A 57,671-nucleotide genomic window follows, 5' to 3' on the forward strand; every position below is an offset into this window, starting at 1 on the left:
TTTTGTAATAGCTTTTTTTGTTTATATTTTCTTGTTTTATATTTTTATTAAATTTTTGTAATTTAAAGGCTATCTTTTATTTTTGTAACAACCCCTTATTTCAATTATTTTTTTCTATAAAATCAAATACTTTATTCCAGTATTCTCTATTTGAAATATAAATAGATTTAGTATGACCTGCACCTTTTGATACGAATTTGTCTTTAACACCATTAGTTTTGGCTTCATAAAGTTTATTCATCATTTCAAATGGTACAAAATCATCTTTATCACCATGAATGAATAATATTGGTTTTGAGGATTTTTTTACAGCATCTATTGCAGAAGCATCACTAAACTTGTATCCAGCCATTATTCCTGAAAATAAATTTGATGTATACATTATAGGAAATTGTGGTAAATTAAATCTAAGTTTTAATTCTGATGAAAATATATCCCATGCACTTGTATAACCGGAATCTTCAATAAATAATTTTACTTGTTTTGGAGTGTTTTCTCCCGCAACCATCATTGTTGTAGCCGCCCCCATAGACATTCCATGAAGAATAATTTCAGCGTTAGGATTTTTGTCTATTATCCAATTAATCCATAGTAAAATATCATTTTTTTCTAAAAAACCCATTCCAACATAATTTCCTTCAGAGTTTCCGGATGCTCTTAAATCAGGGTTTAGTATATTATATTTATTTTCAAAATATTTTTGAGCATAATCATAATTATGGGTATGATTTGTTCTGTAACCATGAAGTAAAATAACCCATTTATCTGATTTGTTCTCAAAATAGTACCCTTTTAATTTTAAATTATCATTTGATGTTATCTCTGCTTCTTTTTCTTTATTTGTATTTAAGAATTCTTTAGTTAATTCTTTTTGTTTTTTGTAATTATCTTTATTATTTATTGAAACTATGTTTGTTTTTACATTTCTATTCTTACCATCGCCCTTTTTTGCAAGAGCATAATTCACTAAAAACGCTGATGCTACTCCTAGTAATATTAATAAAATTATTAATAATGATAATGCATATAATTTTAATTTGAATTTTAAGCTTTTCTTTTGCATTTAACTTTTTCCTCTAAATATTTTATAGTTTTATTTTCTATAATAACATCTTTATAAGTTTTTATAAATACTGCACCATAAATAATAATTTGGCAAATACCTAGCAACCACACTAATGTTACTAATATACTTCCCAAGGATCCATAATAGCTAGGAGATCTTTGTAAAGTATCATTTGTGAATTTATAGAAAAAGGTAATTAATCCTATACCTAAAGTTGCTATAATAGAACCGATAAGTGATAGCTTAAACGAAATTCTTTTTCCTTTTTCAAATGATGGAGCATATCTATAAAAAAATACAAATAATACTATGGAAATAATCATAGGCATTAAATATCCAATTCCATCTATTAGAAAATTAGAAATATTGTTAATTATAAGTATATTATCTGTAAAGCTTTTAAAAATAGATAGTATCTTTTCATTATATACGGAAAATAGTAATAAAGATCCAATGACTATCATGAAACCTATTGTATAAAATACTGAAAAAATTACTTCATAATATGGAATTTTACCTTCTGTATTAACATCAAATATCTTATTTAATGATTTAATTAAACCTAAAAAACCTCTTGAACCTAACCAAATGGATGATCCAATAGCAATTAAAGATAAAGAAGAAGATTGTCCATTAAAAATACTTTTTACTATAGGCATAAATATTTTATTGACATCATTTGGTAAACTTTTCATAAGATCATAAATAAATGATTCAAAATTTGGTGTAACATAAACCAAAACTTGAGAAAGAAAAGCAAGTAGAGGAATGAATGAAAGTAATAGATAATAAGCTAAAAATGTTGATGCTAAATCTGATTCACTTACACTCATAAGTTTTATAAAGTATCTAATAAAATTTTTTAATTTTTTCATAAATTTCCCTTTCATATTTTTATGTCAAATTCATATATTAATACTATACCATAAAGCTGTAAGTTATAAAAATCTAGAATTATATGTTATAATTTTGATGAGGTGTATATGGAAAGAGATGATAAAGAAAAGTTATTAATTGAAAAAAGAAATAAAAGATATAGAAAAAGAAATAGAAATGTAAAATACAATTATAAAAAAATTTCAATTTTTGTTTCTATTCTAGTATTATTTATAATTTTAGTATTATTTATTATCACTAAAATATTTAGTGTTAAAGGTAATTTGGCAAGTAAATCAGATAATAAAAAGAGTACAAATGAAATAATTACTACTGCCAAAAATTTGAAAAATGATGAAAAAAGTAATGAAACTGCTGAGGCTTTAATAAAAAAGATTGAAAATGTTATAAAAAATGCAGAAAATGTGCTGATTACTGAAATTAATTCATATATAGATACGCAAAAATTGAATAAAAAAAATGTAAATATAGCATATGAAAATTTAAATGATAAAGATAAAAAAATTATAAAAATTAGCGAAACTAATTTGATTCCTATGAGAAATAATAATGTTTTTATAATTTCAATGATTGCTGAAGATTTATATAAAGAAAAAAAATTAGATTATAGTATGAATATTGATATATCAAAATTTGTAGAAAAAGATGAAAAAAAATCTATAACATTACAGGATTTGATTAGTGATATGATTATAAAAGGTGGCGATTGGAGAATTAAATTAGTATTACAAACATTAAATAAAAATGTAAATGGAGACTGGAAGACATACGCCAATAATAAGTATAAAATATTAATAAGTAAAGAAAATGAAATGAAAATTGAAGATATTTTTAAGATGTTAAATTTAGCTTTAAGTAAAAAAGATAAAGAATCATTTTATCCAAACACTTATATTAATATTATTAATTCTGCACAGCATTATGATAGTGTGTATAAGTTAAACTTAGACAATTTCATGGGTTTTGTTGGAAGTTATGAATATGGATACAATCTAGAATTAGGATTTATTTTAGGGGAAAAACCATTTATGTTTTTAATACAAAGTGACTATTCAGATGCAGCTATTTCAGCTAATTTAAGAGAAATTTTACTAAATTGGAATGGAAAATATAACAAATAGTTGACATTTAAAATATAAATTGTTAATATATGTTTATTAAATGCAGAGAAAAGAAGAGTATTTATATCCTCTTTATTTACAGAGAGTCTAGTAAGGTGAAAGTAGACAATAAAAGATATAAAAAATAAAGACTTTGAGCAGCGTTTCGGATATAATAGTTGATGAGGCGACGTGGTTTGCACGTTATAGCAAAGGAGTATGATAGTACTTGCTAAGGTATATATTGTGAAATATATACAAATTTAGGTGGTAACACGGAGTTTATGCACTTCGTCCTAAGTCGAAAGACGGGACGAGGTGTTTTTTAGTTTAAATCGAAAGATTATCTATCTGAACTAAATAAATATATTTTTTGGAGGAAAAATGAGAAAGAGAGTTTTTACATTATTACTTTTATTTGTTACAGTTTTAGGGTTTATTCCTACTATTAATACAAATGCTAGTAATAGAAAAGTTTTAAGAGTTGGAATGGAAGCTGCGTATGCTCCATTTAATTGGACTCAAAAGGATAATTCAAATGGAGCAGTGCAGATAGAAGGATCAAGTGAATATGCAAATGGATATGATGTTCAAATTGCAAAAATAATTGCTAATAAATTAGGGATGGATGTTGTGGTAGTTAAAACAGAGTGGGATGGATTATTACCTTCTGTTCAATCAGGGAAAATTGATGCAATTATAGCAGGTATGAGTCCTACCGCTGAAAGAAAAAAAGAATTAGATTTTACACAAAATTATTATGAATCAAAGCTAATATTGGTAACTAAAAATGGTGGAAAATACTCAAATGCAAAAAGTATTAATGATTTAAATGGAGCAAATATAGTTGCTCAATTAAATACATTCCATGACACAGTAATTGACCAAATTCCAGGGGTAAATCATGGAAAGCCGATGACTGATTTTTCAGCGATGAGGGTAGCTGTTGAAAGTGGAAAAGTTGATGCATATGTAGCTGAAAAACCAGAAGGGGTTTCAGCTGAAAACTCTAATAAAGCTTTCAAATATATTGAATTAAATCCAGGATTTAAGACAAATCCAGAAGATACGTCCATAGCAATTGGCTTAAAAAAAGGTTCAGAACTTCTAGCTCCTATGAATAAAATTCTTGCAGAAATTAGTTCAGAAGAAAAAGAAAAAATAATGGACAATGTAATTAATATACAATTAGGGAAAGTACCAGAAGAAAGTATTTGGGATATAGCTGTAAATAACAAAGCTTCATTTATTTCAGGTACAATTAATACGATTTTAATATCTTTAATAGGTACAATTATTGGTCTTTTAATCGGTATGTTAGTTGGTATAATAAAAACAATTCCAAAAGTGAAAAATGTAATCTTAAACATTCTTGTAAATATAGCGAAACTAATAGCAAATATTTACGTTCAAGTTACAAGAGGTACTCCAATGATGGTACAAGCTGTGTTATTCTACTATGGTTTACAGCTATTTTATAATATAAATATGTCTCCAATGGCATCAGCATTCATAATTGTATCTGTAAATACAGGAGCATATATGGCTGAGGTTGTAAGAGGAGGAATCAATTCTATCGATAAAGGACAAGTTGAAGCAGCGAAAGCCTTGGGAATGAATCACTTACAAACAATGATTTATGTAATCTTACCACAAGTGTTTAGAAATATCATTCCTAATATAGGAAATGAATTTATAGTTAACATAAAGGATACATCAGTACTTAACGTAATATCGGTACAAGAATTATTTTTCTCAACAAAATCAATAGCTGGTGCAAATTTTAAATTCTTCCAAACATATTTCATAACATCAGTAATATATTTGGCATTAACATTGAGCATAACATCACTATTGCACTTACTTGAAAGATATTTGAGAGGAAATTCTTCATACAAGAAAATAGAACACGATGTGTTAAGTAGTAGTAATTAGGAGGAAATATGAGTATATTAGAAGTAAAAAATATTCACAAGTCATTTGGAGAAAATGAAGTATTAAAAGGTATTGATTTTTCTGTTAATGAAGGTGAAGTAATCACAATTATTGGATCTTCAGGGTCTGGGAAATCTACACTTTTGAGATGCTTAAATCTCCTTGAAGAACCAAATTCTGGCAAAATTATATTTGAAGGTCAAAATATTTTAGATAACAATATCGACCATAATAAACATAGAAAGAATTTAGGGATGGTATTTCAACAATTTAACCTGTTTGACAATATGAATGTTTTGAAAAATTGTATAATTGGACAAACTAAAGTCCTAAATAAAAGTCAAAAAGATGCTGAAGAAAAAGCAAAGTATTACTTAAATTTAGTAGGAATGAATGCTTTTCAAAATGCAAAACCATCACAACTTTCTGGTGGGCAAAAACAAAGAGTTGCAATTGCAAGAGCATTGGCAATGGAACCTAAAGTTTTACTTTTTGATGAGCCAACATCAGCACTTGATCCAGAAATGGTTGGAGAAGTATTAAATACAATGAAGCAATTGGCTGATTTAGGTTTTACAATGATAGTAGTTACACACGAAATGGAATTTGCAAGAAAAGTTTCTGATAGAGTAGTATTTATGGAAAAAGGTAAAATTTTAGAAGATTTACCAGCAGAAGAAATGTTTACAAATCCAAAATTTGAAAGAACAAGAGAATTCTTGAAATTAGTATAATTATATAATAAGAGATATAGACGGAAATTAAACGTTTGTATCTCTTTTTTATTTAGATTTGGTAAATATGTAGTGATTTATCGAAAAAGATTTGGTAAATATGAAAATAAAGAAGTATTAAAATGTTTTACAGGAAGATATATTGTTTGAAATTATCTGGAATGCTGTAAAAAAATAATTAAACAAGAGATTAGAATAAAATTATCTAATCTCTTTATTTTTTATGTTAAAATATAATAAAATAATATTGAGGAATAGGAGAAAATTATGAAAAGAGAAGATGTACAAATCGAACAAACATGGGATATTTCTTTGATTTATAAAACAGTTGAAGAATATGAACAACAAGTAGAAAAATATAAAAATTTAATCTTGAAATTTGTTGAAAATTATAAAGGAAAAATTAATTCATTAGAAATATTATCTCAATCAATAAGAGATATGATCGAATTTTCAGAGATAGCTTCAAAGATTAATCATTATGCAACTTTACCAGTTGAAGCCAATACACTTGATGAAGAAGCTGAAAATAGAGCAAATGATCTATATCAAGTATTTGCAGAATATGATGCAATGTTGAGTTTTTATGAAAGTGAAATTTTAGAATTAGATACAGAAATTTTGGAAGAAGCAAAAAAAGAAAATGATTTTAAGGTATTCATCGAAGATATTTTGGAACAAAAAGCACATACATTAAGTCCTGATGTTGAAAAAGCATTGAAGAGCTTATCACCAATACTAAGCGCTCCATATAGACTATATGGAGAAACAAAATTTAAGGATATTGCATTCCCGGATTTTGAAGCAAATGGTGAAAAACATTCCTTGACATATAACAAATTTGAAGGAAGCTTGGAATATGATAAGAATACAGAAGTTAGAAGAAATGCATTTGAAGCATTTTCAAAAACGTTAAGAAAATATGAAAATACAACAGCTTCAGTATACAACACACAAGTTCAAAAAGAAAAGATTATTTCAAAATTAAGAGGATATGATTCAGTATTTGATTATTTATTAAGTGGTCAAAAAGTTTCAAAAGAATTATACAATAGACAAATGGATGTAATCATGGAAGAGCTTGCACCACATATGAGAAAATATGCAAGTATCCTAAAAAGAATCCACCAATTAGATACTTTAAAATATTCTGACTTAAAAATGGAAGTAGATCCAGATTATTCAAAGAAAGTTTCATATCAAGAAGCTGAAAAATATGTTTTAGAAGGATTATCAATTCTTGGAGATGACTATTTATCAATAATGAAAGAAGCCTTTGAAAATAGATGGATTGACTATGTAGATAGTGAAGGAAAATCAACAGGGGCATTTTGTGCATCACCATATGGCACAAATTCATACATTTTGATGTCATTTAATGAAAATATGTCAGATGTGATGACTTTAGCTCACGAATTAGGACACGCTGGACACTTCCAATTGACACACGAACACCAAAGTATCTTAAATTCAGATCCTTCAATGTATTTTGTTGAAGCACCATCAACAACAAATGAATTAATCGTTGAAAATCACTTGTTAAATATGGCAGAGAAGGAAAATGATTTAAGAATGAAGAGATGGGTGTTATCTCAAATGGTTGCAAAGACATACTATCACAACTTTGTAACACACTTGTTAGAAGCATATTATCAAAGAGAAGTTTATAAATTAGTTGATGAAGGTAGACAAGTTAATGCTAAAATCTTAAATAACATTTTCAAGGAAACATTGGAAAAATTTTGGGGAGATGTAGTTGAACTTGTAGACGGATCAGAATTAACATGGATGAGACAACCACACTATTACATGGGACTATATCCATACACATATTCAGCAGGACTGACAATCGGTACACAAGTTTCTAAAAAGATAAGAGCAGAAGGTCAAGAAGTTGCAAATCAATGGAAAGAAGTTTTAAAACTTGGTGGATCAAAATCACCTCAAGAATTAGCTCAATTAGCTGGAGTTGATGTATCAACAGATACTCCATTAAAAGACACAGTAGCATACATTGGATCTTTAATTTCAGAAATAGAAGAAATTTCAGTGAAATTAGGAGAAATTTAATATTAAGAGTTTGCTTAAGATTTTATCCTTTATTTTAGGGAGTTTAAATCGTATTAGCAAACTCTTATTTTTATATAATTACATTTTTGTTAGAAAATTGTAAATATGAGAACATTATAATAACATATGAGTAAATAGGGAGGATATATTATGAAAAAAATTAAAAAATTAAGTTTATTATTGGTTGTGTTTACAGTTTTATTTACTTCGTGTGGTGTATTTGGTCAAAAGACGCCAAAACAAATCCAACAAAATGTGATGAATTATTATAAAGATTATAAGATGATAGAAGCGAATTTAAGTTTAAAACAAAAAAATAAGAAGATAAAAAATATTGAGGATGATTTAAAAGCGGATTTGAAAATTGATTCAAATAAGAAGGTATTTGCTAATTTACAAAATAAAAATTTTAGTCCTTCAGTTTATTTTGATTTTTCTAAATTAAATAGTGTTAAGTTTTATATAAATATGTTTGGTCAATGGAATAAAACTGAACAAGATTTAACTCAAATGTTAGACCAATCAAAAATATCAGGTAAAACAAATGAGGATAAAATCTTAACTTCAATAAATCAATTATTTGAACGTAAGGTATTTACAGTTTTAAAGGAAAGTTCTAATTATGTGCTATCTACAAATTTATTAAAAATTAAAGAAGAATTAGCAGGAGATTTTGAAAAAGATCCATTAAAAAAAGATGAGGTATTTAATGAAGATAACAAAGTTGAAATTAAAGTAGATGCATCAAATTATTCAATTAAGGAAATTAAAGTTTATAACAAAGATATAGAGTTAAATATATCAGAAGTTAAAAAGGTTAATGGTGAAGTTACGCTTCCGAATGAAGCATTGAATGGAGAAGAAATTAGGTAAAAATTTGTTAGCTTTTATTACAGTAGAAATTGGAAATTACGGACAAAATAAGTGAAAAAGCTGAATTTGTCTGCTTTTATTTTAGGTAAATACAGGAAATTACGGATAAAATGAGGCACAAAGCTAAATCTGTCTGCTTTTATAGCAATTGGGTACCAAAAATTACGGATAAAAATTGAAAAAATTAGTAATTTGTCTGCTCTGTACAAATAAATAACAAAATTTTACGGACAAGAATGTATAAATCAGGTAATCCGTTTGCTTTTTTACATAATTGATACAAAATTTTACGGACAGAAATAGTTAAAACAAGATATCTATCTGCTTTCGTAAATTTAAATAGATAAAAAGCAAATGCTAGTTATGAATATATTTAAAAATAAAACTTCCAATAGCCGAATTTGCTGCTTGATTAAAAGTAAGCATTATTGGCGATGGAAGTTTTTATTTTTATTATAATTCTTTATTTTTTACTGATTCAGCAATTTGATCTGCTAATTTTTCTAATTCTGGTCTCTTTGTTTCATCTAATGATGATGAGAAACTTAACATGTCAGGATTTAAAACATTCATATTTTTCATTGAATTAAATTCGTCCAACATAATCTTACCAGCTCTTGATGCCCATGAACCATTTTCAATGATTGCAACGTCTCTATTTTGTACATTTAACATTTTCATATCTTGAATTAATGCATGAACTGTTGGATATAGTGTCATGTTGTATGTTACTGATGTGAATACCATGTGAGATAATCTAAACGCGTCAGCTATAATGTATGAAAGATGTGTTTTTGATGCATCATAAACTTTAACATTTGTAATGCCTCTTTGTACTAATAGTGAAGCCATTAAGTAAGCTACTTCTTCTGTATGTCCGTACATTGAACCGTAAACGATCAATACACCTTTTTCTTCTGGAGTGTATGTTGCCCATTTTTTGTATTTTTCAATTAATGTGCCTAGATTTTTTCTCCAAACTGGACCGTGTAATGGAGCAATTGTTTCTATTTCTATTGTTGCAGCTTTTGCTAAAACATTCATAACTGGTTTACCGTATTTACCTACGATATTTGTGAAGTATCTTCTTGCGTGATCCATGAAGTCTTTTTCAAAATCTAGTTCATCATCAAATAATCTACCATCTAATAATCCAAATGTACCGAATGCGTCTGCTGAGAATAATACTTTTGTTGATATATCATATGTGAACATTACTTCTGGCCAGTGAACCATAGGAGCTTCAACGAATGTTAATGTGTGGCTGCCTAAACTTAATGTATCTCCTTCTTTTACAGCTGTATGAGGTACATCATCTACTGGGAATCCAAAGTTTCTACAAAATTCTACAGCTTTAGCTGTCATGTAGTAGTGAGCTTTTGGATATCTGTACATTATTTCACCTAATGCACCAGCATGATCTGGTTCCATGTGATTTACAATAACAACATCTAAATCTCTACCATTTAGTAAATGTTCAATATTTTCTAAGAATTGTTCTGCAAATCCCCATTCAACAGTATCAAATAAACATGTTTTTTCATCTAAAATCATGTATGAATTGTATGTAACACCTTCTGGTAGAGGATGTAAATTTTCAAATCTGTGTGTTTTGTTGTCGTTTACACCAATATACCAAGTATCTTTTGCTATTTGTCTTACGTTATGCATATTTTCCTCCCTATATTTTTATGCTATTTTTATTGTATCATAATATTATAATTTTTCTTGTATTTTTTTTAAGAAAATATTTATAAATTCTTTTAAGTCTGCAACTATTCCATAATCACAATTACTGAAAACTTTAGCATGTCTATCTGTATTAATTGCAATTATTGTATTTGCATTTTTAATTCCATTTAAGTGATGAATTGAACCGGATAGCCCAAGAGCAAAGTAAATATTTCCATTGAACTTTTTACCAGTAGAACCTATATATCTATCATTTGGCATCCATTCAAGCTCTTCAGAAATAGGTCTTGTACATCCAATTGTTGCATTTATAATTTTAGCAAGTTTTTCAATTTCGGTAATATTATCTCTATCTTCAATACCTAGCCCAAATGAAACAATATTTTCAGCAGATTCTATATCACCATATAAATCTTGAGATATTTTTGAACTTTTAATATCATCTAAAATATAATTTATAAGTTCATCTACGTTTTTTTCAAGATCATTATTTTCTAAAATAATTAATTTACGTTTTTTAATATTTATATCATTTGTGTTTTTATTTAGAATATCTACACATGCGATTTTTTCAATTATTTTATCAGTAATTAATAAGTTTATATTTTCTAAATCTGAGTTAAAAATATTATTAAAGTTAATGTCTTTTTTAGATCTAAGTTTACTTATTAATTCTTTATTGTCAGAATTTAACAGAAATTCAAGGTTTATAATTTCCACTGCTAACTTTTCATTAAATGATTTTGCTAATAAAGATTCTTTTGAAGTATCTAATCCATTAGATTTCATTTCTGCTGCTCTGTATGTTAGTAGTTTAGCTGCTTCAATATTTGCACTTATTTCAGAAAAATTTTGAAGTATTTCTGAATTATTACTTAAATCTTTTATTTTTGTTAGCGCTAAAATTATTTTATCATACGAATCAAGAGATATACCCAAATAATGTGCTGCTAACGAAAGGTGATTTTCAATAAGCAAACTAATACAAATTTCATATCCACTATTAAAGTCTCCTAATACGTTTGTTCTAGGGATTTCAACGTTATTAAACGATACATAAGTATGTTTATCATCTTTTTCTATCTCTATTCCACTTAAATCCTTCTCAACTACTAAAAGTGATAAGTTTCCTGATTCATTTTTAGCTAAAACAAGAAATAAATCAGTTTCTTTTGAACCATATGAAAAATATTTTTTACCATTAAGTATTAAATACTTTTCCTTTTTAACGATTTTTGTTTTTGATTTTTTTAAGTCTAAATTGTATTTTTCTTCTAACAATAAAATGGAAGCAATTAATTCACCTTTATCAACAGGACTTAAATACTTCATTTTTTGATTAAAATTTCCATACTTAAATAATCCATTTATGAAAAAATTATTAGAAATAATACTAAATGAAGCATTAGGATTAATTTTTGATATTTCCTGAATTGCTAAAACTTGATTTATATAATCCTTTCCAAATCCTCCATATGCTTTAGGACTGTGAAAACCAAATAATTTATCATCTTTTAATTTTTTTAAAATATTTTTTGAAAATGTATTTTCTATTAAAAAATTATTCGCCCAAATTTTTATTTTATTTTCGTATTCTACGTATTTATCTTTTAAATTGTAAAGCATTTCTTACCTCACTTTTAAGTTATATATTTATTATACTAATCAAATATAAATTAATAAAGGATTAATTTTAATATTATGATAAAATGTAGTAAAAGGAGGATTTATGTCAAGTTATTTTAAAACAATAGAAGAACAAATTAATATTTTAAAATCCAGAGGATTAGTAATAGAAAACGAGGAATATGCAAAAGATATTTTATTAAGATATAACTATTACAAAATAATAAATGGTACATATAAATTTTTAATTGATAAAGAAACAAATATGTATAAAAAAGGAACAAATTTTAATGATTTAGTAGACTTGCATGAATTTGATAAAGAGTTAAAAAAGATTTTGATATCTGCAATGTTGGAAATTGAAAGAATTTCAAGAAGTATTATTTCATATAAATTTGTCGAAAAATATCCTCAACCAGGGGCATATTTAAATCCGAAAAATTATGATTCTAAAGATATTGAATACGTAAATATAAATATTGAAAGAATGCAAGAATCAATTCAAAAATTTGAAGAAGAGAAAAATTACAACAGAAGCATTAAATATTATTTATCAAAATATAATTCTGTTCCATTTTGGTTTATTGTAAATTTTATGACGTTCGGAAATATTATAAATATATATGATACTTTTGATTATTCATTAAAAGAAAAAATTGCTGATGAATTCCAAAAGTTTGTTGAAGAGAATATTGAAAAAAATATAGATGGGCACTTAACTCCATCACAATTAGAATCATTTTTAAAAAATGCTAAAGATATAAGAAATATATGTGCGCATGATAATTTAATACTTGATTTTGAATTTAATACAATTGAATATTTTTCAGTTATACATGAAGTTTATAATATTAAGCCTTCAGATAAAAGAAATAGATTATTTGATACTGTAGTTGTATTGCAAGCATTGTTACCTAAAAACTATTATGTAGAAACTGAAATGAAGATTAAGTCAGAAATTCAAAGATTAAAGGAAAATGTTGATGAATCAGTATTTGAAAATGTTATGCAACATATAGGATATAAAAGGGGTTAAAATGAAGATAATGCATTTAGCAGATCTACATATAGGCAAAAATGTAGATGGTTATTCAATGATAGAAGATCAGATTTATGCTTTAAATGAGATAATAAAATTATTAAAATCTGAAATAGTAGATACTCTTTTAATTGCTGGAGACATATATCAAAATTTTGTTCCATCGGCAGATGCGATTAAAGTTTTTGATGATTTTATAACATCAGTAAAAAAATTAAATGTTAAAATTTTAATTATTAGTGGAAATCATGATTCATCAGAAAGATTATCATTTGCATCGGATATTTTATCAAGTTCTGAAATATATATATCTAGACCATTTAGTGGGGAAATCCAAAAGATTTCTTTTAATGATAAATATGGAAAAATTAATTTTTATTTATTTCCTTATGTCAAGCCAAGTCAAGTTAGACAGTTTTATCCGGAAGAAAAAGTTGATGACTATAGTGATGCAGTAAGAATTGTTTTGGATAATATTGATATTGATAAAGAAGAAAGAAATATAATTTTATCGCATCAATTTATATTAAATGCTACACTTTCGGAATCTGAAGAAATATATGCTGGACTTTTAGAAGCGGTACCGGATTATCTATATGATAAATTTGATTATATTGCTATGGGACATATTCATAAAAAACAATCATTCTTAAATGGGAAGTTGAGATATCCTGGATCGCTCTTAAAATATTCGGCAAGTGAAACAGGATATGATAAATCAATTACTTTAATTAATGTTAAGGAAAAGGGAAATTTAGAAATATATGAGAAAAAGATAAATTTTCTTAGGGATATGAGAACTATTAAAGGGGAATTTGAATATATTATAAAAAAATCAATTAATGACCAAAATAAAGATGATTATATACATTTAGTTTTAGAAGATGAAGATGATATATTAGATGGAATGCAGAAAATTAGAAAAATATATCCTAATACTTTAACAATGAAATATATAAATAAAACAAATGGAAATGACAGCTTTGATGATTTAGAAAAAACTATAAAAAATAAAAGCCCATTAGAAATTTTTGAAGAATTTTATCATCAAAAAACAGGAAAATATTTAACTGAAGATAAGAAAAAAATTATGAGTGATATAATTGAAAAAATATGGAGTGATAATGAAAATAATTAATCTTACAATGCAAGCATTTGGTCCATTTAAGGATAAAATAAGTATTGATTTTGATAAGTTTAATAATGGAGTGTATTTAATAAGCGGAAATACTGGATCGGGAAAAACAACTATTTTTGATGCGATAACATTTGCACTATTTGGAGATTCAAGTGGTGGAGAAAGAGATGAAAGCATGATTAGATTTGTTGCTTCAGATCCTAGCGTTGAAACTTATGTAAAACTTGAGTTTGAATATAAAGGAAAAATAGTTAAAATTAGACGTACTCCAAAATATGAAAGAGAAAAAAAGCGAGGGGAAGGACTAACTTCAAAAGGTAGTAAAAAAACGATTGTGGAAGTTTCTGATGGAAAAATAATTGATGATTTAAAAGAAGCTGATCAGTTTATTATAAATTTATTAGGAGTTGATTCTATTCAGTTTAGACAAATAGTGATGTTAGCTCAAGGTAATTTTATGAAATTATTAAAAGCATCAAATGAAGAAAAGTCTAAGCTTTTTAGAAAAATATTTTTCACGGAAAAATATAACAAATTAGAGTTTGAAATTTCAAATAAATTAAAGGAAATATCAAAAAAAAGAGATGAATTAAAAAGCGTTAGAGATGAGATTTTAAGCAATTTTAAATATGATATTGAAAATCAGGAAAAATTTGAGGAATCAAAAAATATATCTATAGAAGAAGTTATAAATAATATTAATACTGTAAATGAAAAATATGCACTACAATATGATTTATTAAGTGAGAAAATTTTAAAATTACAAAAAGTGATTGATTCAAAAAAATACTTATTTGAAAAAGTTGAATCATATAATTTAACAAAAGAAAAAATTACAAAATTAGAAGATCAATTTGAAAATATAAATTTAAATTTTATTAAGTATAAAGAAAAATATAATAATATATCAACTATTGAAAAAGATCTTGAAAATATAAATTCAAAAATAAATCAACTTAATATTGAAAAGGAAAAATTTATTAAATTAAATGATATTAATAAAAAAATAGAAGTTGAGCAAGAAAATCATGTGAAAATATCTAAAAATATTAGCTTAAAAAAAGAAATTTTATATAATATCAATAATCAGATTTCAGAGATTGATGATTTTTTGAAAAATAATAAAAATGTTGAAAAACAAATATCAGATAATAAATTAAAGATAAAAGATTTAGAATTATCTATTAATAGTTTAGAAAAATATACAGAAATAATAAATAATGTGCTAAAAGAGGAAAGAAATAAAGATAATTTAATAAAGGAATACGAAAAGCTAAAACCAGTTATTAAAAAAAAACATGCGAAATATGAAGATGCAGAAGAAGTATTTTTTGAATCTCAAGCAGGTATTTTAGCAAAAAATTTAGACGAAGGCATGCCTTGTCCTGTTTGTGGATCTTTAGAACATCCAAATTTAGCTAAGTTTAAGGATGACTTACCTGATAAAAAATTTGTAGATAAGTTAAAAAAAGAATTTGAAAAATATCGAAATGAACTTGAAAATATAAAAAATGAAATAAATTCTTCTGATAAAACAATAAATATATATAATAATCAAATTTTAGAATTTAATGAATATAAAGATTTAAATAACAATGAATCACTAATTTTAAGTGAAAAACTGAATAATGATTACAAATTATTAAAAATTGAAAAATCAAATTTAGAAAATATCGAAAAATTAATTGTAGAAAAAAATATTGAAAAAGAAGATATTTTAGACAGTAAGAAAAAAATTGAGTATGAGCTAAAAGAATTAAATGATAATATAATTAAATTTGATCAAAATATTAAAAACTTGAATGAACAAAAAAATGAAGAAATTAATAAATTAGGAAATAAGTCAGAAGTAGATGTTGATAAAAAAATGAGTGATTTAATGGAGAATAAGAAAACTTATACTGAAGAGATAAATGTTATTCGTGAAAAATATTTGGAATACTCAAAAAATCACACAGAAATTTCAAAAACATTAGAGCTGCTTAAGTTACAACTTGACGATAAATATAATGTTGATATTAATGATTTAGAAATTGAATTGAGGGAATTAGAGATTAAATTAAAATATGAAAATATGACAATGTCAGATATTCATTTTAATTTAGAAATTAATAAAACACAATTGAAAAAATTACAAAATAACTTAGATAATTCTAAGAGTGTTGAAAAGAAATATTTAAGCATACTTGAATTAAATGATGTTATTAAAGGTAAAGTAAGTGGGACATCAAGAATTAAATTTGAAACTTTTGTGCAAACTATATTTTTAGATGAGATTTTATATCATGCAAATTTGAGATTTAATAAAATGACAAATGAAAAATATAGTCTTAAGAGAAAAACTGAGGCAAGTAATCTTATGGAACAGTGGGGGCTGGATTTAGAGGTGGTAGATCATCATAATAGGAGTGAAAGAAATATTAATACTTTATCAGGTGGTGAATCATTTCAAGCTGCTCTTTCTCTTGCTTTAGGTTTATCAGATGTTGTTCAAATGCAAAGAGGAGGTATTGAATTAAATTCAATGTTTATTGATGAAGGATTTGGAACTCTGGATAGAGATACACTTTCAAAGGTTATGTCAACATTATTTGATATTAGTCAAAATAATAAATTGATAGGAATAATTTCTCATGTGGAAACATTAAAAGAGCAAATAGATAAGAAAATTTTAGTGGAAAAATCTGTTGATGGTGTATCAACTTTAATTTAAAACATAAATAAGGAGCTTTGGGCTCCTTAATTTACTCGATCGATGTCACCTATGAATTTATAAATATGGGTGAGAGTAATCCATAGAGATAAAATTATAAATTCACTATACTATTGACAGCTCTAAATAGTCTGGTATCTAAGAAGGCGGTGACTCCGCCTTAGACAAACACTTCTTTTAGAGAGGACTAAAGGAAGTGTTAGTGATATCAACTCCATGTATATATAATACAACAGAATTTATAATTTGTTAATGTCATTATTGTTACAAAAATTTAATACTTTTTCAAAAAAATGGTACTATTTTGAAAGATACTCATTCATCACGTCTTCAGGTACTAAATTTCCACCAGTTGCCCAACAAATATGGGTAATATTTTCTAATTTATTCATTAAATTATGATCTTCTAAATATTTTTTAGCATTTTCATAATTGAATAAATCAACAGATGCATCAATTGAAGCACATGATGAAGGTTCGATTCTAATATCTTCTAAATTATTTAGATTTTTTAAGTGTTCAAATAAAACATCATCATTACAAGTAAATACACCACTTAAAAGGGTTTCCATTGTGTAACCTGAGAATTTTGAAGGTCTTGCAACTGAAAGTCCGTCTGCTTCAGTGATTCCATCGATTCCTAAATCATGAACCGAAACGTTTGAATGAAGTTTTGTTGAAGCACCTATCAAGAAACTTGGAATATGTGTTGTTTCAACAAAAAATGCGTGTACATTATCGCCTAAAACATTTCTAAAACCAAAAGCAACTCCTCCTGATGAACCACCTACTCCACATGGCATATATAGGAATAGAGGGTGATCTTCATCAACTTTTATATTCATTTCTTCTAATTGTCTCTTAACTCTTAATGCTGCTACTGAGTATCCCTTAAATAATGTTGTTGAATTTTCATCATCAACAAAATAGCTATAAGGATCTTTTATTGAAATTTCCCTTGCTTGAGTTATTGCACTAGAAAATTCTCCGTCATATTCTATTACTGTAGCGCCACGGTTTCTTAGATGTGCTTTTTTCCATTCTTTTGCATCATTTGACATGTGAACAATAGTGTTAAATCCTAATGCTGCACCCATTACACCAACGGAAATACCTAAATTTCCTGTTGATGCAACTTGAACTGTATATTTTGAAAATAGTTCTCTAAAATTTTCATCTGCAAATTGACTATAATCTTTTGTATCATCTATTAAATTATTTTCTCTTGCTAAAATTTCTGCGAAAACTAAAACTTCATACAAGCCACCTCTAGCCTTGATTGAGCCACATACTGGTAAGTGAGAGTCAAGTTTTAGGTATAAATTTCCTTTTAGATTTTTTTCTATTTTATATTTTTTTTCTAAGTTTTCTAAGTGAACTAAAGGAGATTCTAATATTCCTTTTGATTCTTCAACTCCTTCAACATCTGAAAAAAGTTTTACTATTAATGGAGCAAATCTTTCCATTCTTTTTTCGGCATCGATTATATCATCTCTAGTAAATTCAACATTTTCCCATGCTGCATCACCTGTTTTTCTATCTGGATTTATCCAAACTGTTGGTTCTAGATTTGCAACCTTTTCTAGCAATGGATTAATGCCTATTAATTCTTCTTTTGTGTACATTTTGTTAACTCCTTATTTACAATCTACAAATATATATTTTATCAATAAATTAATAAAATATAAATAGTTTATTAAGATAATATTTCTTTTTTAGAATTTTCTACTATCTTTTTAGGAAAATTCATTATTTCTAATAATTTTATAGCATTTTTTGTTTTGGATGGACCCTCATGTACTTTATAATCGAAGATTAAATTATTATTATCTGTAAATGATTCTCTAAAATGTAAATTAACAAGTCTATTTTCAAATTTTTGAGTTAATTCAATATCATGTGTGGCTATAAATGAAAGAACTTTTTTCTCAATAAAATAGTCTATAATACTTGAAGATGCTGCAATTCTCTCTATTGTATTTGTACCTTTTAATATTTCGTCAATAAAGTAATATGAATTATTTGATTCTATATCATCAATAATTCTCTTTAGTGATTTAATTTCTGCAATGAAATAACTTTCTCCATTATCTATATCATCTTTTATCGCCATCGAAGTTAGTACATTTGCGGGTCTTAAAATAAATTCCGAAGCTAAAGCCATATAAATTGTTTGAGAAAATAATATATTAATTGCAACAGATTTTACATATGTAGATTTCCCAGAAGCATTTGATCCGGAAATTAAAATGTTTTCTTTCCAATCAATATTATTCTTTACCGGATTTTTAATAAGTGGATGATATATTTTTTTACCATATACACTATAATTTTCAGTAAAAGTAGGAATGCAATAATCTTTTACAATATTTTTGAAGTTTAATATAGCTATGCCGGATTCTACATCACCTAAATTTTTCCATAAATCAAAAATTTCAGTTTTATTTTCAGATATTTCTTTTAATGCAAGTTTATGAAAAATAAGTTGAGTCATAAATATTTTATTTAAGAAATATGCTAAAAAATCAACAGACGAAGAAGCATGTGATTCAGCTACTAAAATCATTTTTGTTAACTTATTTAAATTAAAAATATTATTTTTTATTCTATTTGAAATTTTTAAATTAAATTTAGAAATTTTTTTTGCGGTTTTAATTGTGCTTATTATGTAATTAATATTGTTAAAATCAGATTCAGTATTAAGTTTTTTATAGTATGAAAATCCAGCATTAATTGCTAAAGATGGTAATATAAATGCTATAAAAGTTTCAGATATAAAAAAATATCCTAATATTATAAAAATAGGAAGCAAACCTAAGATTATATATAAATAAGCTTCATAAAACTTTTTAGACTTAGCATTATCCACAAATTCCAATACTTTGTTATTTTCAAATTTTCCTAATTTGTAAAAATAATATTGGGTTTTAATCCTATCTTTATCATATTTAGAGTAATAGTTTTGAATGTTTTCAAAAAATTCTTTATCTTTTTCTGACGCATTCAAGTGTCTTAATCTATAATATAATATTTCAGATCCAATACTTGAATAAGTTGTATTTATTTTATTAAATATTTTAGTCATATCTAAATCATTCCAAGTTAAATCATCGATATAGGTATCTGAATTTGAGTGTTTTTTCAGTACTTTGTAAGAATTTCTTAAAAATTCTTCATTTTCAGGATTTAAAAATTCATAAGATTTATATTTTCCCCAAGTTGAAGAAATTTTATTAATTATGTATTTATAATTAGCTACAGTAGAAAATATGATAATGGCTGAAGAAATAGCCAAAAATATTATAAGTTCTGTTAAATTATCCATAATATTACCTTTCAAAAAAAGATGTAGCATATACCTCTATATGTATGTGTTACATCTTTTTTATATTTTTATTTATGTTCTTTTATTGAAGAACATTTAGATTTTAATTGTTGTTTTGATTGTTCTAATAATATATAATCTGCTTTACTATCAGTATTTAACAATTTTTTTCTGATAAAGCTTTAATATATTCTTTCTTTGAGAGATCAAATTCCATTAATAATGCTAAAGTATAAGTCATTAATTTTTTCGTTTTTACACCTCTATAATAAAATTATTTTTTTTCTATTTTCCAGCCGTTTTCTTTAAGTTTATTTAATATATTATCTAAATTAATATTTTTTTCTTCAGATGCTTCAGATGGTAACAATTGATTGTCTATTAAGCTTTTAATATTTTCTTTACTGCTTAAATCTAAATCTAATATCTCTTTTATTTCTTTATCATCTTTTGAAAATTTATATTTTAGTCCTTTTATATTTTTTTGATTTTCATCAATTTTTTTCGCTATTTTTTCTATGTTTTCCAAGTTTTTAGAATCTATTTTTTCTAATTTTAATGTATTAGTATGAATAATTCTGGAAACTTTATCTCCATTTTTAAAATATTCTATTTGGCTTTTACTTTCATTTTGTTCATAACTTGCAACTGCATCAGCATTATCATTTACATTTTTTATAGTTTTTTTTGAACAAGCAACAATAGTTAAAAACATTATCATTGATAATGAAATTACAAATAAGTTTTTTATTTTTATTTTCATATACATCTCCTAAAATTATCTTCTTTCAACGTTAAAACCAGCGCTTTCAAATTGATTTAGAATTTTATCTAATTTAATTTGAGTAGTTCCTTTTTCTATTGCTAGTAGTTTAGAGTCAATTAAATTTTTCAAAATTTCAGGATCATTTACATGCATTATTAAAACTTCATGTAATTTATCATTTTCTATATTTACTGAATATTCTATACCTTTAATTTTAGAATATTTTTGCTTTGTTGGTTCTATATTTGCTTTGAAAATTTCAACAGTATCAGAATCAAATTTTGATAAATCTGCATCAGTAATTTGTTCTATTTTAGTAACTATATTACCATTTGCATAGTAATTAGTTTTTGTTACTGAGGCATTTTGTTCAGATGTAACGATACCTTTTAACTCTTCTTTTCCTATAGTTTCATTTTTAGTTTCTTGCATTGTCTCTTTTTTAGTTTCTTGCATTGTCTCTTTTTTAGTTTCTTGCATTGTCTCTTTTTTAGTTTCTTGCATTGTCTCTTTTTTTGTTTCTTGTATTGTCTCTTTTTTAGTTTCAGTATTATTTTTGCTGCATCCTACAAATGAAATTAAAACAAATGCAAGTAAAATTAACTTAAATTTTAATTTCATTATTTTCCCTTTTTTTCTTCCCCATCTTTTTCTAAGTCTTCTTTTTCTATATTTCCTTCTTCTTTTTCTGTAATTTCTTGATCTAATTCAATTTCCTTTTCAATGATCAAATCATTTTCCATTTTTTGTCTATTTATATCCATAAAATACTCCTTTTTTTTATTTTATTATACCATATCAATTTTTTGATTTTATTAAAAATGTAAATTCAATAATACAATAATTCAATATTGCGTGCAACAAACCAAAAGGGATGTCCAAGAAAACGTGTTGTTTTACTAATACTGTAGTTGCACAAATTAAAAGCATATAAGAAATAAGCAAAGCTTTAGCAATATTGTTGAATTTTATTTTAAATAAATAAAAAATTCCTAAACTCATTACACATACATGCATTGATGGAGCACCAGAGTATGTCCCGTCAATTAAATAAGTATGTTTAATTATATTTGAGAAAATATCATTTCCTAAAAGATTTATATCATATCTTGGTACATATGTTTGAAATAGCATAAATACAATATATGCAGTTATTTGTGCTAAAAATAAAGCTAATATCATTTTTTTATATTCATTAAAATCAATTTTATAAATTATATAACCAACAACAATTAAAGTTGGTATATATGTATGATATGGAATTATTAATTCTTTTATAAGTGGAATCATATCATCAAATGGTATTTTTAGATTTCTTACCGTTCCAAATGGTCTATTAAATAATTCGTATGTTGCTGCACAAAATACGACATAAATAAATAGCCATGAGAAAGCATATTTTTTTTCTAACAATTTATTTTTTATATTTAAAATTGTAGATTTCTTTTGTTTCATATTCCTCCTAGATTAATTGTAATAATATTCACAGATATAATATCAATTTTAATAGTTAAAATTCAAGTAAATTTAAAAATTGTAATATTTTTATGTGTATTGAAAATTGAATAAACGTTATTATTGTGATATTATAGTGTAAAAATATAAAAAATTATTTGGAGGGAAAATGGAATTACCGCAGGCCGCTCAAGAAATTCATCTCTATAGCGGATCTTTAACAGGATATATTATATTATCCATAGTTTTAGTTATAATTAATGCGATTTTATCTGCAGCAGAATTAGCAATATCATCTGTAGATCAAAATTTATTGGAAGAACAGTCATCAGATGGGGATAATAGAGCAAAAAAAATATTATCAGTTTTAGAAAAACAGTCTAAGTTTTTATCTGTAATACATTTGGTTTCAACACTGGTTTCATTTTTAAATGTTACAATGACAGCAGTTTTAATTACACCTAGATTAGCTTTGTATTTTAATAAATTAAATATTTTTTATCCATTATTCATAGCACAAATATTAGTTACTTTAATTTTAACTTTAATAATTATAATATTTGGAGAGCTTATTCCTAGAAGAATTGCATTTGGTAATATTGAAAATGTTGCAAGATCAACTATAGGCTTTGTGTCATTACTTGTGTTTATATTCAAGCCAATAGTTTGGTTAATATCTGGAATTACAAAATTATTTATGAAAATATTAAGTATTGAAACAGATGAGCTTGATTCTAAAATTACAATTAACGATATAAAGTCTTTAGTTCAATTAGGACATTCTCAAGGAGTAATTGATAAAGTTGAAAGTGAAATGATAAACTCAGTTATAAGCTTTGATGAAACATACGCTGAAGAAATAATGACACCACGTACAGAAGTTTTTATGATAGATATTAATGATGAATTTGTTAATTATAAAAATGATATGATGTCATTGAAATATTCAAGAATACCTGTATATGATGATGATGTTGATAATATAAAAGGTATATTGTATCTTAAGGATTATCTTTTAGAAAGTTATAGTGTTGGTTTTGAAAATGTAGATATTAAGAAAATTTTAAAACCTGCATATTTTGTACCTGAAAGAAAAAATATTAATGAATTATTTTCTGAGCTACAAACCAATAATAAACATATGGCTTTACTTATTGATGAATATGGTGGATTTGCAGGGATTGTAACCATGGAGGATTTGATTGAAGAAATTGTGGGAAATATTGATGATGAATATGACTATGATGAACCTGAGATAGAAGAGGTTTCAGATGATGTTTATAAAGTTATAGCATCAATTTCGATAAAAGATTTTAACAGTCAAACAGGTAGCCAAATAAATGATGATTCTGAAGATTATGATACAATAGGTGGATTTATTATATATCACTTAGGATATATACCGGAAGATGGAGAAAAACCTTCATTTAATTTTGAAAACTTAAGAGTAGAAGTATTAGAAGTAAAAGATAAAAGAATAATGGAAGCTAAAATTACGGTATTTGATGAGTTTACTCATAAAAAAGAGGATGAAGAAAATGAAAACAAATAACTTAAATGTAAAAAAGGCGGTAGTACCAGTAGCAGGATTTGGAACAAGATTTTTACCATTTACAAAAGCTGTTCCAAAGGAAATGTTACCGATTGTTGATATACCTACTATTCAAATAATAGTTGAAGAATTAGTAGAGTCTGGTATAGAAGAAATTTTATTTATTACAAATAGAAATAAACATGAAATAGAAGATCATTTTGATTATACAATTGAATTAGAACATTCACTTCAAAAAAACGGAAAAATGAAGGAATATGAAGCAATTAGGAAAATTGCAGATCAAGCCAATTTTTATTATAAAAGACAGAAAGAAACAAAGGGATTAGGGCACGCAATTTTGCAGGCAAAAGAATTTGTTGGAAATGATGCTTTTGCAGTAGTTCTTGGAGATGATATTGTATATAATCCTGGGAATCCAGCGATTGGACAGTTAATTCATAAATTTGAAGAAACTGGAAAAGATGTTGTTGGTTGTAAAAAAGTTCCAATGGAAGAAATTAATAAATATGGTTCTATAGAAGCTAACCAACTAGATGATAGAACCTATGATATTAGATGGTGTGTAGAGAAGCCAAATCCGGAAGATGCTCCTTCTGATGTAGCTATATTAGGTAGATATGTATTTACTAAGGAAATATTTAAATACATAGAACAGACAAAACCAGGAGTTGGTGGGGAGATACAGATAACAGATGCTATTGATCTTTTAGCTAAAAATGAAGGTGTTTTAGGATATCTTTATGATGGTAAAAGATATGATATTGGAAGTAAGATAGGATTTCTAGAAGCGACAGTTGAATATGCTTTAAGAGATAAAGACTTAAAAGATGAATTTAGAGAATATTTAAAAGGTATTTGTAAAGAATTATAAAGTTAAATCGACAATGTATTTGCGTTTGGAATACATTGTCGATTTTTTATTTTTGATTATTTAGCATTTTTCTGCAATGTAAACTTATATGTTTTATTGGGTCGTTTTCGCAATCGGGATTTCTTGATTTGGAAATTCTTCTTCCATAAAAAATCAAAACATGATGAGCCTTAGACCAGTCTTTTTTAGGTATTAATTCCATAAGTTGCTTTTCAGTATCTTGTACATTATCTGAATTTACAAGTCCAATTCTATTTGCTGTTCTATGAACATGTGTATCAACAGCTATGGCAGGTATACCAAAAGCAACAGACAAAACAACATTTGCAGTTTTTCTTCCAACTCCAGGAAGAGACATTAATTCATCACGAGTTTGTGGAACTTTTCCTTTAAAATTGGATATAAGTAACTCGCACATTTTTTTTAGATTTTTTGCTTTACTTTTATATAATCCTATAGATTTTATTTGATTTTCTATCTCTCTTATATCAGCATTTATATAATCTTTAGGATTTTTATATTTATTAAACAAATCTTTTGTCACGATGTTTACACGTTTGTCTGTTGTTTGGGCTGATAACATTACGGCTATTAATAGTTCAAATTCATTTGTGAAATCTAATTCTGCTTTAGCTTCAGGAAAATAATCATATAAAATTTGTAGAGCTTCTAGCTTTTCTTTTTTTGATAATTTATTTTTCATTATTCCTCCTACAAAATTATACTTTTTTTTAATACTAATTTGTTCTATAATAAATTATATCACAAATATATTGCAATTAATTTGTAATATAAATTAAGGAGTCTCTTTAATGTTTAATTTTTCATGGAAAAACTTAAAAAAAATGGATTTTATACTACTTTTATCACTAATTGTTTTGGTAGTATTTGGATTAATAGTGTTAAATGCGGCTATAACACCAGTAGGAAGAACAATAAAATCTCAATTCATATCTACGATTTTTGGATTCATAGGAATTCTATTTATTTTTGTATTAAATTTAGATATATTTAAAAAAATAAAATGGTTAATATATATTGTATCCGTTGGATTAATTTTAATGACTATAGTTTTTGGTTATGGCGGAGATAGCTGGGGAGCGAATTTATGGTTGAAAATTGGACCAATTAACTTACAACCAAGTGAAATATCAAAAGTTTTACACATATTATTTTTATCAATTTTATTAGGAGAAAATAAAAGTAATATAAACAATTGGAAGTTTATATTTAAATATCTTATTTTATCACTATTTCCTGTGGGATTAATAATTGTACAAAGAGATTTAGGAACAGCTATGGTTGTTTTGTTTATAGTTGTATCAATGTTATTCGTATCAGGGTTAAAATGGAAAAAAATAGGAATTTTAGTTGGAGCTGCAGTATTGGCTTTGATAGTTAGTCTTCCATTTATATGGTCTAATCTTGAAGGGTATGCAAAGGACAGAATATTAGATTTTAATGATTCTTCAAGAAATTTATCAACTTCAACACATCAAACAGATAGGGGATTGATAGCTTTAGGATCAGGGCAATTATTTGGTAGAGGATATAAAACAGGTCCATTTTCACAAAATAGATATATCCCAGAACAACATACAGATTTTATATTTCCTGTTTTGGTAGAAGATTTTGGATTTTTAGGTGGATCATTTGCAATGTTCTTGTATTTTATAATTTTTACAAGGATGGTATCTATAGCATATAAATCTGAAGATTTATATCATACTACATTTGTGATAGGAGTTTTGGCACTGTTATTTGTGCACGTATTTGAAAATATGGGAATGACTATGAAAATTATGCCTGTAACAGGTATCCCACTTCCGTTTTTCTCTCACGGTGGTACATTCCAACTTATAAATTTACTTTTAATGGGATTTGTACTTTCTATAAGCATGAATAAAAAATCTCTAGAATTTTAATAAAAAGCATTATATTGGCTTAATTGCCAGTATAATGCTTTTTGCTTTCGGGTAATTCAAATTTTTTTAGATTCTTCCTTAAAATATAAGTAAAAATTTATACATGTAACAACCGCAGCAATAATATCAGCTATTGGCTCTGAAACATAAACTGCAAAAATTTTATCCCCTATAAATTGAGGTAAAATATATATTAATGGAATTAATAAAATTATTTTTCTTAGCAAGGCATTAAAAGTACTTCTTTTAGCTTGTCCAAATGCTACAAAAGCTTGTTGTAGAGCTGTCTGAACAGCCATTAAAAATGATCCTGCTATAAATACTTTCATCATAGGAATTGTAGCATCAATAAGTTTTTTATCATTTGTAAAAAGTTTTACAAATATTTCTGGAAAAATAAATATTAACGATGTAAGAATTGTTCCATAAATAAACGATGAACTAATTAAAACTTTTAGTGTTTCTTTTATTCTTTTTAAATTTCTAGCTCCATAGTTATAACTTAAAAGTGCAACTCCACCACTTGATAAACCACTTAAAGGTAAAAATATTATCTGCATTACCATAAAATTTATTGACATCGTTGATACATATAAATCTCCTCCATATTTGAATAGTGATCTATTAAAGGCAATTTGCAACAAACTTTCAGTGGATTGCATTACAAAAGGAGAAAATCCTAAAGCTAATATTGGGGTTAAAATTTTCCAATTTAAACTAAATTTCTTAAAATTAAGCTTAATAAAACTTTTATCGCTGCATAAAAATTTAATAACCCAGATTGCAGATACTATCTGAGCAATTATAGTAGCTATTGCTGCTCCTGCAACTTTTAAGTCAAACAAGAATATGAAAATAGGATCTAGAATAATATTTAATATTGCACCTAAAAGAGTTGTAAACATTGCCTCTTTAGCAAATCCTTGTACAGCCATAAAAAAATTCATTCCGAAAGAAAACATAACTGCAATACTACCAAGTATATAGATTCTACTATACACAAGGGCGTATTCAATATTATTTTCACTTGCACCAATTAAATTTAATAAAGGCTCAAGAAAAATAAAGATAAAAATACTTAGTGTAATTGCAATAATTATAGAAATAGAGGCTGAAACATTTAATATATTTGTTGCTTTTTCTTTATCATTAGCTCCTAATGCAATAGAAGCAAGTGGAGAGCCTCCTATACCTATTAATGCAGCAAATGATGAAATGAGCATTATTATTGGATTAGCAACACCGATACCACTCAATGCAATACTACCAATTTCTGGAAGTCTACCAATATATATTCTATCAACCATATTGTAGAGCATGTTTACTAATTGTGCTATAATTGCTGGAGTAGATAGCTTGAAAAATAAGTTTAATACATTTCCTTTACCTAAATCATTAGATATATTTTTCACATTTCCCCTCCTAAATTAAAAATATAATACTCATAATAGTATAAATCAAAATAATATAAAAACCAAATACAAAAATTGACAAAATTGATAAAAATATATATTATTAAAATGATATGAAAATCTAAGATTAAGACAGTAGTTATATGTAGATGATTAGAGAGATCTTGTTTGCTGAAAAAGATACTGAAACATTTAACGAAAATCACTTAAGAGATAATTTTCTGAAATTAGTAAGAAAATTCGCTAAGCAGCGTTATGCTATAGAGGCTATTTTTAATAGTGAACTTGGGTGGTACCACGGATTTTCGTCCCTGCATTTTGCAGGGCTTTTTTTATGACGTAACTTTGTCGCTCAGACGATGCGGAGCATCGACTGAAGACAAAAGTACGTCAAACGCAAAGCTACCCAATGAAAAGCGACCGAAAAGGGAGCATTGAATTGCAGGTAGCGGGCGGAAAATGACGAAGGAATCACTCGCAGAGTGCGAAGAAAGGACTGAAGACAAAAGTAAGTCAAACGCAAAGCTACCCAATGAAAAGCGACCGAAAAGGGAGCATTGAATTGCAGGTAGCGGGCGGGAAATGACGTAAGGAATCACTCGCAGAGTGCGGGGCATCGACTGAAGACAAAAGTACGTCCGTCGTAGTTTTCACCAAATCAAAGATTTTGGAAAAACTGGCATACCCATAGGGTACGAGTGAGATCTACAAAAGCTCACTGTGTTCGCTGATTTAGAGATAGAAATAAAAATGGAACAGAAATAAAAAAAACAAAAAACTGTTCCAAGGAAAAAGAAGAGATCGTGTTTAAAAATGGAACAGAAATGAAAAAAAATAAAAAAACTGTTCCAAATACAAGCGAAAAAAACAAAAAATAATGGAACATATAAAACAAAATTTAAATTCTGTTCCAATTAGTTAATTTAAGTTTAGATTGTTTATAATTTTAATTAAAACGGAATCGACAACATTCCTACTAAATTTGTGAAATAAAATTTGAAAATAAAAATTGGAGGTAGTTATGAAATTTGAAGCATTATCAGAAAATTCTGTCAAAGATAGAGAACAACAAATATCTGATTATTGGAAAGAAATTGATTTATTGAAACAATCAACTGAAACTAGAAAAGAAGGGCCTAGTTATGTATTTTTTGATGGACCACCAACAGCTAATGGTAAGCCTGGTATACACCATGTTATAGCTAGAACTTTGAAAGATATGACTTGTAGATATAAAACTATGAGGGGATATTATGTTGAAAGAAAAGCAGGATGGGATACTCATGGTTTGCCTGTAGAAATTGAAGCCGAAAAGAAATTGCACTTAAATTCAAAGAAAGAAATTGAAGAATATGGTGTAGAAAAGTTTAATAAAGTTTGTAGAGAATCAGTATTTATATATAGTGGAATGTGGAGAGATATGTCAGATAGAATGGCATTTTTGGCGGATATGGATAATCCATATATCACATTGGATAATGATTATATTGAAACTGCATGGCATTTATTAGATGATTTTAATAAAAAAGGATTGCTATATGAAGGAGCTAAGATTTTACCATATTGTCCAAGATGTGGTACAGGACTTGCTTCTCACGAGGTTGCACAAGGATATAAGATTATTAAATCTCAAACTGCAACAGTTAAATTTAAATTAAAAGATAAAGAAAATGAATATTTTTTAGCATGGACAACAACTCCATGGACATTGCCTTCAAACGTTGCATTAACAGTAGGTCCGGATATTGATTATGTAAAAGTAAAAAAAGATGATGAATATTACTATCTTGCTGAAAAATTGGCTACAAAAGTACTTGGTGAAGATTACGAAGTAGTTGAAAAATTAAAAGGTAAAGATATGGAATATATGGAATATGAACAACTTCTTCCATTTATCAAAGTTAATAAAAAAGCATTCTTCGTAACATTGGCTGATTATGTAAGTATTGAAGATGGTACAGGTATAGTTCACTCTGCACCTGCATTTGGTGAAGATGACTATCAAGTAGGTTTGAAATATAATTTACCATTAGTAAATCCAGTTGATGAAGAAGGTAAATTTAAGGAAACACCTTGGAAAGATAGATTTGTAATGGATTGCGACTTAGATATCGTAATTTATCTAGGGGAAAATAATAAATTATTCTCAAAACAAAAGATGGAACACAATTACCCTCACTGCTGGAGATGTGGCACACCATTGATTTATTATTCAAAACCATCATGGTACTTGAGAGTGACAGATGTTAAAGACAAAATGGTTGAAAACAATAAAGGAGTAAACTGGTTCCCTGCATTTACAGGTGAAAAAAGATTTGGAAATTGGTTAGAAAATTTGAAGGATTGGGCAATTTCAAGATCTAGATATTGGGGAACTCCACTTCCAGTTTGGAAAAATGAAGCTGGGGATATTATGACGGTTGGGTCAAGAAAAGAATTAGCTGAAAAAGCTATTGAAGAAGTTGATATTGAAACTTTAGATATGCATAGACCATTTGTTGATAACATTCATTTAAGAGGTGAAGATGGATCAGTTTATACAAGAGTTCCAGATGTAATGGACGTATGGTTTGACTCGGGAGCGATGCCATTTGCACAAAATCACTATCCATTTGAAAATACAGAAAAATTTGAAAATCTATTCCCAGCTGACTTTATTTCAGAAGGAATTGACCAAACTAGAGGATGGTTCTACACATTGATGGCAATTTCAACAATGTACAAAGGGGTAGCGCCATATAAGAATGTTTTAGTGAATGACTTGGTTTTAGATAAAGAGGGCAAGAAAATGTCCAAATCAAGAGGAAACACACTCGATCCATTTGAAATGTTTGATAAACATGGTGCAGACGCAATTAGATTCTATTCGATTTATGTTTCACCGGCATGGGTACCAACTAAATTTGATGAAGATGGCGTTAGAGAAGTTGAAACAAAGTTGTTTAGGACATTGAGAAACACATATTCATTCTTCCAATTATATGCACAAACAGATAATGTTGATCCTACATCATTTTTTGTAAACTATAAGGATAGACCTGAAATTGACAGATGGCTAATTTCAAAATATCATTCATTAATTAAATATTATGACAGGGAAATGGATGTATTTGAATATACTAATGTTGCAAGAAAAGTTTTAGATTTCTTAGTTGAAGATTTGTCAAATTGGTACATTAGAAGAAATAGAAGAAGATTCTGGAAGTCAGAAATAAATGATGATAAGAAATCAGTATACAATACAACTTATGAAGTATTAGTTGGGCTAACAAAATTACTTGCTCCTATGATACCATTCACTTCTGAAGAATTATATAGAAAACTTGTTGGAGGAAAATCAGTTCATTTGGAAAAATTACCACAGTTAGATGAAAGTTTAATTGATGAAAAATTGGAAGAAAAGATGGATATAGCAAGAAGAATTGTTACACTTGGTAGATCATCAAGAGAAGATGCAGCTATTAAAGTAAGACAACCTCTTAGAGAAATTCTATTAGATATAAAGTATAAAAATGATTTAGAAACTCTAGTTTCATTGATTAAAGAAGAGTTGAATGTTAAAGAAGTTGTTTTCAGTGATCACATACAAGAATTTATGAATTTTGAATTAAAGCCAAACTTTAAGATTGCAGGAGCTATACTGGGCAAATATGTAGGTCAATTTGGTCAAGTATTAAAAAATATCGATGCTAGAGAGTTAGTTGAAAAACTTGAAGAAGCTTCTTTAATGATGGATATTAACGGTGAAGAATTTGAAATTAAGAAAGAATATGTTGATATTAGAATCTCAAGTAAAGAAGGCTTTGATATTAAGATGGATAAAAATCTATTTGTAATTTTAGATACAGAATTAACACCTGAGTTATTAAAAGAAGGTTACATGAGAGAATTCATCTCAAAAGTTCAACAAATGAGAAAATCTAACGGGTATGAAGTAATGGATTCAATTGAAATTTTTTATGAAGCAGACGATGAATTAAGTTCTGTATTAGAATCATTTGCTTCAGAAATAATGAAGGAAACTTTGGCTGTTAAATTAGAAAGAACAGAATTATCAGAAGATAAAATGCCGTTAAATGATAAGGTTGTTAAGTTGAAATTAAGTAGAAAATAAAAATAAAAATCCCACAACGCCACAAGTCCTCGCTCTGAAAGTATCTGTGGAGGTGGAAAGTGGGATTTTTTTCATACAAGATTAAATATATTTTAATTTATGTATGATAGCTTTTGTATGATTTTTGAACTTTATTCATACTCTATTGTGATTTTTTATTATTTAGTATGAATGTTTTTTATGATTTGATAAATTTTATAATACATAATTTTAGATGTAATTATCTAAGTATGAAGAAATATTTCATGCTATATTATTTTTATTGATATTTGCTTCATTATTAGATAAAATGAAATAGACAAGAGGTGAAAAATGAAAAATTTAGTTTTGATTACACAATTAGCGATTACAATGTCTGTTCCGATTATTTTGGGACTTTTGATTGGTAATTATATTGATAAGTGGGTTGGGACTAAATGGATATTTTTAATAATATTGTTGATAATGGGAGTTGCATCAGGATTTATTAATTCTTATAAATTAATTATGTCTCTGAACTCTACTGAGAAAGGTGAAAAAGAACGTGATAGAAAATGAAAAATATGTAAATAATATCATAATAAAAGTTCTTATACTTTTGATTATTGAAAGTATTATTTTATTGATATTTTTTGATAATGTTCTACCTAAAATTTTAGGTCTATTACTTGGTGGTTTAGTTAGTATAGCATTTTTTAGAATACTTTATCTTAACATTGTTTCAGCAATTGAAAAAACGGAAGTGCAAGCAAAAAGGTACATGGCTATAAACTATTCAGTAAGATATTTGATTTCAGGGATAATATTTTTTATTGCAGCTAAGTCAAGTTATTTAAATATATTTACATATTTAATTGGTATGTTGTCAATTAAATTTGTTTTTTATATAAATAATTTGTTTTATCTAATCGTAGAAAAAAGAAGTAATTCTCTCAGAAAGGATGGTAAAGATGGACATTAGTATAGATATTGTACTAAATGGAAAAACTTATACTATTGCTTCAGAATTAGTTAATTCAATGATTGTAGTTTTTGTTTTGAGTATAATTTCTATAATTATAGGAATGAAGGCAAAACGTGCTAATTTTAAGGAAAAACCCAAAGGTATTTTATTATTAGCGGAAATGTTTGTTGAAGGAATGGATAAATTGGTGAAGACAACTATGGGTAAAGCCAATGTTGGGTTTACACCATATATTACAAGTTTGGCTATGTTTTTAGCTACATCGAATTTATTGGGATTGTTGGGACTTAAGCCGCCAACATCAAATTATACGGTGCCATTTACTTTAGCTATAATTACAACACTGATGATACATATTAATAATATAAGATTTAATGGTATAGGCTCATATCTTAAAGGATATATCGAACCCATACCAGTTTTATTACCTATTAATTTGTTAGGAGAATTATCTAATCCAATATCATTATCATTCCGTTTGTTTGGTAATATATTGAGTGGGGTTATAGTAACAACATTACTTTATGCGGCATTAAATAGTATTTCGGTGTTTTTAACACCGTTTATTACACCGATGTTCCACGCATACTTTGATGTGTTTGCAGGCTTGATTCAAACATTTGTATTTATAATGTTGACAATGGTAAATGTATCATTGGCAATAGGAGATAGAGAAACTATTTAATAATTTAGGAGGAAAATATGGGAAACATTAGTAGTGAAGCATTTATTTTAGGGATGTCAGCTTTAGGAGCTGGTATAGCAATGATCGCAGGGTTAGGACCTGGTATTGGACAAGGATTTGCAGCCGGTAAAGCTGTAGAAGCAGTAGGTAGACAACCAGAAGCTAAAGGGGATATCATTCAAGTATTGCTAATAGGTTGTGCTGTTGCTGAATCAACAGGTATCTATTCATTAATTATCGCATCAATATTATTATTCTTAAAACCATTATTAGGATAATATAAGTATTTAGAAAGGAATATAAATGGGAATTGAAGTAAAGATTATTCCTGAGTTTCCCGGAGTATTAATACAATTAGCAGCGACATTGATTTTATTCTTAGTTGTTAGACATTTCTTATATAAACCTGTAAAGGACTTACTAGAAAAAAGACAGGCTTTTATTGAAAAAAGTATAAGAGATAGTGAATTTGCAAATGCAGAAGCACAAAGAATTAAAGCGGAATATGATACAAAAATTTTAGAAGCTAAACAAGAATCATCAGAAATCATTTCAAAGGCAAGATCTTATGGAGAAGATATTAAAAATAAAGCAATACAAGAATCCAAAGAATTGGCTAAAGTTGAATATGAAAAAGGTGTATTAGCTTTAGAAACTGAAAAAATCAAAGTAATGAAATCAATGAATGATGAAATTGCTGATATGGCTATTAGTGCTGCGGAAAAAGTATTAAGAGAAAAGGTAAATACTGATACTGACAAAAACTTGGTAAAATCATTTATTAAGGATTTGGAGGAGTCTTATGAATAATCGTGTAAGTAAAGTTTATTCAGAAGCATTTTTCACATTATCCTTAGAAAAGGACAAACTTGATATTCATAAAAAAGATTTGTTAGAAATTGACAAAATATTAAATGAATATGAAGAAATTAACCAATTATTGTTAAATCCTAATGTTACAAAGGATGATAAGAAACAATTAATATCAAAAGTATTTTCAGATATAGACGTAGATACATTAAATTTATTGAAAGTATTAATTGATAAATCAAGATTTTTAGTATTTAAGGAATTAGTAAAAGAATATAGAAAAAATTATAATATCAATAAAAATATTGCTGAAGGAATAGTTTATTCAGCTAATAAATTAGAACAATCAGACATTGATGATTTGATTGCAGTATTAGAAAAAAATTTCGGAAAAAAAGTTGAGCTCGAAAATAAGATTGATGAAACTCTAATTGGTGGGATTTCTATCTTTATTGATGGGAAAAGAATCGATAATAGTATTAAATCAAGACTTGAAGCATTAAAAAGCTCACTTAAAGAAAGAGGGTGAATAGATGAAACTAAAACCAGAAGAGATCAGTTCAATCATTAAAACTATGATTGATAAATATGATCAAAAAACTGAAATAGTTGACGAAGGTACAATTATTGAAGTAGGTGATGGTATTTCACGTGTTCATGGACTAGAAAATTGTATGGCTGGTGAGTTGTTAGAATTTGAAGGTGGAGTATATGGAATGGCACTTAACCTTGAAGAAAACAATATCGGGGCTGTACTTTTAGGTGATGATGATAACTTAAAAGAAGGTAGTAAAGTAAAGAGAACTGGGCGTATTGCTGAAGTTCCTGTTGGAGAAAAATTAATAGGTAGAGTTGTAAATGCTTTAGGACAACCTATTGATGGTAAAGGTAAAATCGAAACTACAGAATTTAGACCTGTAGAATCTCCAGCACCTCAAGTTATTGATAGAAAATCAGTTAATGAACCACTTCAAACTGGTATAAAGGCAATAGATGCATTGATACCAATTGGAAAAGGACAAAGAGAATTAATTATCGGTGATAGACAAACAGGTAAGACAACAATCGCAACAGATACAATTATTAACCAAAAAGGTAAAGATGTTATTTGTATTTATGTTGCTATTGGACAAAAAGAATCTACAGTAGCAGGTATTGTAAATCTTTTTGAAAAGAAAGGTGCAATGGAATATACAATTGTTGTTTCTGAATCTGCATCAAGACTAGCGCCATTACAATATTTAGCACCATATTCAGGTGTTGCAATGGGTGAATATTTCATGCATCAAGGGAAAGATGTTTTAATCGTTTATGATGATTTAAGTAAACATGCCGTTGCTTATAGAGCGATGTCACTATTACTTAAGAGACCACCAGGACGTGAAGCTTATCCCGGAGATGTATTTTACTTACATTCAAGATTATTAGAAAGAGCTGCAAAATTAAGTGATAAATTGGGAGGCGGTTCAATCACAGCACTTCCAATTATTGAAACACAAGCTGGAGATATTTCAGCATACATTCCTACAAATGTAATTTCAATTACAGATGGACAAATATTCTTAGAATCAGAATTATTCTTCTCAGGACAAAGGCCTGCTGTAAACTCAGGGCTATCTGTTTCTAGAGTAGGGGGATCAGCTCAATTAAAACCAATGAAGAAAGTTTCAGGTGGTATTAAACTTGAACTTGCTCAATTTAGAGAGTTAGAATCATTTTCACAATTTGGTTCAGAATTAGATAAATCAACAAAATCTAAGTTGGATCATGGTAAGAGAGTAATGGAAATAATGAAACAACCTCAAAACTCACCGGTTGACGTTAGAGACCAAGTAATTATTTTATATGCTACAACAAACAGGTTATTAGATGATATTGAAGTTGAAAGAATTAAAGATTTTGAAGCTAATTTAATAGAATATGCTCAAAATAATTATTCTGAATTAAGAGAAAAGATTTTAACAGAAGATTTTTCAAAAGAATTACAACAAGAAATACATGACATGATTGTAGAATTTAAGAAATCTTACGCTTAGAAAGAGGGTAAAATGGCACAAAGCACAAAAGATATTAAGAGAAGAATTCAAGGTATCGGAAGTATAATGCAAATTACAAATGCCATGGAACTAGTTGCGTCTGCTAAGTTAAGAAAATCAAGAGAAAGACTAGAAATTACAAAGCCATATTTTGAAACAGTGTTTGAAAATATAAATGATATTTTAGCTATGACTTCAGCAAATTCTTCCTTAATGGAAAAAAGAGAAGTTAAAAATAGAGCTGTTATCTTGGTTGCGAGTGATAAAGGACTTGCAGGTGGATATAATATAAATGCAGTAAATAAGGCTATAGAATATGTTAAGAATAGTGATGCTGAAAATACTGTAATTTACACTACAGGTATAAGATCTATAGAGTTGTTGAAAAGAAAAGGATTTGATGTAAATAAGGATTTTACTCATATTGATAATGATCCAGTTATAGAAGATGCATCAGCTATGGGTTCATTTTTTGCTAATAAATATATAGAAAAAGTTTATGATGAAGTAGTTATTGTTTATACAAAATTTGATTCAATGGTTTCATTTGTTCCTAAGGTAATTAAGTTATTGCCTGCAACAGGATTTGAATCTGAAGGTAAAGAAAAAGCTAAAAAGTTTGATTTTGATTTTGAACCATCAGTTTCTACAGTTTTAACTCAAATGATTAAACAATATATAAATGTAACAATTTATGGTTGTCTATTGGAATCATCTGCTTCAGAGCAAGCATCAAGACGTACAGCTATGGAAAACGCAACTTCCAATGGTGAAGATTTACTTGAAAATTTACAATTAGAATTTAATAGAGCAAGACAAGCATCAATTACTCAGGAAATATCTGAGATTGTTGGTGGAGCAAATGCTCTTAACTAGAAGAAAGGAATAAATATGGCGAATGAAAATATTGGTAAAGTAGTCCAAGTTATAGGACCTGTACTAGATATTAAGTTTTCTTTAGGTAACTTGCCTAATTTATTAAATGCCATTGAAATTGAAAATAAAGATAAAAAAATTATTGCTGAAGTTTCACAACATATCGGTGATGATGTAGTTAGATGTATAGCTATGACATCTACTGATGGATTGGTAAGAGGGGATAGAGCTGTTGATACAGGTGCTCCAATATCAGTTCCAGTTGGTAATGCAACTTTAGGAAGACTTTTCAATGTGCTAGGTGAAACTATCGATAATGAAGCTGGATTGGAAAAAGTTGAAAAAGCTCCAATACATAGAAAAGCTCCAGTTTTTGAAGATTTATCACCTTCAACAGAAATTTTTGAAACAGGAATCAAGGTTATTGACCTTATGGCACCTTATGCAAAAGGTGGTAAGGTTGGATTATTTGGTGGTGCCGGAGTAGGTAAGACTGTTTTGATTCAAGAATTAATTAATAATATTGCAAAAGAACACGGCGGATTATCAGTATTTGCCGGAGTTGGAGAAAGAACAAGAGAGGGTAACGACCTTTACTATGAAATGAAGGAATCAGGAGTTATTGATAAGACATCTCTAGTATTTGGACAAATGAATGAACCACCAGGAGCTAGAATGAGAGTAGCTTTAACAGGTTTAACAATGGCTGAATATTTCAGAGATAAGCAAAATCAAGACGTGCTATTATTTATTGATAATATCTTCAGATTTACACAAGCTGGTTCAGAAGTTTCAGCTTTATTAGGACGTATGCCATCAGCTGTAGGTTACCAACCTACATTAGCTTCAGAAATGGGTGCTTTACAAGAAAGAATTACATCAACAAAGACAGGATCTATTACATCAGTTCAAGCTGTTTACGTTCCTGCTGATGACTTAACAGACCCTGCTCCAGCAACAACATTCTCACATTTGGATGCTACAACGGTATTATCTAGATCTATTTCAGAATTAGGTATTTACCCAGCTGTAGACCCTTTAGATTCAACATCTAGAATTTTATCAGAGGATATTGTTGGAAAAAGACACTATGAATGTGCTAGAAAAGTTCAAGAAACACTACAAAGATATAAAGATTTACAAGATATCATCTCAATTTTAGGTATGGATGAATTATCTGAAGATGATAAGATTACAGTTGCTAGGGCGAGAAGAGTTCAAAGATTCTTATCACAACCATTCTTCGTAGCTGAACAATTTACAGGCTTAAATGGTAAATATGTACCAATTGAAGAAACAATAAGAGGATTTGAAGAAATTCTAGAAGGTAAGCATGATGATTTGCCGGAAGGAGCATTCCTATTTGTTGGTACGATTGATGAAGCGGTGGAAAAAGCTAAGACTATGGAATAGGAGGAACTATGGAAAATTTACATTTAAAAATAGTTACTCCAGATAGATTATTTTATGATGATGACATTGATATGTTAATAGCTAGAGGCTTAAACGGCGATTTTGCGATTTTGAAAAATCACGTTCCATTAATTGCATCATTGGATATTAGAGCATTGAAAATTAAAATTAATGGTGAGTTTAAATATGCTGCTATTGCAGGTGGATATTTGACTTATAAAAATAATGAAATTACAATAATGTCTGATGCCTGCGAATGGACTGAAGAAATTGATAAAAATAGAGCGTTAGAAGCTAAGGAAAGGGCTGAGAGACGTATTAAAGATGCAAAAGAATCTTCTGATATGGACAAAGCGGAACTTTCTTTGAAAAAGGCTTTAAATAGATTAAATGTTAAAGATAATTATTAAAATGAAATGTTGAAGTTTTATGGCTTCAACATTTTTTTTATGTTAAAATACTTTTGAGGTAGTCATGAATTATATAGATTTGTTAAATAACATAGATAAAAACAATTTAAGAAATATAAATCTATTACAAGTGGAAGATAAATATTTTCTCGATTTGAGTTTAAAAACATTGAAAAATGATTTTATTGGAAATGATTTTTTAGATTTTAATTATGAAAAGGTTGATTTTCAAACATTGGAAAAAGAAAAATTTCAAACGATGGTCGAAACTCTTCCTTTAATGTCTGATAGAAGATTGGTTGTTATAGATAATTGTGATTTCAACAAAGATTCATTAAAAAAATATGAAGAATTACTAAATTCCATTTCTGAATCTTTTGAAAATTTTAATGATATGACATACTTGTTTTTTATTTACAACTCAGATAAGTTGTTTAAGGGGAAATTTGTAAAGCAAATTGAAAAGTTTGGACAAATTTATACATTTTCTAGATTGAATCAAAAAGATTTTTATAGTTTTGTAAGAAAATTTTTCGTAAATAATGGAATTAATATCGAAATGAATTCTGTTAGATTGATTGTGGATAGATTGAGATATTTGGATAAAGATTCAAATAAAACATTATTCGAGGTGGAGAATGAAATTTCTAAATTGCTTAATAATATTAAAAGTAAATCACCAACATATGATGAAATAGAAGAGAGTATAATAGATACATTTGAAGAAAAAATATTTGGTCTATTAGATTATATGAGTACTAAAGACTTGAAAAAATCTTTAACTTCTTATAAAACAATGAAAAATGAAGATCAGATGATGATATACTATATGATTATACGTCAAGTTAGAAATATGATTTGTGTAAAAGATTGTCATAATAAAAAAATTAATATTCAGACAGGACAATCCTACTGTGCATTATCTCCTTTTGAATATAAAAAACTTGATAAATTAGTTAAAAATTATAGTATGAATGATTTATTGAAATTACATGAATTGTGTTATAAGAGTGAAGTGAATTTTAAGACTTCAAAGAGGAAAATAGAAGATATTATAGAGAGAATGATATTAGAATTTTGTATTGGAAGTAGTGAGCTTATTTAAGCTTGCTATTTTTATTTTAAAATTAAAAAAGATGCAATTTTGCATCTTTTATAAATTCAATATTAATTTATTAACTAAGCTTGAGCTTTACCTAATTTTGAGCTTAATTTACTTAATCTTCTTGAAGCAGCATTTTTATGTAAAACACTTTTTGATACAGCTTTTTTTAATTTTTTATCTAAAACTTTTAATAAGTTTGTTGCATCTTCTAATCTGCTTTCTTCAACAGCTAAATCAAATTTTTTAGTTAAAGTTTTTAATTCGCTTTTTTTAGCTCTATTTTTTAATGTTTGTCTTTTAGTAACATCAATTCTTTTTATTGCTGATTTAATATTTGCCATATAGTCACCTCCCGTAAATAATCTATTTCGATAACATCAATAAGTATATCAAAATGTTGGATTAAAATCAAGAAAAATATTATTTCTACTTTAGAAAATTTTATTAAAATGTTATAATATATTATATTGTATAAATTGAAAAGAGGTTATTTATGTCAGAAGATAGACGTCTAGAGTTAGAAGATTTAGAAAATTCAGAAGAAAATAAAAAAATTAATGATGAAGAAAAATGTGAAAAAAAAGAGAAAAAGACAAATATAATCATGGAATGGGCTAGATCTATTTTAATTGCAATAGTTTTAGCATTTTTAATTAAAACTTTTATATTTGAACCGACAAGAATATCTGGAAGTTCAATGTTAAATACACTTCATGATAATGATAGAGTTTTAGTAAATAAAATTACTATGAAGTTAAGTCCTATAAAAAGAAAAGATATAATAGTAATGAAATTTGATGAAAATAAAGACTATATTAAGAGAATTATAGGTTTACCGGGTGAATATATTCAAATAATAGATGGCAAAGTCTATATAAATGGTAAAGTTTATGAAGAACCATATATAAATGAGCAATATACAGAAACTATAAATGGTTTTGAATGGAAATTAGGGCATAATCAATATTTTGTTATGGGAGATAATAGATTACCGAATGGTAGTACGGATTCAAGAGTATTTGGGCCAATTAATTTAGATAGAATAAAGGGGGTAGCAAACTTTAGATTTTATCCATTTAATAGTTTTGGTTTGCTAAAATAATGTGGAAGATATTTTATTATTAAAAGAAGTTAAAAGAAAAAAGAAAAATAGAAAAAAAATAATAAACATTTTAAAAATATTAGGTATAATTATCGCTATTTCTATATTTGTTGTTTTTTTAGTTGATAAATTTTTATTTTCGCTTGTATCAATAGAAGGTGATTCTATGCAAAGAACATTATATCAAGGAGATAAGGTTTTAATCAAAAAAATAGGTATAGGGATTAATGATTTAAATCATGATGATATTATTTCTTTTAAAGGGAATGATGATAAATTTTATATAAAAAGAATTATAGGAATACCTGGAGATGTTATAGAGGTTGTAAATGGTAAAGTGTTTATAAATGGTGTTCAAAAAATAGAAGGATATATTAAAGGTGTTGAAACTTTAGTATATAATCAAAATAAATGGTTTGTTACTGATAATGAAGTGTTTGTTTTGGGTGATAATAGATTAAAAGATATGTCAAAAGATTCTAGAATTATGGGAAATATAAATGTTAAACATATTAATGGTAAAGTTATTTATAATTTTAGTTCAGAAAGGTAAATATGAAAGATAACAAAGAGTTTATAAGAAATTTCTCGATTATAGCACACATTGATCATGGAAAATCAACATTAGCTGACAGATTGATCGAAGAGACTGGTGCTGTAACAAAAAGAGAAATGAGTGATAGATTACTTGATAGCATGGATTTAGAAAAAGAAAGAGGAATTACTATTAAGTTAAAAGCTATTAAAATATTTTACGAAGCTAAGGATGGACATAAATACACATTGAATTTAATTGACACTCCTGGGCATGTTGATTTTAACTATGAAGTTTCCAGATCGTTAGCTGCTTGTGAGGGAGCTTTATTAATAGTTGATGCAACTCAAGGGGTTGAAGCGCAAACATTGGCTAATACATATCTTGCAATGGATCAAGATTTGGAGATAGTGCCAGTAATTAATAAGATAGATTTACCATCTGCTCGTATTGATGAAGTAAAAGAAGAGATAGAAGATATTTTAGCTATAGATACAGAGGGAGTGCCTTGTGTTTCTGCTAAAGAAGGGTTAAATATAGGAGACGTATTAGAAGCTATCGTCCAAAGAATTCCAGCTCCTACTGGAGATGATGCTGCTCCTCTAAAAGCTTTAATCTTTGACTCATATTACGATTCATATAGAGGGGTTGTAATGTATGTTAGGGTTAAAGAAGGTAAGATTTTTCCAGGACAACAAATAAAGATGATGTCTACAGGAGCTAAATTTGATGTAACTGAAGTTGGATATTCCATGAAAGGTGAATACAAGACTGATGCTATATCTGCAGGAGATGTAGGTTATGTAGTTGCTTCCATAAAGAATATTAAACAAGCTCAAGTAGGAGATACAGTTACAGACTTAAACAATCCAGCAGATGAGCCGCTTCCTGGATATAAAAAGGCTATACCTATGGTTTATTCAGGATTGTATCCAGCTGAAGGTGAATCGTATAATAATATTAGGGATGCACTTGAAAAATTAAAGGTAAACGATGCTTCTTTAGATTTTGAAGCTGAAACATCCGCTGCTTTAGGGTATGGATTTAGAACAGGATTTCTTGGTCTTTTACATATGGAAATTATTCAAGAAAGATTAGATAGAGAGTTTGATTTAGATATTATTGCAACGGCTCCATCAGTAATTTATAGGGTTCACATGAATAGTGGAGAAGTTAAAGATATTCAAAATCCTACAGACTTCCCTCATGAAACTCTTATAAATTATGTAGAAGAACCATTGGTTGAAGCGCATATCATGACTCCTGAATCATATATAGGTGCTATAATGGAGCTTTGTCAAGAAAGAAGGGGTGTGTTTAAGGATATGACCTATCTTGACAAGTACAGAGTTCAAATAAATTATGTCTTACCACTTAATGAGGTAATTTACGATTTCTTTGATGCATTAAAATCAAAAACAAGAGGATATGCATCATTTGATTATGAATTCTTAAGATATGAAAAATCTGATTTAGTAAAATTAGATATTTTATTGAATGGAGAAAGTGTTGATGCCTTGTCAATCATTGTCCATAGAGATAAAGCTTATGATAGAGGAAGAAAAATAGCAAGTAAGTTAAAAGATGAAATTCCTAAACATCAATTTGTAATTCCTGTTCAAGCTGCAATAGGACAAAAAGTTATCGCTAGGGAAACGGTTAGAGCTTACAGAAAAGATGTTATTGCTAAATGTTATGGTGGTGATATCTCACGTAAGAGAAAACTTTTAGAAAAACAAAAAGAAGGTAAGAAACGTATGAGAGCTGTTGGTAAAGTACAAGTGCCACAAGAAGCGTTCTTGTCAGTTCTTAAATATGATGAAGGTGATGAAAAATAAAAATTTAGGACTATATATACACATCCCATTTAGAAATGAAGAAGTAAATTATTTACAAACTAATTCCTATTATGGGATGAATTTGTATCAAAAAGAATATTTTGATAATTTACATAAAGAAATGAAGATTAGGAATATCCAAAACTATAATATTGATTCCGTATATATTGGTGGAGGAGACCCATCTTGTATATATTCTGATTTTATAACATCCTTATTAAATAGTATGAAACTAGAAAAAAATAGTGAAATTACTATTGAAATTAATCCATATTGTGAATTATCAAAAATAAAAAATTACATTGACTGTGGAGTTAATAGATTTTCAATAAAAGTATTCCCTTTTAAGAATGAAAAATGGGATATTTTAATAAAAAATATTTTAGAGATGATAGAATATATAAACAATAAAGGTGTTTATAACATTAACTTAGATATTTATTTTGCTTATAAAAATCAAATTACTGAATTAAACTTCTTAAAATTAGTTGATATACCTCATCTTTCTTTTTACTCTCTAAATGATGGATATTTAAACGATATAGAAGAGGAAGAATTGTCAGTTATTCAAAATTTTATAAAAAAAATGGACTATATTCATTATGAAATTAATCACTATTGTAAAAAAGGATATGAATCTAAACACAATTATAAGTATTGGAATTTAGATGAATATATAGGTATCGGACTTGGGGCTAGTAGTTTTATTAAAGGGGTATTATATAAAAATGAATTAGAATTTGAAAAGTATTTTGATAAAATTAATTTGGAAGAAATCCCTTGCTATGAAAAAGATCTTTTAGATGGTGAAAAATTAGAAAAAACATATATAATTTTAAAAATGGGAACTAAAGAGGGGATAGATACTAAAGAATATAAAGAAAGATTTAATATAGATTTTGAGCTTAAGTATGCTGAAACTTTGAAAAAATTTATATCTAATATGATTATAGAAAAACATCTAGATAATTATAGATTTACAGAGAAAGGGATGTATTTATCAAATGAGTTTTTTATAGACGTTTTGTAAATATGGTACCCACTCTTAAAATTCATTAATTATCAATAGTCTATATCTTGTTTAATTTTTTATTAAAAAAATAGTGAAAGTGAATTTTATCCACCGACACTATTTAATATCCCATTTCTTAATATTTTTAATATAGGTAAGGATTAATCCTTGTTTAAATTTTCTATAATATAATCAATAACTAAAAAACTAAAGAATACTCTGCTTATAAAAATAGCATCATTTAAGAATTTCACAAAATCCTTTTTGTTATCAGAAAAGATTAATGATGTCAATAACGCTCCGGTATATGAAAATAACAAAAGTGCTATTGTAATGAAAATTGACGCGCCGAATATCTTTAATATATTAAATTCTTTATATACTACTTTAATAAAAAATATACTGTTTAATAGAGAAAATATGTAAATTATAATTATGTTCTTATATACTAAAGTAATATCAATAGTTGAAAATATAAAATTTAATCCTTTTGCTAATACATAAGTTGAAAAATATAATATTACAAAAAATATTATATTTTTTATAGTTATTTTTTTTAAGTATTTAATCATAATATACACCCATAATCTGAATTATGATTTGGACAATTACAATATGGATAACATGGATCTCCAGGAAAACATGCTCTTCGAATACCGACAGTAAATAATCGTTCTAACTTAACAATTTTTAGTTCATATATATTTGATATCTTCCAATATGCTCCATCATCATAATATGTAAATGAATCTGGAATATCTTTTATTTTATCGACCTTTACATTTGTTATCATTACTGAATTGAATGTAAATAATATTGAAAATAAAACTATAAAAATGTTTTTGTTAATATTTTTAATATAAGCTCCTAAACATTATGTAATTACCCTTTCACATCTTTATTATATATGTATATATACGTAATGTCAATTTTAGATTATTTTAAACTTGACATTTTTAAAATATAGTATATAATATAGTTAGCACTCAAGAATAGTGAGTGATAACAATGAAGAAAGAGGATCAATATGGATGAAAGAAAAATTAAAATATTAAATTCAATAATTAAATCATATATTGATTCAAAAGAGCCTGTTGGTTCAAGGTCGCTTTCTAAAAATAGTAGTATAGGAGTAAGTGCTGCGACTATAAGAAATGAAATGAGTGATTTGGAAGAACTTGGATATTTGGAAAAACTACACACTTCATCTGGAAGGATTCCTTCAAATAGTGGATATAGACTATATGTGGATGCATTGTTATCAGATGAAATTCCTTTTGAATTAGGACCAAGACAAATTTTTGATATGAGTAATATGAAAGATTCATCAGAATTTGATAATGTGATTAGAAATGCAACTAGAATGTTGTCTGAAATTACAAATTACACCGCTTTAGCAATGTTGCCAGAGATGTCAAAAATTCATTTGAAATACATAAATGTTGTATTATTGGGACCGAAAGATTTAGTAATTATATATATTTATAATTCAAAAGAAGTTATAAGTGACAGTATTAGGTTAAAAAATCCAGTTGATAAAAATACTATTGAGCTGATAAATAGTTTATTGAATTCAACTTTATTGGATTTGAATCATAAAAATATGATAGAAGCGCTTCATTCACAAGTTTATGAGGTTTTAAGAGAAAGACATTCAGTACTAAATGAGATTATACCAGTTATTGAAAAGACAACTTATGAAAATTCTAAAGCAAGAATGGTTTACGAAGGTCTTGGAAATATATTTATGTACAATGATGACCTGATAGAGAATAATCAAAACCTTATAAATTATATACAAGAAGATAATCCTTTGCTAGAAATTTTATCTAATAATTTAGATACAGATTTACAAGTATATATTGGTGATGAATTGGGTATAAAAGGATTTGAAAAGTTTAGTGTAATAACTATTACATTTAGAAATAACGATGGAATCAAAGGTAAACTTGGAATTTTAGGACCAAATAGTATGAAATATGATAAAGTAATAGCGGATTTGGTATTGGTAAGTAAGTATATAAATGGATATATTGAAAGAAGGTAGTGATGGATGAAAAAGAAAAGGTAGAAGATATAAAAGACAATATTGAAGAAAATATTGAAGAAAAAGATGAAGATATAGTTGAAGAGAATTCTGAAGAAATCACTAAAGATACTGAACAAGTAAATGAACAATTTGAAAAGTTAAAAGATTCATTTACAAGATTACAAGCAGATTTCACAAACTATAAACGTAGACAAGAAAAAGAAAAATCAGATATATATAAATATGCTTCTGAAGGTTTAGTTGTAAAATTACTTTCGGTAATGGATAATTTTGATAGAGCGTTAAAAGATGCTGATGAAGAAGATACATTAACAAAAGGTATTATTATGATTAGATCTGAGTTAGAAAACATTCTTACTCAAGAAGGAGTTGAAGAAATAGTATCTGACAATGAAAAATTTGATGCAAACTTACATCACGCTGTTTTTATGGAAGAGAATGATGAAGTTGAGTCAGAACATATTATTGAAACATTTCAAAAGGGATATAAATTAAAAGATAAAGTAATAAGACCAGCAATGGTAAAGGTAAGTAAATAAAGGAGTATATTATGGGAAAAATTATAGGTATTGACTTAGGTACAACAAACTCAGCAGTAGCAGTTATGGAAGGTGGACAAGCTACAATAATTCCAAATGCTGATGGAGATAGAACTACACCTTCAGTAGTAGCATTTACAAAAGATGGAGAAAGATTAGTTGGTAAAACAGCTAAAAGACAAGCAATTATGAACCCTGAAAAAACAATCTCATCAATTAAGAGAGAAATGGGTACAGATTACAAAGTTAAAATTGATGATAAATCATATTCACCAGAAGAAATTTCAGCAATGATTTTACAAAAAATTAAAGCTGATGTTGAAGCATATTTAGGTGAAACAGTAACAGAAGCAGTTATTACTGTTCCTGCATATTTCACAAATGAACAAAGACAAGCAACAAAAGATGCTGGTAAAATTGCCGGTTTAGAAGTTAAGAGAATTGTTAACGAACCAACAGCTGCAGCATTGTCATACGGAATGCAAAAAGAAAATAATGATATGAAAATAATGGTATTCGACTTAGGTGGTGGTACATTTGATGTATCTATCTTGGAAGTAGATGATGGAGTTATTGACGTATTAGCAACAAGAGGTAATAATAGACTTGGTGGGGATGACTTTGATAATAGATTGATGAATTACATTGCATCTGAATTCAAAAAAGAAAATGGTGTAGATTTATTACAAGATCCAACATCTGCACAAAGATTGAAAGATGCAGCAGAAAATGCTAAAAAAGAATTATCAACACAAATGAGCGTTCAAATTAATTTACCATTCATCACAGCTATAAATGGACAACCAGCCCACTTGAACATGGATGTTACAAGATCAAAATTTGAAGAATTAATAGCTGATTTAGTTGAAGAAACATTAGTACCGGTTAAGGATGCATTGAAAGATGCTGGATTACAAGCTTCAGAAATTGATAAAGTTCTTTTAGTTGGTGGATCAACAAGAGTTCCTGCTGTAGCAGAAGCTGTAAAGAAATTAACAGGTAAAGCACCACAAAAAGATATTAACCCTGATGAAGCTGTTGCTTTAGGTGCAGCTGTACAAGGGGCAATCTTAGCTGGGGATGTAAATGATTTATTATTACTTGACGTTACACCACTTTCATTAGGTATTGAAACAATGGGTAATATCACAACAGTATTAATCGAAAGAAATACAACAATTCCTACAAAGAAATCACAAATATTTACAACTGCTGCAGATAATCAAACATCAGTAGATATCAAGGTATTACAAGGTGAAAGACAAATGTCTAAAGATAATACAATGATTGGTAATTTCCAATTAACAGACATTCCTGCTGCACCAAGAGGAGTGCCACAAATTGAAGTAACATTTGATATTGATGCAAATGGTATTGTAAATGTATCAGCTAAAGATTTAGGTACAGGAAAAGAACAAAAGATTACAATTACAGCTTCAGCAAACTTGAGTGAAGATGAAATTAATCAAAGAGTTAAAGATGCTGAAAAATATGCAGACGAAGATAAGAAGAAAAAAGAATTGATTGAAACAAAAAATCAAGGAGAAAGTATTTCTTATCAAGTAGAAAAAACATTAAAAGATCTAGAAGGAAAGATTTCAGATTCTGAAAAAGATGCAATTAAAGCTAAAAATGAAGAACTAAAGAAAGTTTTAGGATCTGAAAATGTTGAAGAAATTAAAGCTAAAATTGAAGAATTAACTCAAGAATTAAATAAAATGAGTGAAAAACTTTATGCTCAAGCTGGTCAACAAGGTCAAGCAGGACAACAAAAGAAAGATGATGTAGTTGATGCTGATTATGAAGTAGTTGACGAAGATGAAGAAGGTAAGTAAAATATATAATTAGTAGGAGGGGAGCTTGCTCCCCTTTATTAGTTAAGGTGGTAATATGAATAATCCGTATGAAGTGCTTGGAATTTCGCAAAGTGCGAGTGCTCAAGAAATAAAAAAAGCATATAGAAAATTGGCGAAAAAGTATCATCCAGATTTAAATGGTGGTAGTGAAGAAGCTCAAGAAAAATTAAAAGAAATTAATGAAGCCTATTCTATACTTGGTGATGAAGAAAATAGGGCAAAATACGACAGATATGGGGATGCAGCATTCGATCCGAATTCTGGATTTGGAGGATTTTCAGGAGGAATGGGAGACATATTTTCTGATTTATTCTCTGACTTTTTCGGAGGCGCATCAAAAGGTAGACAGAGAGATCCTAACGCTCCGAAAAGAGGTAAAGATATTCAAGTTCATGTAAATATCTCATTTAGAGAAGCTGTCACTGGTGTTGAAAAAGAAGTTTCGTATAGAAAATATCAAAAATGTCATACATGTGAAGGATCTGGGGCGAAACCAGGTACCTCAAAGAAAACTTGTTCGCATTGTCATGGTTCAGGTCAAGTTAGAAGTACTCAATCTACTCCATTTGGCCAGTTTTCAACAGTTAATACATGTCCTACATGTAATGGAACTGGTACAGTAATTGAAGAAAAATGCGATTCATGTCATGGTGAAGGAAGAATATTAAAATCTTCAAAAATCAAAATTAAAATTCCTTCAGGAATTGCTGATGGAAATATGATACCAGTTAGAGGTGAAGGGCATGATGGTGAAAATGGAGGGAAATCTGGTGATTTGTATATAGTTGTTTCTGTAGAAGAACATGAAATTTTTAAGAGATATGGCAATGACATATTTTATGAATTACCAATTTCATTTGCAACTGCAGCATTAGGAAATGAAATTGACATTCCTACTTTAGAGGGTACAACTAAATTTGAAATCCCAGCAGGTACGCAAAATGATACTAGATTTAAGCTAGATAATGAAGGGATGACCGATGTAAGAACAGGATATAAAGGAGATTTATATTTTGATGTTAAAGTTATTGTTCCTAAAAAATTAAATGAAAAACAAAAAGAGTTACTTCAAGAATTTGCTGAAGTAACCGGGGAAGATGTGAAACCTGAAAAAGGATTCTTTGAGAAGATTAAGGAATGGTTTGATTAAAAATAAAAGTTTGCTAATGCCACTGGTCCTTGGATTTTATCCTGCGGAGGTCGCTACGCAAACTTTATTTTTATTGAGAGAAAAACAAATTAATATTAAGAATAGTAAGTTTGATAATGCCACTGGTACTCGGAGCAAGCTCCTTCAGAGGTGTTAACGTTGATTTTCAGGTTTTTTATTTATATATTCATATAAAAATATATTTTGTAGTAAAATATATTAAATGTTCATACATTAATAAGCATATGCTTAAATCAGTATGATGAATTAATAGGATGATTTTAAAATGTTCATACATTAATAAGCATATGCTTAAATCAGTATGATGAATTAATAGGATGATTTTAAAATGTTCATACTTTTATATAGATATTGCTAAAGTAGTATGATGATAAATTCTAGAATTTCTTAAAATCATCATACCAATTGAGTGATATTTTTAAAAGTGTATGAAAAAAATATTTAATTTTATATTAATCAATCATACCTATATAAGATTAGTTATAAAAGAGTATGATTAAAAAGTATTTTTTCTAAATTTAGTTCATACAAATATTGTTAAATTATTTAAAAGGTATGAATAAATCATTAGAGTCTGTATAATGGTGTAAAATATAAAATAAAAAAAGCCAAAAGGCTTACCTGATGTATAATGTTAATAACGACAAAAACATTAGGAGGTAAACCCATGGCTAAACTTAATATTACACTAAATCAGGAAGAAATACTAGAACTATTACAAACAGATAAATCAAATGCTTTTAAGATACTACTTCAAAATACATTAAATGAATTCATTAAAGAAGAATCTAATGAAGTATTAAAAGCAACACCATACGAAATAACTGAAGAAAGAACAGATTCACGAAACGGATATAGAGAAAGAAATTTAGCAACAAGAATAGGAAGCATAATATTAAGTGTTCCAAGACATAGAGATCAACCATTTCATTCTATAATTTTTGATAACTACCAAAGAAGTGAAGCAGCATTAATATCAACTATGGCAGAAATGGTTGTTTCAGGAGTGTCAACAAGAAAAGTATCTAAAGTGATGGAAACATTATGTGGTAAATCATTTTCTAAAAGCACAGTATCAGAAGTATTCAAAAAATTAGATGATGAAGTTAATAAATTTAAAAATCGAAAATTAGATAAATCATATCCTTTTGTGATGGTAGATGCAACCTACTTCAAAGTTAGAGAAGATAGAAAAGTAATATCAAAAGCATTAATGATAGCAATAGGACTAGATGAAAGAGGAAAAAGAGAGGTTTTAGGATTTCAGACATACAAAAATGAATCAAAAGAAACCTGGAGATTATTTCTAGAAAGTCTAAAAGAAAGAGTGTTAAGAGGAGTTTCAATAATTACGTCTGATGCTCATGAAGGAATATTATACGCTATGAAAGATATATTTACAGATGTTCCATGGCAAAGATGTCATTATCATTTTACAAAAAATATAGTAGAAAAAGCTCCAAAAATGTATCAAGAAGGATTACGAAGTGAATTAAGAGTAATGTTTACAAGTCCCGATTTAAAAAGTGCAACAAAGAAGATGAATCAAATAGCATAAGATTACAGAGATGTAGCTGAAAAATCAGTCGAGTGTCTAGAAAAAGGATTCATAGGCTCAATGACAAATTTGTGTATACCAGAGGTTTTTAGAAAATATATTAGGACTTCTAATCCTCTTGAAAGATTAAATAGAGAGCTTAAAAAAAAATCAAATGTAATTGGAATATTTCCAAATACAAAGTCACTGATGAGATTAATGGGAAGTATATTAATTGAGGAACATGATAAATGGTCAGGAAAGAAATGTAGAAATTATTATATGCCATCAATCATTGAATTAAGAAAAAAAACAAACTGAGCTAGAAAATTTATCGAAAAAACAAAATGATATGTTAGAAGTAGCATAAAGGATCGGAGCATGTGTCAAGAGACAGTACGCTGTGAAACGGGCAGCTCTTGACATATGCTCACAGAAAAAACCTTTAAGAGTGGAAAGTGTACGCACTTTTCCTGCCGAACGGACAGGGCGGGTTCGGGCAGAGCCTGTAAAAATTAATATTTAAAATTTGATTATTAACATTAATAGAATTTACACCACTTTTAGGACTTGACCTAAAAATATAATATTAGGAAACTGGGAAATAATAAAAGGGAAGATTGAAAGTAAATGGGGAAAATTGACTAATGATTTAGAAATTGAATCTATTGGTGAGATGGATCAACTTCATGGACATTTACAAAAATAATACGGATGGAATGAAGAAGAGTCAAAAAGTCATTTAGAAAAATTAAATAGAATGCAAGAAGTTCTTGAAAGGGAAGAAAGAAAAAGTTCAAGAAGACAATAAAAAATACGGTGCTGAAGTTAATGTTGAAAAAGTTGAAAAAGATGCTAAAGTCATAGTTACAATTGATTTAAATAAGATTACAGAAGAACAAGCTAAAGAATTCTTTAATGACATTAAGGTTAAACATAAAGATGGAAAAGCACTATATAAAGATATTGAAGAAAATATTTTGAAAAATAAAGGTATAGAAAAAGTCAAATAAGAGGTTATATGGAACAATTATTAAAATATTTAACAAGATTATTATCAACATCATCACCAACAGGATATACAAATAAAATAATAAATTATGTAAATGATGAAATTAAATCATTAGGATATAAAACTTTTATTACAAATAAAGGTGGATTAATGGTTACTGTTGAAGGGGAAGATGACAGTAAGCATAGGATGATTACTGCTCATTTAGATACTTTAGGAGCAATGGTAAGAGCTATAAAGCCAAGTGGAAGGTTAAAAATTGATTTAGTTGGAGGATTTACATATAATTCAATTGAAGGTGAAAATTGCACAGTACATGTAAATTCAAATGGTAAAAAAATTACTGGTACTATTTTAATGCATCAAACTAGTGTACATGTGTACAATAATGCTGCAACTGCTGAAAGAAATCAAGATAATATTGAAGTGAGACTTGATGAAAAAGTTACAAGTGCTGAAGAAACAAAAGCATTTGGAATTGAAGTTGGTGATTTTATATCCTTTGATCCGAGAGTTTTAATTACAGAAAGTGGATTTGTAAAGAGTAGACATTTGGATGATAAAGTAAGTGCTGCTATAATGATGAATCAATTAAGAAAAATCAAAGAAAAAAATATTGAGTTACCCTATACAACTCATTTTTACTTTAGCAATAATGAAGAAATAGGATATGGAGCAAATTCAAATATTCCTAGTGAAGTTGTAGAATATTTAGCTGTTGATATGGGAGCTATGGGAGATGATCAACAAACAGACGAATACACAGTTTCAATATGTGTAAAGGATTCATCCGGACCTTATAATTATGATTTTAAAAATCATTTAATTAAATTATGTAAAGAAAATAATATTGGATATAAATTAGATATTTATCCAAGATATGGTTCAGATGCTTCAGCCGCAATGAGATCAGGGGTTGATGTTAAACATGCTTTATTTGGAGCGGGTATAGAATCAAGTCATTCTTATGAAAGAACTCATATAGATAGTATAAATGCAACAGAAAGATTATTAGAGGTTTATTTAATAAGTAATTTAAGTTAGGAATGAAATATGTATAAAATATATATTGTTGAAGATGATACTGTGATTTCTAATTCTATGAAAAAATTTTTGGAATCATGGGGTTATCAAGTAGAAATAACAAAAAATTTTCATAATGTAGTTGAAGAATTTGAAGTGTTTAATCCGGATTTAGTACTTTTAGATATTCATTTACCATTTTTTAATGGCTACCATTGGTGTGATAAAATTAGAGGAAAGAGTAATGCTCCGATTATATTTATATCATCATCAAATGATAATATGAATATTGTTATGGCATTATCTAAAGGTGCAGATGATTTTGTTTCAAAACCTTTTGATTTAAATATTTTAAATGCAAAGATTCAAGCTCTTTTAAGAAGAACTTATGAGTTAAATAGTACATTAGAAAATTTATACACATATAAAGGGATTACTTATGATATGAGTAAATCTATTCTTTCATTTGAAGAAAAAACTATTGAGTTGACAAAGAATGAGTCTAAGATATTTCAAATTTTAATGGAAAATAGAGAAAAAATAGTTTCAAGAAATAATATTATGGAATTTTTATGGGATACAGATGAATTTATAGATGATAATACACTTACTGTAAATATAAATAGGCTTAGAAAAAAGATTTTGGAAATAGGCATTGAAGATGTTTTACAGACTAAAAAAGGTCAAGGTTATATATTAATTAAGGAAGATTAAATGAGTTTATTTATTAATTATATAAAAGACAAAATTAAATCAATAATTTTATCTGTATTTATTCTTGTGATATTTTTTCTTGTTTATAGATTATATGAAATAAATATGGAGGCATTTTTATATGCATCTGTACTGTCAATTTCTATAGGTTTTATAATCTTTATTATAAGTTTTTTGAGATATAAAAATTATATTGAAGAGCTGAATTTATTAAAAAATATGGAAAATAATGATGAGATTAATATATTAAATAAAAATGATAAGATATCAAAAGAATATAAGATAATATTAAAAAAATTAAATGATAAAATTTATAAAACAGAACTTAAATATAAAGACGAGATTAAAAATCAAGAAGAATTTTTTATAATGTGGACTCATCAGGTAAAGTTGCCTATAACTGCCATAAAAATTTTGTTAGATACAGAAGAAAATGTTGATAAATCAATTATAAAATCTCAATTAAATAGAATTGATCAATATACAAAAATGGTTTTAGCATATATTAGACTAAATAGCGAAAACTTTGATTTTCTTATAGAAAAAATAAATTTAGATAATATAATAAAAAATGTAATTAAAAATTTTAAGACAGAGTTTATTTATAAAAATATAAAATTAAATTTTTCAAAAACAGATTTAGATATTGTAACTGACAAAAAATGGTTTGAATTTGTAATTGAGCAGATTTTGTCAAATTCATTAAAATATACAAATGAAGGTTCTATAGACATATTTGTGGAAAATGGAATTTTAAAAATAAAAGATAGTGGAATAGGAATTAATAAATCAGATTTACCTAGAATATTTGAAAAAGGATATACAGGGTATAATGGTAGAAAAAACGAAGATTCTAGTGGGCTTGGTCTTTATTTAATAAGTAATGTACTGAAAAAATTACATTTTAATATATGGATAGAATCAGAAGTGAAAATTGGAACTATAGTAAACATAGATTTAAGCCAAAAAGATAAAATTTTTGAATAAAATAAAAATCCTTTAATCTTTCAAAAATGTAAGATTGAAGGATTTTTTGTAAGTTAATTCGATGGATGATTTTTTTTATGAATAATATAATTAAATCATTAAGGAGGCTATTATGTCATTATTAGAAGTTAAAAATTTACAAAAAGTTTATACAACAAGATTTGGAGGAAATAAAGTTGAAGCATTGAGAAATGTTTCCTTTGAAGTAGAAAAAGGAGAATTTATTGCCATAATGGGAGAATCTGGATCTGGTAAATCAACATTATTAAATATAGTTTCAGTATTAGATAAAGCTACGAATGGAAGTGTTTCACTAAATGGACAAAATGTATCAGAGATTAAGGATAAAGATTTAGCTTCATATAGAAGAAAAAATTTAGGATTTGTTTTCCAAGATTTCAACTTATTAGATAATTTTTCCTTAAAAGATAATATTTTATTACCTTTAGTAATTTCAAAAATGAAATATAAAGATATGAATGAGAGATTGATACCTCTTGTAAAAAGATTAGGGATATATGATTTAATAAATAAATTTCCATATGAAGTATCTGGTGGACAAAAACAAAGAGCAGCTGTTGCTAGGGCATTGATAATAGAACCAGAGCTAATTTTAGCTGATGAACCCACAGGTGCATTGGATTCAAAGTCAGCAGATAGTCTGATGGATTTATTTCAAAGTATTAATCATAAAGGACAAACTATTTTAATGGTTACACATTCTATAAAAGCTGCAAGTCGTGCATCTAGAGTTTTATTTATTAAAGATGGAAAAATATTTCATCAGATATATAGGGGAAATAAAAATGATGAAGAAATGTTTTTAAATATTTCAAATACTATGACTTTATTATCTACAGGTGGTGATAGAAATGAATAATGTTTATCTAAAGTTATCAATAGATAATATAAAAAGTAATAAAAAAATATATTATCCATTTATTCTTTCTTCAGCTTTATCAATATTTTTAATGTATATCATAACATCATTAAAATTTAATCCGAATATTACAAATACGCCATTTGTAAATGGTTTAACACAAATTTTGAATTTTGGTAATATTATCATAAATGTATTTGTTTTTATATTTTTATTTTACACTAATTCATTTATCATAAAAAGAAGGAAAAAAGAATTAGGATTGTATGGTATTTTAGGAATGGATAAAAAGAATGTTGCAAAAGTTGTTTTTTATGAACTGTTTATTATTTATTTAATTTCTTTAATTACTGGTTTTTTATTTAGTATATTGCTAGATAAGATTATGTATTTAATTTTATTAAAAATGATAGGACAAGGAGTTCAATTTGGATTTTATATTTCATTTCCTTCCATATTTCTTGTTGGTATGTATATATCTTTTATCTATATATTAATGTATATAAACTCTCTTAGATACATACATTTATCTAAGCCTATTGAATTGTTAAATAGTACTAAAGTTGGGGAAAGAGAGCCAAAAGCTAAGTTTATATTTAGTTTAATAGGTATATCTTTGATAGGAGGTGGATATTATTTATCACTTACAACTAAAAATCCATTAGATGCAATACCGGCATTTTTTGTAGCTGTAATTTTAGTAATTTTAGGGACTTATATATTGTTCACGACAGTATCTATAACTATTCTTAAAATTATGAAAAAAACAAAAAAAATATATTATAAACCCGAAAATTTCATTTCAATTTCCGGTATGATATATAGAATGAA

The 57,671-nt window shown here is 27.2% G+C and carries 51 protein-coding genes, 1 pseudogene and 1 other annotated feature (1 of these 53 running past the window's edge); of the genes and pseudogenes, 38 read left to right on the forward strand and 14 right to left on the reverse strand.

Features of this window, described 5'->3' with window-relative positions; genetic code table 11:
- Nucleotides 1-100 precede the first annotated feature (100 nt).
- Both ABGF48_RS01940 and ABGF48_RS01945 read right to left on the reverse strand, forming a co-directional pair.
- Entirely contained in the window at nucleotides 101-1,063 is a 963-nt protein-coding gene (locus ABGF48_RS01940) for an alpha/beta hydrolase (protein ID WP_408104674.1), read from the reverse strand.
- Entirely contained in the window at nucleotides 1,045-1,941 is an 897-nt protein-coding gene (locus tag ABGF48_RS01945; protein ID WP_408104675.1) for a YihY/virulence factor BrkB family protein, read from the reverse strand. Before ABGF48_RS01945 ends, ABGF48_RS01940 begins: the two co-directional genes overlap by 19 nt.
- A gap of 108 nt (nucleotides 1,942-2,049) precedes the next feature.
- On the opposite strand from ABGF48_RS01945, the gene ABGF48_RS01950 reads away from it, so the two are divergent.
- From ABGF48_RS01950 to ABGF48_RS01970, 5 genes are all read left to right on the forward strand, one after another.
- Nucleotides 2,050-3,084 carry a hypothetical protein gene (locus tag ABGF48_RS01950; RefSeq protein WP_408104676.1) on the forward strand — a complete coding sequence of 345 codons (1,035 nt, stop codon included), beginning with the start codon at nucleotides 2,050-2,052 and terminating at the stop codon, nucleotides 3,082-3,084.
- A 363-nt stretch (nucleotides 3,085-3,447) separates the two neighbouring features.
- Nucleotides 3,448-4,998 (forward strand): ABC transporter substrate-binding protein/permease, encoded by a 1,551-nt coding sequence (locus ABGF48_RS01955; RefSeq protein ID WP_408104677.1) that lies wholly within the window; start codon nucleotides 3,448-3,450, stop codon nucleotides 4,996-4,998.
- 8 nt (nucleotides 4,999-5,006) lie between these two features.
- Nucleotides 5,007-5,732: an amino acid ABC transporter ATP-binding protein gene (locus ABGF48_RS01960; RefSeq protein ID WP_408104678.1), complete on the forward strand. Its 726-nt coding sequence runs from the start codon at nucleotides 5,007-5,009 to the stop codon at nucleotides 5,730-5,732.
- 267 nt (nucleotides 5,733-5,999) lie between these two features.
- A complete protein-coding gene (gene pepF, locus ABGF48_RS01965; protein ID WP_408104679.1) occupies nucleotides 6,000-7,802 on the forward strand; it encodes an oligoendopeptidase F in 1,803 nt (600 codons plus the stop codon).
- Between the two features lie 150 nt (nucleotides 7,803-7,952).
- Nucleotides 7,953-8,675 carry a hypothetical protein gene (locus ABGF48_RS01970; RefSeq protein WP_408104680.1) on the forward strand — a complete coding sequence of 241 codons (723 nt, stop codon included), beginning with the start codon at nucleotides 7,953-7,955 and terminating at the stop codon, nucleotides 8,673-8,675.
- Nucleotides 8,676-9,128: 453 nt separating this feature from the next.
- On the opposite strand, the gene ABGF48_RS01975 is transcribed toward ABGF48_RS01970, so the two are convergent.
- Together ABGF48_RS01975 and ABGF48_RS01980 are read right to left on the reverse strand one after the other, a co-directional pair.
- On the reverse strand, nucleotides 9,129-10,346 hold the full coding sequence (locus tag ABGF48_RS01975; protein WP_408104681.1) for an FprA family A-type flavoprotein: 1,218 nt from the start codon (nucleotides 10,344-10,346) through the stop codon (nucleotides 9,129-9,131).
- A 45-nt stretch (nucleotides 10,347-10,391) separates the two neighbouring features.
- On the reverse strand, nucleotides 10,392-11,993 hold the full coding sequence (locus tag ABGF48_RS01980; protein ID WP_408104682.1) for an FAD-binding protein: 1,602 nt from the start codon (nucleotides 11,991-11,993) through the stop codon (nucleotides 10,392-10,394).
- A gap of 103 nt (nucleotides 11,994-12,096) precedes the next feature.
- Between ABGF48_RS01980 and ABGF48_RS01985 the strand changes: the two genes are divergently transcribed.
- The 3 genes from ABGF48_RS01985 to ABGF48_RS01995 are packed head-to-tail and all read left to right on the forward strand — an operon-like array spanning nucleotide 12,097 to nucleotide 16,883.
- On the forward strand, nucleotides 12,097-13,029 hold the full coding sequence (locus ABGF48_RS01985) for an Abi family protein (RefSeq protein ID WP_408104683.1): 933 nt from the start codon (nucleotides 12,097-12,099) through the stop codon (nucleotides 13,027-13,029).
- Between the two features lies 1 nt (nucleotide 13,030).
- On the forward strand, nucleotides 13,031-14,170 hold the full coding sequence (locus ABGF48_RS01990; protein ID WP_408104684.1) for an exonuclease SbcCD subunit D: 1,140 nt from the start codon (nucleotides 13,031-13,033) through the stop codon (nucleotides 14,168-14,170).
- Nucleotides 14,157-16,883: an AAA family ATPase gene (locus tag ABGF48_RS01995; RefSeq protein WP_408104685.1), complete on the forward strand. Its 2,727-nt coding sequence runs from the start codon at nucleotides 14,157-14,159 to the stop codon at nucleotides 16,881-16,883. Before ABGF48_RS01990 ends, ABGF48_RS01995 begins: the two co-directional genes overlap by 14 nt.
- 299 nt (nucleotides 16,884-17,182) lie before the next feature.
- Here ABGF48_RS01995 and ABGF48_RS02000 read toward each other — a convergent pair whose 3' ends face one another.
- The 6 genes from ABGF48_RS02000 to ABGF48_RS02025 all read right to left on the reverse strand — a co-directional run bounded on the left by ABGF48_RS02000 (nucleotide 17,183) and on the right by ABGF48_RS02025 (nucleotide 22,429).
- Nucleotides 17,183-18,508 (reverse strand): D-serine ammonia-lyase, encoded by a 1,326-nt coding sequence (locus ABGF48_RS02000; protein WP_408104686.1) that lies wholly within the window; start codon nucleotides 18,506-18,508, stop codon nucleotides 17,183-17,185.
- 71 nt (nucleotides 18,509-18,579) lie between these two features.
- Nucleotides 18,580-20,208 (reverse strand): MutS-related protein, encoded by a 1,629-nt coding sequence (locus ABGF48_RS02005; RefSeq protein WP_408104687.1) that lies wholly within the window; start codon nucleotides 20,206-20,208, stop codon nucleotides 18,580-18,582.
- Nucleotides 20,209-20,482: 274 nt separating this feature from the next.
- Nucleotides 20,483-20,971, reverse strand: coding sequence for a DUF1307 domain-containing protein (locus ABGF48_RS02010; RefSeq protein WP_408104688.1), 489 nt, complete (start codon nucleotides 20,969-20,971; stop codon nucleotides 20,483-20,485).
- A gap of 15 nt (nucleotides 20,972-20,986) precedes the next feature.
- Entirely contained in the window at nucleotides 20,987-21,595 is a 609-nt protein-coding gene (locus tag ABGF48_RS02015; RefSeq protein WP_408104689.1) for a DUF1307 domain-containing protein, read from the reverse strand.
- Nucleotides 21,595-21,738: a hypothetical protein gene (locus ABGF48_RS02020; RefSeq protein ID WP_408104690.1), complete on the reverse strand. Its 144-nt coding sequence runs from the start codon at nucleotides 21,736-21,738 to the stop codon at nucleotides 21,595-21,597. Before ABGF48_RS02020 ends, ABGF48_RS02015 begins: the two co-directional genes overlap by 1 nt.
- A 34-nt stretch (nucleotides 21,739-21,772) precedes the next feature.
- Nucleotides 21,773-22,429, reverse strand: a complete 657-nt coding sequence (locus tag ABGF48_RS02025) for a phosphatase PAP2 family protein (RefSeq protein WP_408104691.1) — start codon at nucleotides 22,427-22,429, stop codon at nucleotides 21,773-21,775.
- Nucleotides 22,430-22,598: 169 nt separating this feature from the next.
- Here ABGF48_RS02025 and ABGF48_RS02030 point away from each other — a divergent pair, with 169 nt between their 5' ends.
- Together ABGF48_RS02030 and galU are read left to right on the forward strand one after the other, a co-directional pair.
- Nucleotides 22,599-23,981, forward strand: coding sequence for a hemolysin family protein (locus tag ABGF48_RS02030; protein ID WP_408104692.1), 1,383 nt, complete (start codon nucleotides 22,599-22,601; stop codon nucleotides 23,979-23,981).
- Nucleotides 23,968-24,855 carry a UTP--glucose-1-phosphate uridylyltransferase GalU gene (gene galU / locus ABGF48_RS02035; RefSeq protein WP_408104693.1) on the forward strand — a complete coding sequence of 296 codons (888 nt, stop codon included), beginning with the start codon at nucleotides 23,968-23,970 and terminating at the stop codon, nucleotides 24,853-24,855. The genes ABGF48_RS02030 and galU overlap by 14 nt, the downstream gene beginning before the upstream one ends.
- Nucleotides 24,856-24,901: 46 nt before the next feature.
- On the opposite strand, the gene nth is transcribed toward galU, so the two are convergent.
- Complete coding sequence (gene nth, locus ABGF48_RS02040; RefSeq protein ID WP_408104694.1) at nucleotides 24,902-25,558, reverse strand: endonuclease III; 657 nt, start codon at nucleotides 25,556-25,558, stop codon at nucleotides 24,902-24,904.
- Between the two features lie 109 nt (nucleotides 25,559-25,667).
- Between nth and ABGF48_RS02045 the strand changes: the two genes are divergently transcribed.
- Complete coding sequence (locus tag ABGF48_RS02045) at nucleotides 25,668-26,780, forward strand: FtsW/RodA/SpoVE family cell cycle protein (RefSeq protein ID WP_408104695.1); 1,113 nt, start codon at nucleotides 25,668-25,670, stop codon at nucleotides 26,778-26,780.
- Nucleotides 26,781-26,836: 56 nt separating this feature from the next.
- On the opposite strand, the gene ABGF48_RS02050 is transcribed toward ABGF48_RS02045, so the two are convergent.
- Nucleotides 26,837-28,192, reverse strand: coding sequence for an MATE family efflux transporter (locus tag ABGF48_RS02050; protein ID WP_408104696.1), 1,356 nt, complete (start codon nucleotides 28,190-28,192; stop codon nucleotides 26,837-26,839).
- A gap of 114 nt (nucleotides 28,193-28,306) precedes the next feature.
- Nucleotides 28,307-28,508: a binding site (T-box leader), on the forward strand.
- Nucleotides 28,509-29,213: 705 nt separating this feature from the next.
- Between ABGF48_RS02050 and ileS the strand changes: the two genes are divergently transcribed.
- The 12 genes from ileS (at nucleotide 29,214) to holA (ending at nucleotide 40,584) form a co-directional block, all read left to right on the forward strand.
- Nucleotides 29,214-32,306, forward strand: a complete 3,093-nt coding sequence (ileS, locus tag ABGF48_RS02055) for an isoleucine--tRNA ligase (RefSeq protein ID WP_408104697.1) — start codon at nucleotides 29,214-29,216, stop codon at nucleotides 32,304-32,306.
- Between the two features lie 312 nt (nucleotides 32,307-32,618).
- Nucleotides 32,619-32,843 carry an AtpZ/AtpI family protein gene (locus ABGF48_RS02060; RefSeq protein WP_408104698.1) on the forward strand — a complete coding sequence of 75 codons (225 nt, stop codon included), beginning with the start codon at nucleotides 32,619-32,621 and terminating at the stop codon, nucleotides 32,841-32,843.
- A complete protein-coding gene (locus tag ABGF48_RS02065) occupies nucleotides 32,830-33,246 on the forward strand; it encodes an ATP synthase subunit I (protein ID WP_408104699.1) in 417 nt (138 codons plus the stop codon). Before ABGF48_RS02060 ends, ABGF48_RS02065 begins: the two co-directional genes overlap by 14 nt.
- Nucleotides 33,236-33,934, forward strand: a complete 699-nt coding sequence (gene atpB, locus ABGF48_RS02070; RefSeq protein WP_408104700.1) for a F0F1 ATP synthase subunit A — start codon at nucleotides 33,236-33,238, stop codon at nucleotides 33,932-33,934. The genes ABGF48_RS02065 and atpB overlap by 11 nt, the downstream gene beginning before the upstream one ends.
- Nucleotides 33,935-33,951: 17 nt before the next feature.
- Nucleotides 33,952-34,212 (forward strand): ATP synthase F0 subunit C, encoded by a 261-nt coding sequence (gene atpE / locus ABGF48_RS02075; protein WP_408104701.1) that lies wholly within the window; start codon nucleotides 33,952-33,954, stop codon nucleotides 34,210-34,212.
- 25 nt (nucleotides 34,213-34,237) lie between these two features.
- Nucleotides 34,238-34,744: a F0F1 ATP synthase subunit B gene (gene atpF / locus ABGF48_RS02080; protein WP_408104702.1), complete on the forward strand. Its 507-nt coding sequence runs from the start codon at nucleotides 34,238-34,240 to the stop codon at nucleotides 34,742-34,744.
- Nucleotides 34,737-35,273, forward strand: coding sequence for an ATP synthase F1 subunit delta (gene atpH / locus ABGF48_RS02085; RefSeq protein ID WP_408104703.1), 537 nt, complete (start codon nucleotides 34,737-34,739; stop codon nucleotides 35,271-35,273). The genes atpF and atpH overlap by 8 nt, the downstream gene beginning before the upstream one ends.
- Before the next feature lie 4 nt (nucleotides 35,274-35,277).
- Nucleotides 35,278-36,780: a F0F1 ATP synthase subunit alpha gene (gene atpA, locus ABGF48_RS02090; protein WP_408104704.1), complete on the forward strand. Its 1,503-nt coding sequence runs from the start codon at nucleotides 35,278-35,280 to the stop codon at nucleotides 36,778-36,780.
- Nucleotides 36,781-36,792: 12 nt separating this feature from the next.
- Complete coding sequence (gene atpG / locus ABGF48_RS02095; RefSeq protein WP_408104705.1) at nucleotides 36,793-37,656, forward strand: ATP synthase F1 subunit gamma; 864 nt, start codon at nucleotides 36,793-36,795, stop codon at nucleotides 37,654-37,656.
- Between the two features lie 15 nt (nucleotides 37,657-37,671).
- Entirely contained in the window at nucleotides 37,672-39,069 is a 1,398-nt protein-coding gene (atpD, locus tag ABGF48_RS02100; protein ID WP_408104706.1) for a F0F1 ATP synthase subunit beta, read from the forward strand.
- Nucleotides 39,070-39,077: 8 nt separating this feature from the next.
- Complete coding sequence (locus ABGF48_RS02105) at nucleotides 39,078-39,479, forward strand: F0F1 ATP synthase subunit epsilon (protein WP_408104707.1); 402 nt, start codon at nucleotides 39,078-39,080, stop codon at nucleotides 39,477-39,479.
- Between the two features lie 64 nt (nucleotides 39,480-39,543).
- On the forward strand, nucleotides 39,544-40,584 hold the full coding sequence (holA, locus tag ABGF48_RS02110) for a DNA polymerase III subunit delta (RefSeq protein ID WP_408104708.1): 1,041 nt from the start codon (nucleotides 39,544-39,546) through the stop codon (nucleotides 40,582-40,584).
- A 74-nt stretch (nucleotides 40,585-40,658) separates the two neighbouring features.
- Here the strand turns inward: holA and rpsT are convergent, their stop codons facing one another.
- Nucleotides 40,659-40,925: a 30S ribosomal protein S20 gene (gene rpsT, locus ABGF48_RS02115; RefSeq protein ID WP_408104709.1), complete on the reverse strand. Its 267-nt coding sequence runs from the start codon at nucleotides 40,923-40,925 to the stop codon at nucleotides 40,659-40,661.
- 152 nt (nucleotides 40,926-41,077) lie between these two features.
- On the opposite strand from rpsT, the gene lepB (ABGF48_RS02120) reads away from it, so the two are divergent.
- Genes lepB (ABGF48_RS02120) through ABGF48_RS02135 form a run of 4 tightly spaced genes read left to right on the forward strand, consistent with a single transcriptional unit; the run spans nucleotide 41,078 to nucleotide 45,089 of the window.
- The gene (lepB, locus tag ABGF48_RS02120; RefSeq protein ID WP_408104710.1) at nucleotides 41,078-41,686 is read left to right on the forward strand and encodes a signal peptidase I; all 609 of its coding nucleotides are present in this window, start codon (nucleotides 41,078-41,080) and stop codon (nucleotides 41,684-41,686) included.
- A gap of 1 nt (nucleotide 41,687) precedes the next feature.
- On the forward strand, nucleotides 41,688-42,239 hold the full coding sequence (gene lepB, locus ABGF48_RS02125) for a signal peptidase I (protein ID WP_408104711.1): 552 nt from the start codon (nucleotides 41,688-41,690) through the stop codon (nucleotides 42,237-42,239).
- Between the two features lie 2 nt (nucleotides 42,240-42,241).
- Nucleotides 42,242-44,059, forward strand: coding sequence for a translation elongation factor 4 (gene lepA / locus ABGF48_RS02130; RefSeq protein ID WP_408104712.1), 1,818 nt, complete (start codon nucleotides 42,242-42,244; stop codon nucleotides 44,057-44,059).
- A complete protein-coding gene (locus ABGF48_RS02135; protein ID WP_408104713.1) occupies nucleotides 44,049-45,089 on the forward strand; it encodes a hypothetical protein in 1,041 nt (346 codons plus the stop codon). Before lepA ends, ABGF48_RS02135 begins: the two co-directional genes overlap by 11 nt.
- A gap of 143 nt (nucleotides 45,090-45,232) precedes the next feature.
- Here ABGF48_RS02135 and ABGF48_RS02140 read toward each other — a convergent pair whose 3' ends face one another.
- Nucleotides 45,233-45,643, reverse strand: a complete 411-nt coding sequence (locus ABGF48_RS02140) for a hypothetical protein (RefSeq protein WP_408104714.1) — start codon at nucleotides 45,641-45,643, stop codon at nucleotides 45,233-45,235.
- Nucleotides 45,644-46,098: 455 nt separating this feature from the next.
- On the opposite strand from ABGF48_RS02140, the gene hrcA reads away from it, so the two are divergent.
- The 11 genes and pseudogenes from hrcA to ABGF48_RS02195 form a co-directional block, all read left to right on the forward strand.
- On the forward strand, nucleotides 46,099-47,118 hold the full coding sequence (hrcA, locus tag ABGF48_RS02145) for a heat-inducible transcriptional repressor HrcA (RefSeq protein WP_408104715.1): 1,020 nt from the start codon (nucleotides 46,099-46,101) through the stop codon (nucleotides 47,116-47,118).
- A gap of 2 nt (nucleotides 47,119-47,120) precedes the next feature.
- On the forward strand, nucleotides 47,121-47,660 hold the full coding sequence (grpE, locus tag ABGF48_RS02150; RefSeq protein WP_408104716.1) for a nucleotide exchange factor GrpE: 540 nt from the start codon (nucleotides 47,121-47,123) through the stop codon (nucleotides 47,658-47,660).
- 11 nt (nucleotides 47,661-47,671) lie between these two features.
- On the forward strand, nucleotides 47,672-49,495 hold the full coding sequence (gene dnaK / locus ABGF48_RS02155) for a molecular chaperone DnaK (RefSeq protein WP_408104717.1): 1,824 nt from the start codon (nucleotides 47,672-47,674) through the stop codon (nucleotides 49,493-49,495).
- A gap of 55 nt (nucleotides 49,496-49,550) precedes the next feature.
- Entirely contained in the window at nucleotides 49,551-50,666 is a 1,116-nt protein-coding gene (gene dnaJ, locus ABGF48_RS02160; RefSeq protein WP_408104718.1) for a molecular chaperone DnaJ, read from the forward strand.
- A gap of 688 nt (nucleotides 50,667-51,354) precedes the next feature.
- Nucleotides 51,355-52,545: pseudogene (locus ABGF48_RS02165) on the forward strand (IS256 family transposase).
- A 452-nt stretch (nucleotides 52,546-52,997) separates the two neighbouring features.
- Entirely contained in the window at nucleotides 52,998-53,237 is a 240-nt protein-coding gene (locus ABGF48_RS02170; RefSeq protein WP_408104719.1) for a hypothetical protein, read from the forward strand.
- Between the two features lie 8 nt (nucleotides 53,238-53,245).
- Nucleotides 53,246-54,280 carry a M42 family metallopeptidase gene (locus ABGF48_RS02175; protein WP_408104720.1) on the forward strand — a complete coding sequence of 345 codons (1,035 nt, stop codon included), beginning with the start codon at nucleotides 53,246-53,248 and terminating at the stop codon, nucleotides 54,278-54,280.
- Nucleotides 54,281-54,289: 9 nt separating this feature from the next.
- Nucleotides 54,290-54,973 (forward strand): response regulator transcription factor, encoded by a 684-nt coding sequence (locus tag ABGF48_RS02180; RefSeq protein WP_408104721.1) that lies wholly within the window; start codon nucleotides 54,290-54,292, stop codon nucleotides 54,971-54,973.
- On the forward strand, nucleotides 54,974-55,960 hold the full coding sequence (locus tag ABGF48_RS02185) for a sensor histidine kinase (RefSeq protein WP_408104722.1): 987 nt from the start codon (nucleotides 54,974-54,976) through the stop codon (nucleotides 55,958-55,960). It abuts the gene before it with no gap.
- A gap of 112 nt (nucleotides 55,961-56,072) precedes the next feature.
- Nucleotides 56,073-56,840, forward strand: a complete 768-nt coding sequence (locus tag ABGF48_RS02190; protein WP_408104723.1) for an ABC transporter ATP-binding protein — start codon at nucleotides 56,073-56,075, stop codon at nucleotides 56,838-56,840.
- Nucleotides 56,833-57,671: the start of an ABC transporter permease gene (locus ABGF48_RS02195; protein WP_408104724.1), read on the forward strand. Its footprint extends 1,132 nt past the window's final position; only the first 839 of its 1,971 coding nucleotides appear in the window; the start codon lies at nucleotides 56,833-56,835; its stop codon lies off the right edge, out of view. The genes ABGF48_RS02190 and ABGF48_RS02195 overlap by 8 nt, the downstream gene beginning before the upstream one ends.

Origin of the sequence: Helcococcus bovis (genome assembly GCF_046035835.1) — a bacterium.
Taxonomy (GTDB): Bacteria; Bacillota; Clostridia; order Tissierellales; family Peptoniphilaceae; genus Helcococcus; species Helcococcus bovis.

Coding starts and splice junctions, on each gene's coding strand:
- ABGF48_RS01940 (WP_408104674.1), bottom strand. CDS start 1,063: ATGCAAAAGAAAAGCTTAAAATTCAAATTAAAATTATATGCATTATCA.
- ABGF48_RS01945 (WP_408104675.1), bottom strand. CDS start 1,941: ATGAAAAAATTAAAAAATTTTATTAGATACTTTATAAAACTTATGAGT.
- ABGF48_RS01950 (WP_408104676.1), top strand. CDS start 2,050: ATGGAAAGAGATGATAAAGAAAAGTTATTAATTGAAAAAAGAAATAAA.
- ABGF48_RS01955 (WP_408104677.1), top strand. CDS start 3,448: ATGAGAAAGAGAGTTTTTACATTATTACTTTTATTTGTTACAGTTTTA.
- ABGF48_RS01960 (WP_408104678.1), top strand. CDS start 5,007: ATGAGTATATTAGAAGTAAAAAATATTCACAAGTCATTTGGAGAAAAT.
- pepF (WP_408104679.1), top strand. CDS start 6,000: ATGAAAAGAGAAGATGTACAAATCGAACAAACATGGGATATTTCTTTG.
- ABGF48_RS01970 (WP_408104680.1), top strand. CDS start 7,953: ATGAAAAAAATTAAAAAATTAAGTTTATTATTGGTTGTGTTTACAGTT.
- ABGF48_RS01975 (WP_408104681.1), bottom strand. CDS start 10,346: ATGCATAACGTAAGACAAATAGCAAAAGATACTTGGTATATTGGTGTA.
- ABGF48_RS01980 (WP_408104682.1), bottom strand. CDS start 11,993: ATGCTTTACAATTTAAAAGATAAATACGTAGAATACGAAAATAAAATA.
- ABGF48_RS01985 (WP_408104683.1), top strand. CDS start 12,097: ATGTCAAGTTATTTTAAAACAATAGAAGAACAAATTAATATTTTAAAA.
- ABGF48_RS01990 (WP_408104684.1), top strand. CDS start 13,031: ATGAAGATAATGCATTTAGCAGATCTACATATAGGCAAAAATGTAGAT.
- ABGF48_RS01995 (WP_408104685.1), top strand. CDS start 14,157: ATGAAAATAATTAATCTTACAATGCAAGCATTTGGTCCATTTAAGGAT.
- ABGF48_RS02000 (WP_408104686.1), bottom strand. CDS start 18,508: ATGTACACAAAAGAAGAATTAATAGGCATTAATCCATTGCTAGAAAAG.
- ABGF48_RS02005 (WP_408104687.1), bottom strand. CDS start 20,208: ATGGATAATTTAACAGAACTTATAATATTTTTGGCTATTTCTTCAGCC.
- ABGF48_RS02010 (WP_408104688.1), bottom strand. CDS start 20,971: ATGAAAATAAAAATAAAAAACTTATTTGTAATTTCATTATCAATGATA.
- ABGF48_RS02015 (WP_408104689.1), bottom strand. CDS start 21,595: ATGAAATTAAAATTTAAGTTAATTTTACTTGCATTTGTTTTAATTTCA.
- ABGF48_RS02020 (WP_408104690.1), bottom strand. CDS start 21,738: ATGGATATAAATAGACAAAAAATGGAAAATGATTTGATCATTGAAAAG.
- ABGF48_RS02025 (WP_408104691.1), bottom strand. CDS start 22,429: ATGAAACAAAAGAAATCTACAATTTTAAATATAAAAAATAAATTGTTA.
- ABGF48_RS02030 (WP_408104692.1), top strand. CDS start 22,599: ATGGAATTACCGCAGGCCGCTCAAGAAATTCATCTCTATAGCGGATCT.
- galU (WP_408104693.1), top strand. CDS start 23,968: ATGAAAACAAATAACTTAAATGTAAAAAAGGCGGTAGTACCAGTAGCA.
- nth (WP_408104694.1), bottom strand. CDS start 25,558: ATGAAAAATAAATTATCAAAAAAAGAAAAGCTAGAAGCTCTACAAATT.
- ABGF48_RS02045 (WP_408104695.1), top strand. CDS start 25,668: ATGTTTAATTTTTCATGGAAAAACTTAAAAAAAATGGATTTTATACTA.
- ileS (WP_408104697.1), top strand. CDS start 29,214: ATGAAATTTGAAGCATTATCAGAAAATTCTGTCAAAGATAGAGAACAA.
- ABGF48_RS02060 (WP_408104698.1), top strand. CDS start 32,619: ATGAAAAATTTAGTTTTGATTACACAATTAGCGATTACAATGTCTGTT.
- atpB (WP_408104700.1), top strand. CDS start 33,236: ATGGACATTAGTATAGATATTGTACTAAATGGAAAAACTTATACTATT.
- atpE (WP_408104701.1), top strand. CDS start 33,952: ATGGGAAACATTAGTAGTGAAGCATTTATTTTAGGGATGTCAGCTTTA.
- atpF (WP_408104702.1), top strand. CDS start 34,238: ATGGGAATTGAAGTAAAGATTATTCCTGAGTTTCCCGGAGTATTAATA.
- atpH (WP_408104703.1), top strand. CDS start 34,737: ATGAATAATCGTGTAAGTAAAGTTTATTCAGAAGCATTTTTCACATTA.
- atpA (WP_408104704.1), top strand. CDS start 35,278: ATGAAACTAAAACCAGAAGAGATCAGTTCAATCATTAAAACTATGATT.
- atpG (WP_408104705.1), top strand. CDS start 36,793: ATGGCACAAAGCACAAAAGATATTAAGAGAAGAATTCAAGGTATCGGA.
- atpD (WP_408104706.1), top strand. CDS start 37,672: ATGGCGAATGAAAATATTGGTAAAGTAGTCCAAGTTATAGGACCTGTA.
- ABGF48_RS02105 (WP_408104707.1), top strand. CDS start 39,078: ATGGAAAATTTACATTTAAAAATAGTTACTCCAGATAGATTATTTTAT.
- holA (WP_408104708.1), top strand. CDS start 39,544: ATGAATTATATAGATTTGTTAAATAACATAGATAAAAACAATTTAAGA.
- rpsT (WP_408104709.1), bottom strand. CDS start 40,925: ATGGCAAATATTAAATCAGCAATAAAAAGAATTGATGTTACTAAAAGA.
- lepB (WP_408104710.1), top strand. CDS start 41,078: ATGTCAGAAGATAGACGTCTAGAGTTAGAAGATTTAGAAAATTCAGAA.
- lepA (WP_408104712.1), top strand. CDS start 42,242: ATGAAAGATAACAAAGAGTTTATAAGAAATTTCTCGATTATAGCACAC.
- ABGF48_RS02135 (WP_408104713.1), top strand. CDS start 44,049: ATGAAAAATAAAAATTTAGGACTATATATACACATCCCATTTAGAAAT.
- ABGF48_RS02140 (WP_408104714.1), bottom strand. CDS start 45,643: ATGATTAAATACTTAAAAAAAATAACTATAAAAAATATAATATTTTTT.
- hrcA (WP_408104715.1), top strand. CDS start 46,099: ATGGATGAAAGAAAAATTAAAATATTAAATTCAATAATTAAATCATAT.
- grpE (WP_408104716.1), top strand. CDS start 47,121: ATGGATGAAAAAGAAAAGGTAGAAGATATAAAAGACAATATTGAAGAA.
- dnaK (WP_408104717.1), top strand. CDS start 47,672: ATGGGAAAAATTATAGGTATTGACTTAGGTACAACAAACTCAGCAGTA.
- dnaJ (WP_408104718.1), top strand. CDS start 49,551: ATGAATAATCCGTATGAAGTGCTTGGAATTTCGCAAAGTGCGAGTGCT.
- ABGF48_RS02175 (WP_408104720.1), top strand. CDS start 53,246: ATGGAACAATTATTAAAATATTTAACAAGATTATTATCAACATCATCA.
- ABGF48_RS02180 (WP_408104721.1), top strand. CDS start 54,290: ATGTATAAAATATATATTGTTGAAGATGATACTGTGATTTCTAATTCT.
- ABGF48_RS02185 (WP_408104722.1), top strand. CDS start 54,974: ATGAGTTTATTTATTAATTATATAAAAGACAAAATTAAATCAATAATT.
- ABGF48_RS02190 (WP_408104723.1), top strand. CDS start 56,073: ATGTCATTATTAGAAGTTAAAAATTTACAAAAAGTTTATACAACAAGA.